The sequence below is a fragment of the Paenibacillus alginolyticus DSM 5050 = NBRC 15375 genome (genome assembly GCF_000422905.1).
Classification (GTDB): domain Bacteria; phylum Bacillota; class Bacilli; order Paenibacillales; family NBRC-103111; genus Paenibacillus_E; species Paenibacillus_E alginolyticus.
In genome coordinates this window covers 1-57507 of record NZ_AUGY01000043.1, presented here as the reverse complement: position 1 = coordinate 57507, position 57507 = coordinate 1, and the positions used below count along the sequence as shown (strand labels likewise).

The 57507-nt window shown below is 44.7% G+C and carries 61 protein-coding genes, 1 tRNA gene and 2 pseudogenes (1 of these 64 only partly in view); 44 read left to right on the top strand and 20 right to left on the bottom strand.

Annotated elements, in window-relative coordinates; genetic code table 11:
• From rnpA to G519_RS0119605, 11 genes are all read left to right on the top strand, one after another.
• Positions 1-20, top strand: partial view of a ribonuclease P protein component gene (gene rnpA, locus G519_RS0119655; RefSeq protein ID WP_029196161.1) — the end only. It extends 340 nt beyond the left edge of the window; the window shows 20 of its 360 coding nt (coding positions 341-360); the start codon falls outside the window, past its left edge; the stop codon is at positions 18-20.
• Between the two features lie 71 nt (positions 21-91).
• A complete protein-coding gene (gene yidC, locus G519_RS0119650) occupies positions 92-859 on the top strand; it encodes a membrane protein insertase YidC (protein ID WP_029196160.1) in 768 nt (255 codons plus the stop codon).
• Entirely contained in the window at positions 856-1473 is a 618-nt protein-coding gene (gene jag, locus G519_RS0119645; protein WP_029196159.1) for an RNA-binding cell elongation regulator Jag/EloR, read from the top strand. The genes yidC and jag overlap by 4 nt, the downstream gene beginning before the upstream one ends.
• A gap of 71 nt (positions 1474-1544) precedes the next feature.
• Entirely contained in the window at positions 1545-2921 is a 1377-nt protein-coding gene (gene mnmE, locus G519_RS0119640; RefSeq protein ID WP_029196158.1) for a tRNA uridine-5-carboxymethylaminomethyl(34) synthesis GTPase MnmE, read from the top strand.
• 46 nt (positions 2922-2967) lie between these two features.
• A complete protein-coding gene (gene mnmG, locus G519_RS0119635) occupies positions 2968-4863 on the top strand; it encodes a tRNA uridine-5-carboxymethylaminomethyl(34) synthesis enzyme MnmG (protein ID WP_029196157.1) in 1896 nt (631 codons plus the stop codon).
• Positions 4864-4866: 3 nt separating this feature from the next.
• Complete coding sequence (rsmG, locus tag G519_RS0119630) at positions 4867-5595, top strand: 16S rRNA (guanine(527)-N(7))-methyltransferase RsmG (protein ID WP_029196156.1); 729 nt, start codon at positions 4867-4869, stop codon at positions 5593-5595.
• A 337-nt stretch (positions 5596-5932) separates the two neighbouring features.
• On the top strand, positions 5933-6748 hold the full coding sequence (noc, locus tag G519_RS0119625; protein ID WP_029196155.1) for a nucleoid occlusion protein: 816 nt from the start codon (positions 5933-5935) through the stop codon (positions 6746-6748).
• A 161-nt stretch (positions 6749-6909) separates the two neighbouring features.
• Positions 6910-7668, top strand: a complete 759-nt coding sequence (locus tag G519_RS0119620; RefSeq protein ID WP_029196154.1) for a ParA family protein — start codon at positions 6910-6912, stop codon at positions 7666-7668.
• Positions 7665-8537, top strand: a complete 873-nt coding sequence (locus G519_RS0119615) for a ParB/RepB/Spo0J family partition protein (protein WP_029196153.1) — start codon at positions 7665-7667, stop codon at positions 8535-8537. The genes G519_RS0119620 and G519_RS0119615 overlap by 4 nt, the downstream gene beginning before the upstream one ends.
• A 171-nt stretch (positions 8538-8708) precedes the next feature.
• Positions 8709-9869 (top strand): aminotransferase class V-fold PLP-dependent enzyme, encoded by a 1161-nt coding sequence (locus tag G519_RS0119610; RefSeq protein WP_029196152.1) that lies wholly within the window; start codon positions 8709-8711, stop codon positions 9867-9869.
• Between the two features lie 15 nt (positions 9870-9884).
• On the top strand, positions 9885-10376 hold the full coding sequence (locus tag G519_RS0119605) for a DUF4446 family protein (RefSeq protein WP_029196151.1): 492 nt from the start codon (positions 9885-9887) through the stop codon (positions 10374-10376).
• On the opposite strand, the gene yyaC is transcribed toward G519_RS0119605, so the two are convergent.
• On the bottom strand, positions 10351-10974 hold the full coding sequence (yyaC, locus tag G519_RS0119600; protein ID WP_029196150.1) for a spore protease YyaC: 624 nt from the start codon (positions 10972-10974) through the stop codon (positions 10351-10353). The genes G519_RS0119605 and yyaC overlap by 26 nt on opposite strands.
• Positions 10975-11071: 97 nt before the next feature.
• Here yyaC and G519_RS0119595 point away from each other — a divergent pair, with 97 nt between their 5' ends.
• The 5 genes from G519_RS0119595 to G519_RS0119575 all read left to right on the top strand — a co-directional run bounded on the left by G519_RS0119595 (position 11072) and on the right by G519_RS0119575 (position 13179).
• Positions 11072-11308 carry a DUF3343 domain-containing protein gene (locus G519_RS0119595; protein WP_036633428.1) on the top strand — a complete coding sequence of 79 codons (237 nt, stop codon included), beginning with the start codon at positions 11072-11074 and terminating at the stop codon, positions 11306-11308.
• Between the two features lie 18 nt (positions 11309-11326).
• Positions 11327-12166 carry a mechanosensitive ion channel family protein gene (locus G519_RS43695; RefSeq protein ID WP_036633444.1) on the top strand — a complete coding sequence of 280 codons (840 nt, stop codon included), beginning with the start codon at positions 11327-11329 and terminating at the stop codon, positions 12164-12166.
• A 46-nt stretch (positions 12167-12212) separates the two neighbouring features.
• Entirely contained in the window at positions 12213-12428 is a 216-nt protein-coding gene (locus G519_RS0119585) for a DUF951 domain-containing protein (RefSeq protein ID WP_029196148.1), read from the top strand.
• Positions 12429-12497: 69 nt separating this feature from the next.
• A tRNA-Ser gene (locus G519_RS0119580) sits at positions 12498-12585 on the top strand.
• A gap of 162 nt (positions 12586-12747) precedes the next feature.
• On the top strand, positions 12748-13179 hold the full coding sequence (locus tag G519_RS0119575) for a hypothetical protein (RefSeq protein ID WP_029196147.1): 432 nt from the start codon (positions 12748-12750) through the stop codon (positions 13177-13179).
• Between the two features lie 195 nt (positions 13180-13374).
• On the opposite strand, the gene G519_RS0119570 is transcribed toward G519_RS0119575, so the two are convergent.
• The 5 genes and pseudogenes from G519_RS0119570 to G519_RS0119550 all read right to left on the bottom strand — a co-directional run bounded on the left by G519_RS0119570 (position 13375) and on the right by G519_RS0119550 (position 16902).
• Positions 13375-14733 carry a right-handed parallel beta-helix repeat-containing protein gene (locus G519_RS0119570; protein WP_029196146.1) on the bottom strand — a complete coding sequence of 453 codons (1359 nt, stop codon included), beginning with the start codon at positions 14731-14733 and terminating at the stop codon, positions 13375-13377.
• Between the two features lie 166 nt (positions 14734-14899).
• Positions 14900-15955, bottom strand: a complete 1056-nt coding sequence (locus G519_RS0119565; protein WP_029196145.1) for an RNA-guided endonuclease InsQ/TnpB family protein — start codon at positions 15953-15955, stop codon at positions 14900-14902.
• Between the two features lie 4 nt (positions 15956-15959).
• Positions 15960-16250, bottom strand: a pseudogene (gene tnpA, locus G519_RS0119560) (IS200/IS605 family transposase); the annotation flags it as partial.
• Between the two features lie 157 nt (positions 16251-16407).
• Positions 16408-16680 carry a hypothetical protein gene (locus tag G519_RS0119555; protein WP_029196143.1) on the bottom strand — a complete coding sequence of 91 codons (273 nt, stop codon included), beginning with the start codon at positions 16678-16680 and terminating at the stop codon, positions 16408-16410.
• Between the two features lie 33 nt (positions 16681-16713).
• Positions 16714-16902, bottom strand: coding sequence for a YjzC family protein (locus G519_RS0119550; RefSeq protein ID WP_029196142.1), 189 nt, complete (start codon positions 16900-16902; stop codon positions 16714-16716).
• Between the two features lie 240 nt (positions 16903-17142).
• Here G519_RS0119550 and rpsF point away from each other — a divergent pair, with 240 nt between their 5' ends.
• The 11 genes from rpsF (at position 17143) to G519_RS0119495 (ending at position 27220) form a co-directional block, all read left to right on the top strand.
• The gene (gene rpsF / locus G519_RS0119545) at positions 17143-17430 is read left to right on the top strand and encodes a 30S ribosomal protein S6 (protein WP_029196141.1); all 288 of its coding nucleotides are present in this window, start codon (positions 17143-17145) and stop codon (positions 17428-17430) included.
• A gap of 34 nt (positions 17431-17464) precedes the next feature.
• The gene (gene ssb / locus G519_RS0119540) at positions 17465-17950 is read left to right on the top strand and encodes a single-stranded DNA-binding protein (protein ID WP_029196140.1); all 486 of its coding nucleotides are present in this window, start codon (positions 17465-17467) and stop codon (positions 17948-17950) included.
• A 23-nt stretch (positions 17951-17973) separates the two neighbouring features.
• Positions 17974-18261: a 30S ribosomal protein S18 gene (gene rpsR / locus G519_RS0119535; RefSeq protein ID WP_029196139.1), complete on the top strand. Its 288-nt coding sequence runs from the start codon at positions 17974-17976 to the stop codon at positions 18259-18261.
• An 81-nt stretch (positions 18262-18342) separates the two neighbouring features.
• Complete coding sequence (locus G519_RS0119530; protein ID WP_029196138.1) at positions 18343-18681, top strand: cupin domain-containing protein; 339 nt, start codon at positions 18343-18345, stop codon at positions 18679-18681.
• Between the two features lie 73 nt (positions 18682-18754).
• Positions 18755-19066, top strand: a complete 312-nt coding sequence (locus G519_RS0119525; RefSeq protein ID WP_029196137.1) for a MazG-like family protein — start codon at positions 18755-18757, stop codon at positions 19064-19066.
• A 6-nt stretch (positions 19067-19072) separates the two neighbouring features.
• Positions 19073-19987: a DUF2232 domain-containing protein gene (locus tag G519_RS0119520; protein ID WP_029196136.1), complete on the top strand. Its 915-nt coding sequence runs from the start codon at positions 19073-19075 to the stop codon at positions 19985-19987.
• A gap of 18 nt (positions 19988-20005) precedes the next feature.
• Complete coding sequence (locus G519_RS0119515) at positions 20006-21976, top strand: DHH family phosphoesterase (protein ID WP_029196135.1); 1971 nt, start codon at positions 20006-20008, stop codon at positions 21974-21976.
• Positions 21973-22422: a 50S ribosomal protein L9 gene (gene rplI / locus G519_RS0119510; protein ID WP_029196134.1), complete on the top strand. Its 450-nt coding sequence runs from the start codon at positions 21973-21975 to the stop codon at positions 22420-22422. Before G519_RS0119515 ends, rplI begins: the two co-directional genes overlap by 4 nt.
• Before the next feature lie 876 nt (positions 22423-23298).
• Complete coding sequence (gene dnaB / locus G519_RS0119505; RefSeq protein WP_029196133.1) at positions 23299-24663, top strand: replicative DNA helicase; 1365 nt, start codon at positions 23299-23301, stop codon at positions 24661-24663.
• Positions 24664-25100: 437 nt separating this feature from the next.
• Positions 25101-26387: an adenylosuccinate synthase gene (locus G519_RS0119500; RefSeq protein WP_029196132.1), complete on the top strand. Its 1287-nt coding sequence runs from the start codon at positions 25101-25103 to the stop codon at positions 26385-26387.
• Between the two features lie 170 nt (positions 26388-26557).
• Positions 26558-27220, top strand: coding sequence for a hypothetical protein (locus G519_RS0119495; protein ID WP_029196131.1), 663 nt, complete (start codon positions 26558-26560; stop codon positions 27218-27220).
• A gap of 20 nt (positions 27221-27240) precedes the next feature.
• Here the strand turns inward: G519_RS0119495 and G519_RS0119490 are convergent, their stop codons facing one another.
• Positions 27241-27501 (bottom strand): hypothetical protein, encoded by a 261-nt coding sequence (locus G519_RS0119490; RefSeq protein ID WP_029196130.1) that lies wholly within the window; start codon positions 27499-27501, stop codon positions 27241-27243.
• A 271-nt stretch (positions 27502-27772) separates the two neighbouring features.
• On the opposite strand from G519_RS0119490, the gene G519_RS0119485 reads away from it, so the two are divergent.
• The 6 genes from G519_RS0119485 to G519_RS0119460 all read left to right on the top strand — a co-directional run bounded on the left by G519_RS0119485 (position 27773) and on the right by G519_RS0119460 (position 35106).
• Positions 27773-29317 (top strand): M23 family metallopeptidase, encoded by a 1545-nt coding sequence (locus tag G519_RS0119485; protein WP_029196129.1) that lies wholly within the window; start codon positions 27773-27775, stop codon positions 29315-29317.
• Positions 29318-29536: 219 nt separating this feature from the next.
• Positions 29537-30256, top strand: coding sequence for a response regulator YycF (gene yycF, locus G519_RS0119480; RefSeq protein ID WP_029196128.1), 720 nt, complete (start codon positions 29537-29539; stop codon positions 30254-30256).
• A 2-nt stretch (positions 30257-30258) separates the two neighbouring features.
• Positions 30259-32091 carry a cell wall metabolism sensor histidine kinase WalK gene (walK, locus tag G519_RS0119475; RefSeq protein ID WP_029196127.1) on the top strand — a complete coding sequence of 611 codons (1833 nt, stop codon included), beginning with the start codon at positions 30259-30261 and terminating at the stop codon, positions 32089-32091.
• Positions 32088-33377, top strand: a complete 1290-nt coding sequence (locus tag G519_RS0119470; RefSeq protein WP_029196126.1) for a YycH family regulatory protein — start codon at positions 32088-32090, stop codon at positions 33375-33377. Before walK ends, G519_RS0119470 begins: the two co-directional genes overlap by 4 nt.
• Positions 33378-33412: 35 nt before the next feature.
• The gene (gene yycI, locus G519_RS43690; RefSeq protein ID WP_064743492.1) at positions 33413-34240 is read left to right on the top strand and encodes a two-component system regulatory protein YycI; all 828 of its coding nucleotides are present in this window, start codon (positions 33413-33415) and stop codon (positions 34238-34240) included.
• A gap of 65 nt (positions 34241-34305) precedes the next feature.
• Positions 34306-35106: an MBL fold metallo-hydrolase gene (locus G519_RS0119460; RefSeq protein ID WP_029196125.1), complete on the top strand. Its 801-nt coding sequence runs from the start codon at positions 34306-34308 to the stop codon at positions 35104-35106.
• Here G519_RS0119460 and G519_RS0119455 read toward each other — a convergent pair.
• Positions 35075-35284 (bottom strand): hypothetical protein, encoded by a 210-nt coding sequence (locus G519_RS0119455; protein WP_029196124.1) that lies wholly within the window; start codon positions 35282-35284, stop codon positions 35075-35077. The two genes, G519_RS0119460 and G519_RS0119455, sit on opposite strands and share 32 nt — an antisense overlap.
• 217 nt (positions 35285-35501) lie before the next feature.
• Between G519_RS0119455 and G519_RS0119450 the strand changes: the two genes are divergently transcribed.
• The 3 genes from G519_RS0119450 to rlmH all read left to right on the top strand — a co-directional run bounded on the left by G519_RS0119450 (position 35502) and on the right by rlmH (position 37720).
• The gene (locus G519_RS0119450) at positions 35502-36725 is read left to right on the top strand and encodes a S1C family serine protease (protein ID WP_029196123.1); all 1224 of its coding nucleotides are present in this window, start codon (positions 35502-35504) and stop codon (positions 36723-36725) included.
• Positions 36726-36793: 68 nt separating this feature from the next.
• Positions 36794-36961: a CxxH/CxxC protein gene (locus G519_RS48480; RefSeq protein WP_063860151.1), complete on the top strand. Its 168-nt coding sequence runs from the start codon at positions 36794-36796 to the stop codon at positions 36959-36961.
• Between the two features lie 279 nt (positions 36962-37240).
• A complete protein-coding gene (rlmH, locus tag G519_RS0119440) occupies positions 37241-37720 on the top strand; it encodes a 23S rRNA (pseudouridine(1915)-N(3))-methyltransferase RlmH (RefSeq protein ID WP_029196122.1) in 480 nt (159 codons plus the stop codon).
• A 179-nt stretch (positions 37721-37899) separates the two neighbouring features.
• Here the strand turns inward: rlmH and G519_RS0119435 are convergent, their stop codons facing one another.
• The 6 genes from G519_RS0119435 to G519_RS0119410 form a co-directional block, all read right to left on the bottom strand.
• The gene (locus G519_RS0119435) at positions 37900-38700 is read right to left on the bottom strand and encodes an SDR family NAD(P)-dependent oxidoreductase (RefSeq protein ID WP_029196121.1); all 801 of its coding nucleotides are present in this window, start codon (positions 38698-38700) and stop codon (positions 37900-37902) included.
• A 269-nt stretch (positions 38701-38969) separates the two neighbouring features.
• Positions 38970-40091, bottom strand: a complete 1122-nt coding sequence (locus G519_RS0119430; RefSeq protein WP_029196120.1) for an NADH-dependent flavin oxidoreductase — start codon at positions 40089-40091, stop codon at positions 38970-38972.
• Positions 40092-40199: 108 nt separating this feature from the next.
• Positions 40200-41225 (bottom strand): LLM class flavin-dependent oxidoreductase, encoded by a 1026-nt coding sequence (locus G519_RS0119425; protein WP_029196119.1) that lies wholly within the window; start codon positions 41223-41225, stop codon positions 40200-40202.
• Positions 41226-41381: 156 nt separating this feature from the next.
• Positions 41382-42389: an LLM class flavin-dependent oxidoreductase gene (locus G519_RS0119420; RefSeq protein ID WP_029196118.1), complete on the bottom strand. Its 1008-nt coding sequence runs from the start codon at positions 42387-42389 to the stop codon at positions 41382-41384.
• A gap of 31 nt (positions 42390-42420) precedes the next feature.
• Positions 42421-43386 carry a TIGR03571 family LLM class oxidoreductase gene (locus G519_RS0119415; protein WP_029196117.1) on the bottom strand — a complete coding sequence of 322 codons (966 nt, stop codon included), beginning with the start codon at positions 43384-43386 and terminating at the stop codon, positions 42421-42423.
• A gap of 20 nt (positions 43387-43406) precedes the next feature.
• Positions 43407-43730: an ArsR/SmtB family transcription factor gene (locus tag G519_RS0119410; RefSeq protein ID WP_029196116.1), complete on the bottom strand. Its 324-nt coding sequence runs from the start codon at positions 43728-43730 to the stop codon at positions 43407-43409.
• 938 nt (positions 43731-44668) lie between these two features.
• Here G519_RS0119410 and G519_RS50315 point away from each other — a divergent pair.
• A complete protein-coding gene (locus G519_RS50315) occupies positions 44669-44839 on the top strand; it encodes a hypothetical protein (protein ID WP_154669593.1) in 171 nt (56 codons plus the stop codon).
• Positions 44840-45043: 204 nt separating this feature from the next.
• Here G519_RS50315 and hxlB read toward each other — a convergent pair whose 3' ends face one another.
• Both hxlB and hxlA read right to left on the bottom strand, forming a co-directional pair.
• Positions 45044-45595 carry a 6-phospho-3-hexuloisomerase gene (hxlB, locus tag G519_RS0119400; protein ID WP_029196115.1) on the bottom strand — a complete coding sequence of 184 codons (552 nt, stop codon included), beginning with the start codon at positions 45593-45595 and terminating at the stop codon, positions 45044-45046.
• Positions 45595-46236 (bottom strand): 3-hexulose-6-phosphate synthase, encoded by a 642-nt coding sequence (gene hxlA / locus G519_RS0119395; protein ID WP_029196114.1) that lies wholly within the window; start codon positions 46234-46236, stop codon positions 45595-45597. The genes hxlB and hxlA overlap by 1 nt, the downstream gene beginning before the upstream one ends.
• A 394-nt stretch (positions 46237-46630) precedes the next feature.
• Here hxlA and G519_RS0119390 point away from each other — a divergent pair, with 394 nt between their 5' ends.
• Positions 46631-47350, top strand: a complete 720-nt coding sequence (locus G519_RS0119390; RefSeq protein WP_029196113.1) for a 3-ketoacyl-ACP reductase — start codon at positions 46631-46633, stop codon at positions 47348-47350.
• Positions 47351-47692: 342 nt separating this feature from the next.
• Positions 47693-48154, top strand: a complete 462-nt coding sequence (locus G519_RS0119380; protein ID WP_029196111.1) for a hypothetical protein — start codon at positions 47693-47695, stop codon at positions 48152-48154.
• Between the two features lie 304 nt (positions 48155-48458).
• On the opposite strand, the gene G519_RS0119375 is transcribed toward G519_RS0119380, so the two are convergent.
• Genes G519_RS0119375 through G519_RS51075 form a run of 3 tightly spaced genes read right to left on the bottom strand, consistent with a single transcriptional unit; the run spans position 48459 to position 50150 of the window.
• Positions 48459-49118, bottom strand: coding sequence for a response regulator (locus G519_RS0119375; RefSeq protein WP_029196110.1), 660 nt, complete (start codon positions 49116-49118; stop codon positions 48459-48461).
• A gap of 2 nt (positions 49119-49120) precedes the next feature.
• Entirely contained in the window at positions 49121-49699 is a 579-nt protein-coding gene (locus G519_RS43685) for a sensor histidine kinase (protein ID WP_051253516.1), read from the bottom strand.
• Positions 49659-50150: a hypothetical protein gene (locus G519_RS51075; RefSeq protein WP_051253515.1), complete on the bottom strand. Its 492-nt coding sequence runs from the start codon at positions 50148-50150 to the stop codon at positions 49659-49661. Before G519_RS51075 ends, G519_RS43685 begins: the two co-directional genes overlap by 41 nt.
• Before the next feature lie 300 nt (positions 50151-50450).
• Here G519_RS51075 and G519_RS53585 point away from each other — a divergent pair, with 300 nt between their 5' ends.
• The 4 genes from G519_RS53585 to G519_RS0119345 all read left to right on the top strand — a co-directional run bounded on the left by G519_RS53585 (position 50451) and on the right by G519_RS0119345 (position 56494).
• Positions 50451-50714 (top strand): heterocycloanthracin/sonorensin family bacteriocin, encoded by a 264-nt coding sequence (locus tag G519_RS53585; RefSeq protein WP_036633425.1) that lies wholly within the window; start codon positions 50451-50453, stop codon positions 50712-50714.
• 238 nt (positions 50715-50952) lie between these two features.
• Entirely contained in the window at positions 50953-52914 is a 1962-nt protein-coding gene (locus G519_RS0119355; RefSeq protein ID WP_029196109.1) for a putative thiazole-containing bacteriocin maturation protein, read from the top strand.
• An 11-nt stretch (positions 52915-52925) separates the two neighbouring features.
• Positions 52926-54854, top strand: a complete 1929-nt coding sequence (locus G519_RS0119350; protein WP_409372019.1) for a TOMM precursor leader peptide-binding protein — start codon at positions 52926-52928, stop codon at positions 54852-54854.
• 59 nt (positions 54855-54913) lie between these two features.
• Entirely contained in the window at positions 54914-56494 is a 1581-nt protein-coding gene (locus tag G519_RS0119345) for a SagB family peptide dehydrogenase (RefSeq protein ID WP_029196107.1), read from the top strand.
• Positions 56495-56570: 76 nt separating this feature from the next.
• Here the strand turns inward: G519_RS0119345 and G519_RS0119340 are convergent, their stop codons facing one another.
• Entirely contained in the window at positions 56571-57122 is a 552-nt protein-coding gene (locus G519_RS0119340; RefSeq protein WP_029196106.1) for a helix-turn-helix domain-containing protein, read from the bottom strand.
• 162 nt (positions 57123-57284) lie between these two features.
• Between G519_RS0119340 and G519_RS51635 the strand changes: the two are divergent.
• Positions 57285-57507, top strand: a pseudogene (locus tag G519_RS51635) (ISL3 family transposase); the annotation flags it as partial.

Below are 57507 nucleotides of genomic sequence, written 5' to 3'. Positions count from 1 at the left end.
ATGATGTCATTAAAAAGTAACGTAATATTTCCTTGCAAGCTGAAGATGTGTTATAGTTTATGATGGAAAAGATATTTAGGAGGATCTCATTTTGACTCGTCGAATTTATATGCTAGCTTCACTCTCAGCGTTGATCTTATTACTGTCCGGATGTAGTCCGTCAAGTTCAGCTATGGCGCCTATTGATCCGAATACCGCAGGTTTTTTCGTTAAATATTTTGTGTACCCGCTTTCCATGACGCTGGACTGGTTCGCTGATCATTTATGGGGTCAATACGGATTATCCATCTTGGTCGTTACCTTGATTATTCGTTTAATTATTTTGCCGCTTACACTTAAGCAGTACAAAAGTTCCAAACGGATGCAGGATCTACAGCCAGAGATGAAGAAGCTCAAAGAAAAGTATAAAGATGATGCGAAGAAGCAGCAGGAAGAAACAATGAAGCTGTTTCAGCAAAATGGTGTGAATCCATTAGCAGGATGTTTCCCAATCATTGTTCAAATGCCAATTCTAATTGCTCTATATCAAGCGATTATGCGTAATGATCACATCCGTGAACATACTTTCTTGTGGATGAACCTTGGTAAACCGGATCACTTGTATATTCTTCCGTTGATTGCCGCGGCAACGACATTCGTTCAACAAATGTTCATGTCTTCCCAAATGAATCAACAAATGAAAAGCTTGCTATATATTTTCCCAGTTATGATTTTCGTGATGTCCATGAATTTCGCAGCTGCGCTTCCGCTTTACTGGATTTACGGTAACATCTTCACAATCATTCAGTCTTACTTTATTTATGGTTCTCCTGCATCGCAAAAAGCGGGGCAAAAAAATAAGGGTGGCCTGTCCAAATGAAAAAAATTGTGGTGACTGGAAAGACTATTGAGCTAGCGGTTAAATCCGGTTTATCTCAATGGCAAGTATCCGAGGATCGTGTAAACATTCATATTTTGGAGCAACCCTCTCGAGGGTTTCTCGGGTTTATTGGTACCAAAGAAGCTAAAGTAGAGCTTGAATTGATTCCAGATCCACTTGAGGAAGCCATTGCTTTCTTACAAGATATGTTCGCAGCGATGCAGATTTCCATCACCATAGATACGCGTAAAGATCGTGAAGGCTACATCTTGAATATGAGTGGTTCTGAATTAGGGATTTTGATCGGTAAAAGAGGACAAACACTGGATGCTTTGCAGTATTTGGTGAATATCGTTGCAAACCGGTATGCGAATTCTCATTTTCGTATTATCTTAGATGCGGAAAATTTCAGAGATAGACGTAAGAAGACGTTGGAGGAGCTCGCAGTTAGACTTGCCAATCGTGTGATTAAGTCCAAAAAAGAAGTGATTCTCGAACCCATGAATTCTCAGGAACGAAAGATTATTCATGCTGAACTACAGGGACATCCAGTTGTAAAAACATACAGTAAAGGCGAAGAACCTAACCGTCGGGTGGTTATCGCTGTCAAATAACGCAACCGCAATGACTTTGATCATGTCATTGCTTTTTCTTTAAGATGAGGTAAATTCGAGGTGTTAATATTATGTTAAATGATACGATTGCTGCTATTTCTACACCGCTAGGTGAGGGTGGGATAGCGGTTATTCGTGTGAGCGGAGATGAAGCCGTCCCATTCGTGGAACGGATTTTTCGCTCCAAAACGAAATTATCTGTTGCTGAGACGCATACGGTACATTATGGATTCATAATAGAACCTGCTTCTGCCCAAAAGGTAGAGGAGGTTCTAGTTACGTTAATGAAAGCTCCGCGTTCATTTACGATGGAAGATGTCGTGGAGGTTAGCTGTCACGGTGGAATTGTTTCGGTTAAGAAAGTACTCGATTTGCTGCTGCAGCAGGGAGTTCGGTTGGCTGAGCCCGGTGAGTTCACGAAGCGAGCATTCTTGAATGGTCGGATTGATCTGACCCAAGCTGAAGCGGTGATCGATTTAATCCGGGCCAAATCGGATAGAGCTTTCAAGGTAGCTTTGAAACAAGTTGAAGGAAATTTGTCGAAGCAAATCAAGAATTTACGTCATACATTAGTGGAATTGATGGCTCACGTAGAAGTGAATATTGATTATCCTGAGCATGATGTGGAAGAAATGACGAACAGCTTCATAAAGAGCAAGTGTGACACGGTTATGTTTGAAATTGACCGTCTTTTGGTAACTGCGGAGCAAGGGAAGATATTGCGAGAGGGTATTGAAACGGCCATTGTCGGTAAGCCAAATGTCGGCAAATCATCGCTTCTCAACGAATTAGCGCAGGAGAATCGCGCAATTGTAACGGATATTCCAGGTACAACGAGGGACGTTATTGAGGAATTCGTGAATATTGGTGGTATTCCTTTGAAGCTGCTGGATACTGCGGGCATTAGGGAAACCTCAGATCTTGTTGAACAAATTGGGGTTGAGCGTTCGAAGACAGCTTTAGCTGAAGCTGATCTTATCTTGTTAGTGCTGAATAGCAATGAAGAGCTTGAATTCGATGAAATTGCGCTGATGAAACAATTAGCGGATAAGCAAACGATTGTTATTTTAAATAAGATTGACTTAACTAGAAAGCTGAATGTGGAACAAGTTTTAAGTTATTTTCCACAGGAGCGTATTGTTGAGTTGTCACTGATTGAGAATAAAGGTATTGAAGATTTGGAAAAAGCGATCGCGGCAATTTTCTTTGAGGGTAAACTAGAATCAAGTGATTTGACGTATGTTAGTAATGTTCGTCATATTTCGCTATTGAAGCAGGCTAAACGTTCGTTACAAGATGCACTTGATGCTAATGAACAATATGTACCTATTGATATGATACAAATTGATATTCGAGCAGCTTGGGAACAGCTTGGAGAGATTATTGGCGATTCAGTCGGAGAATCATTGATTGATCAGATATTTACACAATTTTGCTTAGGAAAATGAAAACGACAGCATTTGCGTTTTCATAAAAGAGGGAGGGACGTATATTATGGGATATCATGCAGGTGATTATGATGTAATTGTCATCGGTGCTGGGCACGCAGGTTGTGAATCTGCATTAGCCTCAGCTCGCATGGGTTGTAATACGCTTTTATTAACAATTAATTTAGACATGGTCGCATTCATGCCTTGCAATCCATCAATTGGTGGTCCTGCGAAGGGCCACGTTGTTCGTGAGATTGACGCGCTTGGTGGCGAAATGGGGCGTAACATCGACAAGACGTATATTCAAATGAGAATGCTGAATACAGGGAAAGGCCCCGCGGTACATGCGCTGCGTGCTCAAGCGGATAAATTTTCGTATCAACATAAAATGAAAGAAACAATTGAGGCGACTCCAAACTTGACGCTTCGTCAGGGTATGGCGGAAGAGCTTATTGTTGAAGGCGGCGTGTGTAAAGGCGTAATTACGAAAACAGGCGCTGAGTATTACTCAAAAGCAATCGTTTTGACGACTGGGACTTATTTAAGAGGGAAAGTTATTATGGGTGAGCTAATGTATGAAAGTGGACCTAATAATCAACAGCCTTCTGTTAAATTATCGGAATCCTTGCGTAAACTCGGTTTTGATCTTGTTCGATTCAAAACAGGAACGCCACCGCGCGTTCATAAGGATACAATTGATTTTAGTAAAACGGAAATTCAACCTGGTGATGATGAGCCTAAATTTTTCTCATTTGAGACTAAAGCAGAAACAAATGGGAGTGAGCAGCTTCCATGTTGGTTAACGTACACGTCTGAGGAAACACACAACATTATTAATTCGAATTTACACCGTGCTCCAATGTTCTCAGGAGCTATTGAAGGAACAGGACCAAGATATTGCCCTTCTATTGAAGATAAAATTGTTCGATTCGCTGATAAACCTAAACATCAAATTTTTCTAGAACCAGAGGGACGCAATACTTCTGAATATTATGTTCAAGGGTTATCAACGAGCATGCCTGAAGATGTTCAATTGGGCATTTTGCGGTCAATTCCTGGTTTAGAGAAAGTGGAAATGATGCGTACCGGTTATGCCATTGAATATGATGCGGTTGTTCCTACTCAATTGAAACCTTCTTTGGAAACGAAATTGGTAAGTGGATTATTTACTGCTGGGCAAATTAATGGAACATCGGGATACGAGGAAGCTGCTGGTCAAGGGGTTATGGCAGGGATTAATGCGGCTCGTAAAGTCCAAGAGAAAGAAGCCATCGTTCTGGATAGATCGGAAGGTTATATCGGCGTTTTAATTGATGATCTTGTAACGAAGGGTACGAGTGAACCTTATCGTCTATTAACATCACGCGCAGAGTATCGCTTACTTCTTCGTCACGATAATGCTGACCTAAGACTAACGCCAATTGGTCATGAAATTGGTCTTATTTCAGACGAACGTTACGCTGCATTTTTAAATAAAAAATCTTTGATTGATCAAGAAATTGAACGTTTGGCGGAGGTAAAGGTTAAGCCGGAACCTCATGTGCAGGAATTACTGGCGAGTTTGGAAAGTGTGCAGTTGAATAATTCTGTACCAGCTATTTCGCTGCTTCGTCGTCCTGAGATTGAATATAAGCATATTGAGCAAATGACTCCTTCTCCACTTGAACTGGATGATGAAATGAAAGAACAAGTAGGCATTCAAGTGAAATATGCCGGCTACATCGAAAAACAAAGCAATCAAGTTGAACGGTTACGTAAAATGGAAAAGAAAAAAATTCCGGATGACATCGAGTATAGTGAAATTCACGGGATTGCGACGGAAGCTAAGCAAAAGTTAGCTAAAATTCGTCCGATATCTATTGGGCAAGCATCTCGTATCGGTGGCGTTACACCTTCGGATATTTCTATCCTGCTTGTTTATTTAGAACATTACAACAGAGTCATTGCGGCTAGAGGTTAATTCATGGATGCTATTCAACAACAATTTGTTCAATTATTAGAGAAACAACAAATTTCTCTTTCTACCCAACAGCTTGATCAATTTGAGTTGTATTACAAGATTCTTGTAGAGTGGAATGAGAAAATGAATTTAACGGGTATTACAGAGAGAGATCAGGTCTACTTAAAACATTTCTATGATTCTCTTTCTGTTTCTTTTAATTTTAATGTGGAACATGTGTCATCCGTTGCTGATATTGGCTCTGGAGCTGGTTTTCCAAGTATCCCTTTGAAAATTGCTTTTCCACATCTCAAAATTACGATAGTCGATTCTTTGAATAAACGTATTTTGTTTTTAAGAGAATTAGTTTCGCAACTTGGACTGACAGATACCGAATGTGTTCATGGTAGAGCAGAAGACGTTGCTAGATTACCTAAGTATCGGGATCAATTTGATTTGGTTACAGCAAGAGCTGTTGCACGACTACAGGTTCTAAATGAATTTTGTCTTCCTTTCGTTAAGAAAGGTGGAACTTTCATTGCAATGAAAGGTTCAGAGATTGAGGAGGAATTAAATGAGGCTTCCTTCAGTTTAGCAGAGCTGAGAGGAAAGGTAGTCAAGGTGAATCGCATGCTGCTACCAATTGAGGAATCGATTCGCCATTTTGTAGAGATTCATAAACTCGAATCGACTCCCGCTAAGTATCCTAGAAAAGCAGGTATCCCATTGAAAGAGCCTTTGGTCAAATTGTGAATTTGTTCCACGTGAAACATTTACATGGTTTGGACTGTCAAATAGAAGGAAATATCAACTCTATGTTGAATTAATAATAGAGTGAAATTTAGCTAGTATATAAGTATTTTAAGAGATTGTACTTGTCATACTTTGACGTAATAGTAGCAAAATGTTTTCGTTCGTTAAAAAGAAAGATTAGGTAAGTTTTATACTGTGCTTCGCATCAACCTTGACAAACGCACTCGTCCCAAATGGACGAAGGTGCCGTTTATCCTTGTGTAGGACGAAGAGGTCGTCTATCTTTGGATCATTTTGGTCGCTTAAACTACGGGAAGAGTTGGTGGTAAGGTTTCCTATGAAAGAACAAATTTCAAAGCTATTTGGCTTAGCAGATCGATCAACGACTGACGAGGTCAAGAACATATCGGTGAATAGTATTATTCCAAGTCCATATCAGCCAAGGTTATTGTTTGATGATGATCGAATTGATGAACTCATGCAAACAATTCGAACGCATGGCATCATTCAGCCGATCGTTGTCAGAGTTAAAAACAACACGTTCGAGCTGATTGCCGGTGAGCGACGTCTAAGAGCTGTTAAAAAGCTGGGTCTCGATACAATCCCTGCGATTGTACGTGATTTCAATGATTCTCAAGCAGCATCAATTGCTCTTATTGAAAACTTACAGCGCGAAGGACTTACTGCAATAGAAGAGGCTGCAGCTTACCAACAGTTAATAGAGATGCATGATTTAACTCAAGAAAGCTTAGCGCAACGTCTGGGTAAAAGCCAATCCACGATTGCAAATAAGATACGTTTATTACATCTAAGCGAACCAGTTAAGATGGCATTAATGGAACGTAAGATTACGGAACGTCATGCGAGAGCGCTGTTGGCGCTTGATCAAGAAGAACTACAAGTTAAAGTGCTTGAAGAGGTAATCGCTAAAGAGTTGAATGTAAAGCAAACAGAAATTAAAATCAATTTTTTGAAAGAAGCTACTAAGCTTAAGAAATCTCGTCGCGTCTCTTTTACGAAAGATGTTCGATTAGCTTTAAATACAATTCGCCAATCCGTTGAAATGGTTTCTAGTTCTGGTTTAAATATTAATACGTCTGAGCAAGATCATGATGATCATTACGAAATTATAATTAAGATTCCTAAACGATAATAAAGCATTTTTTGCTACCTTAAACGGCGCAAGCCGTTTTTTTGCTTCTTATGGACATAAACTATCAAATATAGATAAGGTAACTAGTCCATAGATATGTTAAGATAGTAATACTGCTTTAGTATGGCATTTGGAACATAAGCGATTGAGGTGAAATGGTTTTGTCTAAAATAATAGCAATAACTAATCAGAAAGGTGGCGTCGGTAAGACGACAACTTCTGTAAATTTAGGTGCTTCTCTAGCCTCTTTAGGGAAAAGGGTGCTTCTCGTTGACATCGATCCACAAGGCAATACAACAAGTGGGATAGGTGTGAACAAAGCGGATGTTGTTAATTGTATCTATGACGTTCTTATTAATGATGTTCACCCCAAAGATGCAACGGTTGATACCAATGTTCCAAATCTCAAAATAGTACCTGCAACAATTCAGTTGGCAGGAGCTGAAATAGAACTTGTTCCAACGATTTCAAGAGAAGTACGATTAAAGAAATCTCTCCAGTTAGTGAAACATTTATATGATTACATCCTTATTGATTGTCCTCCGTCACTAGGCCTTCTAACCATTAACTCATTAACTGCTGCCGATTCTGTCATTATCCCAATTCAATGTGAATACTATGCGCTTGAAGGATTAAGCCAACTGCTCAACACCGTTCGTTTAGTACAAAAGCATCTTAATACAGGGCTTCAAATTGAAGGCGTATTGTTGACTATGTTCGATGCAAGAACTAACCTTGGCATACAGGTTATTGAAGAAGTAAAGAAATACTTCCAAACAAAAGTATACCAAACGATTATTCCAAGAAATGTTCGCTTAAGTGAAGCGCCCAGTCATGGACAGTCCATTATTACTTATGATCCTAGATCAAAAGGCGCGGAAGTGTATTTAGAGCTTGCGAAGGAAGTGATCTCTGTATGACCAAAGGCCTTTCTAAAGGTTTAGGTAAGGGATTGGATGCTTTAATTACTTCTTTACATATTGATGAAAGTGATAAAGTCATCCAAATTCCATTATCCCAATTGAGAGCAAACCCTTATCAACCTAGAAAAAACTTTAATGAAGATAGTATTAGAGAACTAGCTGATTCAATCAAAGAACACGGTGTTATTCAACCGATTATCGTTCGTAAAGTACTCAAAGGATATGAGATCATTGCGGGGGAGCGAAGATTCCGTGCCTCTCAAGTAACGGGGATAGCGACAATTCCTGCTGTTGAAAGAAACTTCTCTGATCAGCAAGTCATGGAAATTGCTTTAATTGAGAACGTACAACGTGAAGATCTCAATGCGATGGAAATTGCCTTTGCGTATCAAGGAATCATTGACCAGTTTTCTCTCACACAAGAAGAGCTATCTGCAAAGGTCGGGAAGAGTAGATCGCATATTGCAAACTTTCTGAGATTGCTTCAACTGCCTGAATCCATTAAACAATATGTTTCACGTGGAACATTATCCATGGGACATGCTAGAGCTATTGTGGGTGTGAAGGACGATAAGCTGAAGAAAGAACTCGCCGAAACGACCATCAGTAAACAATGGAGTGTACGTGAACTAGAAGAAGCTGTGAAAACGTTGGAAGAGACCCCAGGGCAAGAAAAGGAAAGAAGTAAGCAGAAAGAAAAGAATAGAGATCCATATATTAATCAAGCCGAGGATCAGTTGAGAGATATTTACCGCACGACGGTGAAAATCAAACATCAGCAGGATAAAGGTAAGATAGAACTTCTCTATTATTCCAAAGACGATTTAAATCGTCTGCTAGAATTGCTGCAAGGTAAAATCTCTTAAAATTAGATAGCATACCAATGGTTTTCTTTCGAACTGAAAGATGAAACTAAGGTATGCTATATTTATGAGTTGATGAGTGAATTTACAGTTTAGCATGCTTCGCACCAACCTTATCAAACGTGCTTGTCTGTAAGACGACGTAGGCTTTTATCCATGAAAGAGGGTGACAAAATGAAGGGTGTTATGTATTTTGATCAAGCGGCATCTTCGTGGCCTAAACCGCCTGCTGTTATGGATGCCATGATGCAATGTATGCATGAGTTCGCGGCCAATCCAGGCAGAGGCAGTCATCAGATGGCAGTGAAAGCCAGCAGAATATTATTTGAGACACGGATAAATACAGCACGTTTATTCGGGATAAGAAACCCTAATGACATTTCGTTTGCATTAAATACAACCCATGCGTTGAATCAAGCAATCAAAGGCTACGTAAAAGCTGGGGACCACGTGATATGTACCAATATCGAGCATAACTCGGTGCGGAGACCGCTTGAATATTTGAGGGCCACAGCTCAGGTTGAGCTTACCTATATTCCTAGTGATGAACAAGGTAATATTCGATTAGATGAATTGAAAAAGGCATTTCAATCCAACACAACACTTGTTGTTGTGAATCATAGTTCTAACCTTATGGGAACCATTATGCCAGTAGGAGAAATAGGAGAGATCTGTCGTGCTCAAGGCGTCAGGCTGCTCGTAGACGCAGCTCAGAGTGCCGGTATACTGCCTATTGATGTAGCGAGTATGAATATCGATATGCTGGCTTTTCCGGGCCACAAGGGGCTCCTGGGGCCTCAAGGGACAGGTGGGTTATACATTCATACGGACATTGATTTAGAGCCGCTATTACATGGAGGTACAGGGAGTCAATCGGAAGCCATTCACCAACCCACAGTGCGACCAGATCGCTATGAAGCTGGAACGCAAAATACAGTTGGAATCGCGGGGCTAAATGAAGGTGTAAAATTTGTCTTGTCTGAAACTGTAGAAAAGATTCACGAGAAAGAGTGGCGCCAAACTCAGCACTTAATGGAAGGGTTACTGGGAATTGCAGGAGTCACGGTTCTTGGGCCAAGGCTTGGACAAAATAAAACAGGAATTGTTTCCTTTAATATCAGTGATGCGGATTCATCGGAAGTGGCCTTTATCCTGGATCAATCTTTTCAGATTGCCGTTCGTTCAGGCTATCACTGTACGCCACTGGCGCATGAAGCAGCTGGAACCTTAGCTAAAGGTGCGGTTAGAGCAAGTATTGGTTATTTCACAACAGATCATGAAGTGGAAGCCTTGATTGATGCTGTAAAAGAGATTCAAACGCAGTATGCGAAGTAGAAAGAGGGATAAATCATGGGGGAACTGTTTGGCCTTGATGGTGGGGTCATCGTATTAACTTGTTTCGCACTAATCATTGTGTTGTTTATTTTCATATTAATTGTTTCCATTAAATTAGTATCTTTGCGTAAACGATATACACAAATGATAAATGGCTCAAAAGCAGAAAATATGGAACAGATCATTATTGATATGCAAAAAGGATTGAACGAGCAAAAGGCCGAATCAGTAGCGACTTCAGCCAAGGTTGAAACGATTCGTCAAGCATTAATGAAGACGAAGTCAAAAGTCGCCATCCATCGCTATAATGCCTTCAATGAAGGTGGAAGTGATTTAAGCTTTACAATTGCCATATTGGATGAATATCAAGATGGGATTATTCTAACGGGTATACATAGCCGCGAGCAAATGTATTTGTATGCGAAGCCAATTCAGAATGCAAAATCAACCTATACACTAAGCCCTGAAGAAAAAGAAGCGATTAATCAAACTTTAAAGCAGCCGTAGCATTAGGCGTATAAGATTGTGTGCGGCGCAAAGCAGAATGAAGAGCGTCACCGATAATATTGGCCATATTCATGACTAAGCTAAGCCGTGTATTTTGCAGGACGAAATACTCCATAAATCCACCGACATTTACAATACCGGTAACATGGATGTCACCAACGGGAGGCAAATCTTTATTTACACCGGCGCCTGGTTTAAGAGGTCCGTCTGCAACCTGAATGCAACCGACACTGGATACTTGACCAAGGCAAGCATCGATGGCAACGATGAAAGGTTTTTGAAATTGGTTATGGATTTTATCAACGGTTTCAGCTAAATTCATAGCATGGACTGGCTCATCTAAAGTACCGAAAAGATGAAGGTTGCGGAGGTTGGTTGTACGGTTCAAATGAGAGCCAACCAGTGGTCCTAAGGAATCACCAGTAGAACGATCGGTTCCAACACATATGATGACGATAGGTTGATAGGTTGGTAGTTTGCTAAAGATGGTGTGTAAATGCTTTGAGAGAAGAAAAGGGGTATCGGCATCTGTATGTTGAATCTTTAGTGGTTCTAGAACCGCATTTTTCACACCATCGTAACCAAATTGGAATTTCATCGTATCCCTCCAAATGTTGCTACTTTTTTTACTAGTATATGGAGAGATAGGGACATTTATACGTAGAAGAGGGGGACTTTCCCTGAAACTTTCAATCATGTTGCTAGCGTTCGATTCTACTCAACAGGCACTGAGAGCAGAAATGCTGCTAGAGTACGCAGATATCGAGATCGACATTAGACCAACTCCGAAAGAAATCACTGCAGGCTGCGCACTGTCTATCGAATTCCCGGGAGAGAATTTAGAACAAGTAAGAGACATTATTCATGCTGAAAATGTGGAAATCAGAGGCATCTATTTTAAAAATGAGGATAAATATGTTACGATGGAATGAAATTAAGGGGGGCTGCACATGGCCTTTGTAACCAAATTTTTTACGGATTTAAGTCAATGGGTACACGATCATGTAACGAAACCGGAAATGATAGCTTCGATATTTTGGATTATCGTTAAAATTATATTAATCTATGTAGTATCTAAAATATGCATAAAAATCGCGGATAAAACAATTGCTCATATGATGTCAGCAAGAGACAAGTCTCCGTTGAAATTTGATAGAAGAAGAACAAACACAATAGGAAGTCTCATACATAACCTAATAGCTTACACGATCAATCTCATCTGCATTATGCTGATATTAGGGCAAGTGGGACTAAATATAGGTCCTTTACTTGCTGGTGCAGGTGTACTCGGGCTAGCTATTGGTTTCGGGGCACAGAGTTTGGTGAAGGATGTAATAACAGGTTTTTTCATCATATTTGAAGATCAATTCGGAGTAGGGGACGTCATTCAGATTGATTCATTTAAAGGTACAGTAGAAGAAATCGGGATTAGAGTGACACGGATCAAGAGCTGGACCGGTGAAGTGCATATTATTCCGAATGGGAATATCAAACAAGTCACCAATTTTTCTACCTACAATTCACTTGCCGTAGTTGATGTAACGATTCCTCTCCATTTGGATATTGATAAAACGACAGAAATCCTCAAGGAAACGGTGAAGCAAGTTCAACTGCTTACCGATGATATTGTAAAAGAACCTGAGGTGCTTGGTGTCCAGATGGTGGGCTCGACGGATTTGAAAATTCGCATTATTGCGGAGTGCAAGCCGACAAGACAATTTAATGTCACTAGACTTTTGAATATCGAGATTAAGAAGCAGCTCAATATTACGCAAATAGAAGTGATATAACCCAAGAAATCATGTCCATAAATTCGGAAAAGGCGGTGGCAGACGAATGGAGAAGAAGCAGTATCAGCTTGGCGATATTGTGCAAATGAAAAAGCCCCATCCGTGTGGCACCAATGAAATGGAAATCATTCGGATGGGCATGGATATTCGGATCAAATGTGTAGGCTGTAAACACAGTGTATTAGTGCCGAGAACAAAGTTCGAAAGTAAGCTGAAAAAAGTACTCCGATCGAATACGGAGATACAAGAAGAGTCCTCCTAATGGGTTCAGGAAAAACACTTGCGAGAGCCTGACTTTTTTGATACAATAAGTCCTGTTCTCGCTTTTCATGGAAAGGTACCCAAGTGGTCCAAGGGGGCTGACTCGAAATCAGTTAGGCGTCGCGAGGCGTGCGTGGGTTCGACTCCCACTCTTTCCGTACTCTAGTGAAACCAACATTTGTGAAACAAATTAAGAGCCTTTTACGTCTATGAAGACGTAGAGGGCTCTTTTGCTTTTGCAGGGTAGGGAATAAAAGGCAAGGAAAGGAAGCAAAATAACCCCATATCTAGGTATAGGTAAAATGAGGAGGTAGAACGTTATGAGAATTTGGGTGATGATGCTTCTGGTGCTGGCTGTGGTCGTTACAGGGTGCTCCAAGAAGAATGTGGGGGGCACAACAAGTCCAACTCCTGGAGTGACTGTACAGCCTTCTGCAGGGGCTTCTGCGACGCCTGGCGGGACAAGCAGTCCAACGGGAGGAGCAGCAGCTACTGCGACACCAAAGGCCGGCGACACTGCGACGAAGGATGAGCCTCTTCCTAAGATAACGAAGGAACAGGCCGATAAAATAAGTATGACAGGCACCTATGATGACGTGGTGAAACTAACGGGAGCCAAAGGCAAGCTGGTGAAAGATGAGAATGGAAAGAAAACGTACGAGTACGAGATATCCAATCAACCTGGTTATTATGTGCAGCTTGTTTTCTTTGCAGATGGAAAGATATCAGAGAAGCGAGTATATCAGAAATAACGATTGCAAAAAGGCCACACACCTAAATGGGGATGTGGCCTTTTCTGACCACATAAGAAAGTATAAGTTTTCAGATCACGAAAACCGCTTTCTTATTGGCGATAAAACCTAATATAGGGATCTTTGGTCGGAGACCAAAGTCTCTCCTTATTAAACGCGGTCGCTCATCTTCGAATGGCCTCGATAGAGGTTTTCTCATAAGATAGAAGTGGTTGTGTTTGTGCCTTTATCGAAGATTTTCTCGCCATTTCCATAACCCACATTGCCAAAGAGGATGGTTTCTCGGCAATTGGCATCCAAGATGCGGATCGGTGCTTTCGTGCAGCTGCTTAAGCTATTACCCGTTAACTGATTGCTATCCGAGTACGAACCGCTGTCTTTGCCATCAGAAGCGAGCACGATCCCGTCTGATTTGCAAGTACGAATAGAATTCTGACGAATCTGATTATCATAAGCATTAATGAGGACAATACCGTTATTACCAATAGCTTGGAGCTGGTTATTAGCTATGATATTGTGATGAGGGCGTTTTTGTTGGGTGTCCGCTTGCCCCTCTAACTGAATGCCAATATCTTCGATATCATTTAGCGTATTAGCCGTAATCATATTGGAGATGCAGTGACCTTTGAGGCGGATGCCATAGGTGTACCCTTTATTTCCGCTTGAATTTATAAAATTCTCAATGATGTTATCGGAAAGGGTATTAAATTGACACGGTTCTTCTTTGAGACCAGATATAAGGTCAATGCCAGACTGATAGCATTTCTGCATGCGATTTCTCGCGATGACAGAATGACTGCTGCCATTGGTCAAAGTGATACATGGTTGAAACAGCATGTTGAATTGATTTTGCACCAAATGATGATTCTTACCATTACTGCACCAGATGCCATAACCTTGGGTATCATAATCCAGTGTTCCGATGATGTTATCGAAGGAACAGTTCTCGACAACAACACGGTTAGAATCAACGGATTTTATACCATTATCGATCATCGAAAAGGTGCAGTCTGTGATGGTAATGTCGGCAGCTTGGTCGAGCGCAATTCCGCATTCAATTCGTGGAACCGAGGCGTTTCCGAAGGAACCAATTCCTTGGAAGGACAACCCTTGGATATGTACATGCTGAACCGCAGATAAGTTAAGGAGACCGAATTTATGGGTGGATGACCGAAGGATGCTGCTGCTGCCGGCCCCCATTAAGGTAATGTTCGCGCTCACACGTAAGGGTATCTTGAGGAAGTACATACCTGGCGGGATGTAAACGATGCCACCTGATTGAGCAGCCGTATCGATTGCGCTTTGGATGTAAGGAGAATCGTCTTCATCATAGCGTCGGTTGCCGCGGGCTCCGAAATCTTTGACATTATAGAAGAGGGTGGAAGTGGCTGCCGCATGCGCTTTACTGCTTGGTAAGAACAAGTCCCCGGCTGCTAAGGCAATGCCTGCTGCACCTAGTGTAGATAACAACTTTCTACGAGTAAGAGAGGATGCGGGTGAAGAGGGAAGATCACTAGAGTGTGACTCAAGCTGCGTATGTCCATTTTCGTCCAAAAAGTTCACCTCATACTTAGATTGGTAGATATATTGACACTCCACACGGCTGAAGCCGTGGGATTCTTAGCTAGTTGGTGCGTCCGCAGTCCGTTTCTGGTTTGGACAACTGCTAAGTTCAGGGCTGTGCCATCAGCCCGTCCTAAGACAGTGCATATTTAGCATCTTAGGCTGATAGACTTTTATCATCTATCACAGGTTGACGCATAATGTTGATTGCTCCAACTCTGTCGCGGTGTGCGTGGAACCCACATGAACACTGATACGTTCGGTCAATTGCTTTATTTCGCTTCTCGCATATGGGGCAGGTTTGTGATGTATATGCAGGATTTACTTTGATGACTTTGATGCCTACTAATGCGGATTTGTATGCGATAAACATCTGCAATTGATAAAATGACCAGTTGTGCAGGTTTTTAGCGTTTTTACGACTTGTTCTTGTCGTTTGGCGAATGTTCGTTAACTTCTCGATCTTGATGACCGAAACTAGTTCTTCTATCGCCATGTTCACAATCTTCCGGCTGATTTTGTGGTTTTGGTCTTTCATATAGCGATGTTCCTTGTTTTCTTGCTTACGGATGGCAGATAGCTTTTTGAGCTTGCCCATTTTCTTTCGATGCTCTTTACATTTGCGGCGAATGTACTTGTTTTGTCTGCCGTTGCCGACAAACTTTGTTTTGCCTGTCGATGTTACAACAACTGCGGGTACTTTCAATCCTAAGTCAATTCCCATCGTTACATCACCAATCACTTGTTCTGTCAACAATTCTATAGCTATTTGAACGTACCACTTGCCCGACTTTTCGACGACTTTTAATAGTCCGAGCTTTCCGCTTGACAGAAGACGTTGATCTCGCTCTGTTGTACGTGCTGAAATTGAGAGTCGTTGCACTTTTCCATCCATCATGACAGGAAATGCAACTGCGTTGTCGCCAATCGAATAATTCTGGTTATTCAAGTAGTAGGCTCTACGCTTAAGTACGGGGCGTATCTCTTTCTTTTTTGATTTGTTATGGATGCTTCTTGCATCTCGAATGGCTTGATTCTTTACCGCAGATGGCAAGTTAGCTTCAACATCTTTCGTTGAAATCTTGGGAAATGTGCCCTCCGCTTTTGCTTGTGCGGTTAGTTGATTGACGATTTCGATATATTCTTTCCCTAGCTCTCGCAATAAAACGGGATTGGTTGGAAAAATACGTATTTGAATGGTTACAGTTTGCACGTGCTCACCCCCTTGTTTTGTGCTCTTCAACGTAACGTTTAACCGTTTCGCTCGATACATTTCCAGCCGTACTAACCAAGTATGAACGTGTCCATAGACTTGGCAAGTGATGCAGGTGTTTGAAGTCTTGACGCAAGTACCTTGAAGTCACTCCTTTCAATTTCGCCATAATGTCTGCTGGGGAATCGGTCGGAAGCACATTCAAGAATAAATGTACATGATTGGGTATAACTTCCATTGCAAAAATGAGCCAGTTGTTTTCCATGGAGAGTTGCAGCACAAGCTCTTTTGTCCTGAGCCGATTCATCCCATGCCTAAAGGCGAGGGCTTTCTCGGCTAGTTTCTTTAAATTATAAAGCAAAGCAAGCTAGCCGAAAAGAGCAGCGTACAAAAACACAAGAAACCCCTGAACATATCGTTCAGAGGTTCTTCAATCTGCAAATGTCGTACGATTAATGACCCCTATCCCGCCGTCTGTAACTGACAGAGAAACGGTCAATGATATACCCAACCAAGGCCCATGAGGCGATCGTCAACGCATAAATGATGAGCATTTTAAACATGGAAATCTCATAGATGTTCGTAAATGTTGATGCAAACCATGCTGGTACACTGAGCGCGTAGAACAGCATATAAAAGGCATCATGATCATGAAATAAATAATGAACCAAGCACAAGGCAGCACCTAGGAAGGTGAACAGCCAGGTAAACGTGGTAGTTCTCATAGCTCATTCTCCTAGTCATGGTGAACTCAGAACTTACTGCCGCAAATGTTTTCGGTGCCATTTTCGATTGTGGTTGCTCGTTTCAGGGAAGGTATCACCCTTTCTAAGGGTAACGATTTTGGGGTTGCTAATCCCCATGTGAAAAGCATTTTCACCAACTTCGATATACTGACCGTCGTTAGGAACATGATCGCCAGCATTGAATTGTGTCCATTCACCCATGATGATCACCTCTTCTCAAGAATAACATCGTATTTAGATTACCCCTTTGGATGGGAAGCATGTATGAATCCCATTACCAGCTTCCTCCTTCGCATTTTATTGGAGAAAAACTTGTAATCTGTCGCTCGATTTGCTATAGTATTCAGGTGCGAGTTTTGAATAAGAATCCTCGCTCCTTGCTCCTTTGCTTGTCTGACAAGCTTAAAAAGGAGCCGCTTAGTCCAAAAGGAGGTGAAATACATGCGCAAATATGAACTGATGTACATCATTCGTACAGACGTTGAACAAGAAGTTGTTCAATCTACGGTAGAAAAGTTCCAAGGCATCATCACGAACGGTGGGGGAGAAATCTCCAAACATGACCTGATGGGCAAACGCCGTCTTGCGTATGAGATCAATAAGTTCCGTGACGGGCACTATGTGCTGGTACACTTCAACGCAGAACCTGCTGTTGTAACTGAACTTGATCGCGTACTTAAGATTTCGGACGAAGTTATTCGTCACTTAATCGTAAACGACGTAGCTTAATTCATGCCAGTATTTTCGTCAGGAGGGTTGTTCCATGTTGAACCGTGTTATTCTTATCGGTCGATTGACCAAAGATCCAGAACTTCGTTATACGCCAGCTGGCGTAGCTGTCACACAATTTACACTTGCAGTAGACCGCCCTTTCACGAACTCACAGTCGAAAGAACGGGAAGCGGACTTTATCAATATCGTCACGTGGAGGCAGCTTGCTGAAACATGCGCGAACTATTTGCGTAAAGGTCGTTTAACAGCAGTGGAAGGACGTATTCAGGTACGGAATTACGACAACAATGAGGGCAAGCGCGTTTATGTGACCGAAGTTATTGCCGATAATGTACGTTTCCTTGAATCCAGCAACAGCGGCGGTAATCGCGAAGAAGGCGGATCATCTAACGCAAACGCAAGCTACGGCGGCGGAAGCGGCAGTGGCAATCGTGGCGGTGGATCGCGCGAGCAGCAGGATCCTTTCATAGATGACGGAAAACCGATCGATATTTCCGATGATGATTTGCCATTCTAAAGTAGAAAGGACTGAACAAACTAATGGCTTTCCAAAAAAGAGATAACAACAGTGAAGATCGCGGCGACCGCAAATTTGCTCCTCGTGGTAAAGGCGGTAAAGGTAAACGTCGTAAGGTTTGTTACTTCACAGTAAACAAAATCAAGCACATTGACTATAAAGATATTGAAACTCTTAAAAAGTTCATCAGTGAGCGCGGGAAGATTCTTCCTAGACGTGTAACTGGTACTTCCGCTAAGTACCAACGTGCATTGACGATCGCTATCAAGCGCTCCCGTACAATCGCATTGTTGCCTTACACAACGGAATAGGGTTAAACCAAGAAGGCAGCTGTATCTAACGGCTGTCTTTTTTGTATGTCAAGAAGCAAACGAAAAGGGGAGAAACCCATCGTGAAAATCCACAAAGAGCAGGCAGAACACTACATATGGGGTGATGATTGCGACGGTTGGTTCCTGGAACGGGATGCCGATAGGACCATTATCCAAGAGCGAATGCCGGCGGGCGCGAGCGAAGTGAAGCATGTACATCAAAAGGCGAAGCAGTTTTTCTTCATTTTAAGCGGAGAAGCAAAGATGTGGATCGATGGTACGGTTATCACCTTGAAGCCGCAGGAAGGCTGCACCATCTTGCCAGGTATACCGCATCAAATTCGAAACGAATCGTTGGAAAGTGTCGAATTTCTAGTGATTTCAACACCATCCACGCAAGGAGATCGAACAGCTCTGTAGAGGCTTTCTTTTCTTGTGCCTATTTGTGGTATAATTGACACAATAGTCATTGCTGAATGAGGAGAGATGACGGTTGCTGAATAGGGAAAAGGATGTTGACCTAGCCAGACGGGCCAAAGTCATTGAATGGCTCAAGACAGAAGTCGTAGATCATGTAGCTCATCTGCTCAAAGGCATATGGGAAGGCAGCCACGTGAAAATTGTAGACGGATTAGCCAGCTTAATTTCGAGCGGTTATATCTTAGGCAGAAGACTAGGCATTTCCTTTCACAGTTTAGACGAAGCTATTGTAGAAAAAATGAAGAAGCACCGCCAAGAGGGCCATCAACTTGAGGACTGGTACGGCGACATTTCATCGCTAGAAGAACATTTACGTAAGAGGTGAGCCCGGTTGGGGAAACGAAGTTGGCAAAGCATCATATGGAGCGCAGTGACGATCGTCTCATTGCTATCTCTAATGACGCCTTTTATTATTTTCACATTTAGTTTTCTCATGATTCCAGTTCTGATGTTATATGTAAAATCAAGCACCAGGCGTTTCGTCATTAGCTATGTGCTCAGCTTGCTTGTTGTTTATATTCTTACCCAATGGCAGGGGATATTCCTTATGTCGGTATCCTTGTTCTTCTTACCGCCTGTGTTGGTCATGGGTAACTTATATAAACGCAAAGCAGCGGCAAGATCCGTGTTAACGGCAGGGATTATCACGATTTTGGCAGAGTCTCTAGTGAGTCTTGTCATCGGGTATGCGCTCGGATTTGATCCGATTGCCAGATTCAAACAATTCATGATGGAAAGCATAGCGGGCATGCCTCCTGGGATCCGTGATATTTTGCCGAAAGATCAGGATTGGTATGTCAATTTCATCGTGCAAGTGATTCCTTTATATCTAATTTTCGTTGCTCTATTCTATACGTTTGTCTCCCACGGCATCAGCCGCTGGCTGCTCAACAAAACAGGAGAAGGGATTCCAGGATTACGCCCGATGAGGGAGTGGATGCTGCAGAAATCGCTTGTCTGGATCTATTTAGTAGTATTTGTATTAGATTTATTTGTTAATCCAGCTTCCATTTCGATGATCTCTACGCTATTAATGAATGCGATGCCGCTGCTTATGCTGGTCTTCGCTATTCAGGCGATTTGCTTTCTATTCTTTGTTGCTCATGCGAACAAGTGGAAGCCTATATTGCCTATTGTGGCGATTGTCATCCTTTGCTTCATGCCTCCTTTATTTATCGTATACAGCTTATTAGGGGTATTTGATGTTGCGTTTCCAATCCGAGAACGGTTCAAGAAAAATATATAGGATTAGGAGCTAGTTCGAATGCCGAAGTTCCTTTTAAAGCGGTGGCACGGTCAACATATCGTGTGGATTTTCGTCCTACTTATCATTTTGACAGCCATTATTTATATGTTCAAATGGTGGCTGGGCCTCACAGCCTTCCTGTTCTGTGGTGTATTGGCTTACTTTACGCTGCAAGCGGAGACTGCTTTTCGTAGAGAGTTAAATACGTACGTCGGAACGATTACACATCGGGTGAAAAAAGCGGGCAATGAAGTGATGAGCGGCCTTCCCATCGGAATTATTTTATATAATGAAGAGAAGCGCATCGAGTGGCACAACCCTTTTGTCGCAAAAATGCTGGAGAAGGATTCGGTCATTGGCGAGTCGCTATTCGAATTCTTCCCTGATTTGAAAAACAAAAAGGACAAAAACGACAAAAGTGACAAGTTGGAGCTGTCCATTGGAAAGTTTATCTATCAAGTATGGATTCGGCCTGAGGAGCGGCTGCTTTATTTCCGTGAAATCACGGAGCAGGCGATTTTGGCGAAGAAGTATGAAGATGAGAAAACGGCGATCGGCATTGTAATGATGGATAATCTGGACGAGTCGACGCAAGGTCTCGATGATCAGACGCGCAGTATTATGCTGGCTAAGGTGACTGGTGAGATTACGGAATGGGCTCAGAAATACCAGCTATATTTACGCCGGACATCGTCGGATCGTTTTCTCATTCTGATGGATCAGAAGGCGTTGCGTCAACTGGAGCAAACGCGTTTTGAAATCTTGGATGAAGTGCGGGATTTGACGATTGAAAATAAGCTTCCTTTGACGCTTAGTATTGGTATCGCTTCAGGAGCTGAACAGCTCATGGAGCTTGGTCAAATGGCGCAGATGGGACTGGATATGTCACTCGGCCGCGGCGGCGATCAGGTAACAGTCAAAGTCGGACAGCGACTTTCCTTCTATGGGGGAAGAACGAATGCGGTTGAGAAGCGTACGCGGGTTCGAGCTAGGGTCATTTCGCATGCCTTGCGTGATCTCATGAAGGATAGCGATAAAGTGATCATTATGGGTCATCGTTTCCCCGATATGGACTCCGTGGGTGCAGCGGTTGGTGTCTTGAAGGCTGTACAGGTTGTCGGTAAGGAAGGCTATATTGTACTTGAGGGCGTCAATCCTTCAATTCAGAAGGTGATGGAGACGATTGCTGCCGATGAGCGCCTGCATCGTTGGTTCATTACGCCGGAGCAGGCGATGCAGATTACGACACAGCGATCGTTGGCGGTTGTTGTGGACACACATAAAGCGTCCATGGTGGCTGAGCCTAAGCTGCTGCAGCAGACACACAGGGTCGTGGTGGTCGATCACCATCGACGTAGTGAGGAGTTCATTCATGATGCGACGCTCGTCTATATGGAGCCTTATGCGTCCTCAACGTGTGAGCTTGTGACGGAGCTGCTTCAATATATCAATGAAAAACTCACGATGGAAGTGTTGGAAGCAACCATGCTGCTGGCTGGCATCGTGGTGGATACGAAGAGTTTCAGCCTCCGTACAGGGGCAAGAACCTTCGAAGCGGCATCCTATTTGCGCCGAAATGGTGCAGATTCCGCCTTAATTCAGCGATTGCTGAAGGAAGATCTTGATTCGTATATCGAGCGAGCAGAAGTCATTAAACTAACAGAAACGATTTACGAGCATATCGCATTGGCAGTTGCTGAGCCAAATCGCAAATATTCTCAGTTGATGATTGCGCAAGTAGCTGATACATTGTTGAATATGACGAATATTATGGCATCCTTTGTCATCGCCGAACGACCGGACGGATTGATCGGGATTAGCGCAAGATCGCTGGGACAGATGAACGTTCAAATCGTTATGGAGCGTCTGGGCGGAGGCGGGCATTTAACGAATGCAGCCACGCAGATCGATGGCACTTTAGAGGAAGCAACGAATCGATTGAAGAAAGTATTAGAGGAAATGCAGGAAGAGGAGGGACTTTTCGAATGAAAGTAATTTTACTAAAAGACGTAAAAGGCCAAGGTAAAAAGGGCGAAGTGAAAGAAGTATCTGAGGGCTACGCACAGAATTTCCTAATCGCGCAGGGGCTTGCTGCACCAGCTACACAAGGAACTGTAAAGGTGCTGGATAATCAGAAGAAAGCAGAGCAGCGCCGCAAGGATCAAGAGAAAGCCGATGCTCAGGCACTCGGTGAGAAGCTTAGTGAAATGACGGTTCAAATCAAGGCGAAAGCCGGTGAAGGCGGGCGTCTATTCGGAGCCATCCCTAGCAAGCAAATCGCAGAGATTCTAGAGAAGCAGTACAAGATCGTCATCGATAAGCGCAAAATCGTACTGGAGGATCCAATTCGTACGCTTGGCGTGACGAAGGTTGCTGTGAAACTGCATAGTGAAGTAACAGCTAGCTTGAACGTTCACGTGACGGAAGAGAAGTAAGCGGAGAAGCGGGGTTGTGGAACGTAGGTATGGCGTTCTGGAGCAAGGAGAAATAGCGATCCAGAGCAAGAGAAACAACGTTCCAGAACAGAGAGCAACGTTACGGAGAAAGTGAAGCAACTTTCCAGAGCAAGAGACAATAGCGTTACGGAGAGAGAGAAGCAACTTTCCAGAGCAAGAATCAACAGCGCTATGGAGAAAGAGAAACAACGTTACTGAGAAAGAACATGGTAAGGTAAGAGTCCCTTGGAGGGGCTCTTATCTATTGTGAGGTTATTCAGGGGTTTTGATCCCTTTATTAGATGTCGGAAGAGATGGTTTGTAGTGTGCGTAAGAGAGTTTAAGAGAGTTTGATTGTTTGATAGTGCTTCGAAATGATAGATTGGCTGGCTAGAAGCACTTCTAGGCACCAACTTAGGTGCCCACTTTTGTAGCGATGATGTAAAAAGTGCAGCAAATTCAGTCTATTCCAGCACTTTCAAGCGAGTTCATGCAAAAAGTGCAGCTAATTGTTCGAATAAGAACAAATGAAGTCCGAAGTGTGGATAATTGATGCACTAAATGCATCAATTCTGCTCAAAATGTGAAATAAACGGTGATTTACTGCACTTTTTGCATGTAGTTACTTTTAGCTCATAGAGTTGCAGCATGGATGAATATTAGCAGAATGATAGAGTACTTGGAGTAGCTAACTATATGTTCCTTGTTCAGGAAACTGGGCGAGGGGTAAGAGTTCTAAAATGAAAAATTAGTAAGTTTAATTTGGAGAGTAAAAATAAACCATGGATGATAGAATAAAGCGATTGAAGATTTTCTCATCCATTTGTATGCAAGGCTAGTAAACTAACTATCGAAAAGAAAGGCGGGTACAGCAGCATGAGCGGAGATAATATGTTTATGGATCGTGTACCCCCACAAAATATAGAAGCCGAGCAAGCCGTACTCGGTGCTATTTTGATTCACGGCGAAGCCTTGATTACCGCCATGGAGCGGATATCAAGCGACGACTTCTATCGTGGTACACATCAACGCATCTTCGAGGCGATCGTAGAACTCGCAGAAGAGCAGGAGCCTGTCGACCTGATCACGCTAACGTCGCGGCTGCAGAACAAGCAGCAGCTTGAAGAGATCGGCGGCGTGACATATCTTTCTGAGTTGGCTAACGCGGTGCCAACAGCCGCAAACATTGACTACTACGCGGCTATCGTCGAGGAGAAGTCGATGTTGCGCCGCCTTATCCGCACAGCGACCCAAATCGTCTCCAATGGCTATGCCAATGAGGACGACGTAGGGTCGATGCTCAGCGAAGCGGAGGCGAAGATCCTTGAGATCTCGCAGCGCCGCAGCTCAAGCGGCTTCGTGGTTATTCGCGACGTGCTCATGGAAGTATTCGAGAAAGTTGAGCAGCTTTACTCGAATAAGGGAGGGTCAACGGGGATCCCTTCGGGCTTCATTGACCTCGACAAGATGACGTCCGGCTTCCAGCGCTCGGACCTTGTCATCTTGGCCGCCCGTCCTTCGGTCGGTAAGACCGCGTTCGCGCTGAACGTTGCGCAGAACGTGGGCGTGCGGGCCAAAGAAACCGTCGCCATCTTCTCTCTGGAGATGGGCGCGGCGCAGCTCGTACAGCGTATGATCTGCGCGGAAGCGAACGTCGACGCGAACCGCATGCGGACGGGTTATCTCGAGGGCGACGACTGGGAGAAGCTGACGATGGCGATTGGCGCCTTGTCCGAAGCGAACATCTACATCGATGATTCACCATCGATTACAGTTGCGGACATCCGCGCGAAGTGCCGTCGTCTGCAGCAGGAGAAGGGGCTCGGCATGATCCTCATCGACTACCTGCAGCTGATTGCCGGCCGCGGCAAAGGCGATAACCGTCAGCAGGAGGTCTCTGAAATCTCCCGTACGCTGAAGCAAATTGCGCGTGAGCTCAACGTTCCGGTCATCGCGCTCTCGCAGCTGAGCCGGGGTGTTGAGCAGCGACAAGACAAGCGCCCGATGATGTCTGACCTTAGGGAATCGGGATCGATCGAGCAAGATGCCGACATCGTAGCGTTCCTCTACCGGGACGATTACTACGATAAGGAATCCGAGAAGAAAAACATTATCGAGATTATTATTGCTAAGCAGCGGAACGGTCCAGTTGGAACCGTAGAGCTTGCCTTTTTGAAGCAATTTAATAAGTTCGTGAATATGGATCGAAGTCATCAGGAAGCAGCAGCCGCGCAGTATTGACGGCTGTTTTTTTTATTTAACCTATTAGTTTGCACAATATCCGAACGATTATACGGGCACCTGTGTAATTGTTCGTTTTTAATTGACTTTGCTCAGGGGGACTGCTACACTAGAGACGGTGAAAAAACCTTGGTCGAATGCCTGCTTATCGCAAGGCAAATTCGAAATAAGGTCGTTTTTCATGCCGTAAGGCGTAAGGTAGGTTCCCTTCCTGCAGAAGTCTGCCGAAGAAACCTGGATGTTCCTTTGCGGTGAGTAAGCCCTCTGACCTGGATCACTATTTGTGTAACGGTGTATAGAGGTATTTGCATCGCCAGAGGGAAAGTATGATGGACGCTAGACGCTTTAGCGCTTTAATGAAGTCCAACTTCGCTCTGTGGTACTAAAGCCATAACGGCTCATTATGGGTGATTCGTCACCGTACGGAGGTAGTGCATATGTCAACGGTTGTTGTTGTCGGTACGCAATGGGGAGATGAAGGGAAAGGGAAAATCACGGATTTCTTAGCGGAATCTGCTGAGGTGGTTGCTCGTTATCAAGGTGGTAACAATGCAGGCCATACGATCATTATTAGCGGGAAGAAATATAAGCTAACGATGATACCTTCTGGTATTTTTTACAAAGATAAAGCTTGTGTAATCGGGAATGGCATGGTGATTAACCCGGCTGCGCTCATTGAAGAAATTAACTACATTCATGATAATGGTTTTACGACGACGAACCTGAACATCAGTGACCGCGCGCATGTTATTATGCCGTATCATTTGCTGATGGATGGTCTGGAAGAAGATCGCAAAGGTGATAGCAAAATTGGCACGACCCGCAAAGGGATCGGTCCTTGTTATATGGATAAAGCAGCTCGTAACGGCATTCGTATCGCTGATTTGATGGATGCGGAAGAGTTCGAATTGAAGCTTAGACGCATCGTTGCTGAGAAAAACGTTGTGATTGAGCAAGTATACGGTTCGCAAGGGCTTGATGTAGAGCCGATTCTTAAAGAGTACCTCGCGTACGCAGAAGTGATTCGTCCTTATGTTACGGACACATCTGTTGTCTTAAATCAATATATTGATCAAGGCCGCAGAGTGCTGTTCGAAGGCGCACAAGGTGTTATGCTGGATATCGACCAAGGTACATACCCGTATGTTACTTCTTCGAACCCAACAGCTGGCGGCGTATGTATTGGTTCTGGTGTAGGACCAACGAAGATCCACAACATCATTGGTGTGGCCAAAGCATACACGACGCGTGTCGGTGATGGCCCGTTCCCAACGGAACTGGACAATGAAATTGGTGCATGGATTCGTGAAAAAGGCTTTGAATACGGTACAGTAACGGGTCGTCCGCGTCGTGTTGGTTGGTTCGACAGCGTTGTTGTGCGTCACGCAAGACGCGTTAGCGGAATTACAGGCTTGTCCCTTAACTCCATTGACGTTCTGACAGGTCTTGAAACGGTGAAAATTTGCACAGGTTACATGTACCGCGGCGAGTTAATTGAGCACTACCCAGCTAGCCTGAAAGCTATCTCTGAGTGTGAAGCTGTATATGAAGAGCTTCCAGGTTGGACAGAAGACGTATCCGGCGCACGTACGCTGAGCGATCTGCCTGAGAATGCCAGACATTATGTGGAGCGTGTTTCCCAGCTGACAGGTATTCCTATCGCGATCTTCTCTGTGGGTCGCAATCGTGAACAAACAAACCTGGTTCGTCCAATCTACGCATAATCACAACGAAATAAGGCAAAATGTTCGCATTTTCCTGAATAACTTAAGAAATCCTCTGGGCTGTTTGCAGCTTAGAGGATTTCTTTTTTATCAAAAAGGGATTTAATGGAGATGATTTCGTCAATACTGGGAGGGAGGAACATGATTATGCGCCAGGAGTGATAGCGAGTATGAAATTAATAGCATGGTTAGGTAAGATCGTCATTGGAACAGTCTTGATTACATCGATAACGATGTTTACGACATGGTATGTCGTAAATATATACGTGGAGGATATATTTCGACAATATCAGATCCCAGCTTTGGGTAAAAAGGTTCAATTTAACGAATTTGCTGCAAGATTGGCGGGGGAGCTGAATATAGTTATGCGTAGAGACGGGGGGAAGCAAGCTGCCCCATCCGAAAGCCCTGCACCTACGAAGCCTGTTCCTAGTCTCAACCCGTCTGGAAGCTCATCTAACCCGAGTTCAAACAATCAACTTCCCGTGAGTGGAGTTAGTTCAATTGACGGTGGAGATGCTTCCCAAGGAGCCAAGGATGATGCCATAGCCGTTATGGGAAGAGCGCGAAGTGAAGCGAACGATCAGAAAAAGGAACTCGTCATGTCGACGGAGGATTTTGCCAAAAAGAAAGAAGCACTGTCCAGCGACGATAAGATGAAAATATTTTCTCTAGTTGTTGCTAAGCTGCCGCAAGCTGAGGTGCAGAATCTATCCGGAATGCTCGAAGATGGGATTACGACAGAGGAGTTAAAGCAAGTCAATGACACACTTAAAAAGTACTTAAGCGAGAAGGAATTGAAGCAGCTTACAGATATCCTAAGCAAATATTAATCTTTTCCTACTTGGATGGATTAGTGGAGTTGTCCGCCGTATTTGATAATCGTGTCCTCAGCTTGGCGATAACGTGACTTCTCAACACTTACTTTGAGTGCAAAGGAGGGCTCAGCAGCAAGGCTGCCTACGGATTGAATGAAGGTATCTGCCTGGTGATCGGAATTAGGCACAAAGCCATTATCGAATTTGATATCTAATACACCTTGCAGTTTAAGTACTTCAGCCGCTTGCTCTAAATTATCCCTATTTTGGAATGTAGCCGCCAAATTAATTTCCATTGAGGATATCCCCTTTCAATTTTTCATGCAAATTCGTCAATCCTTGTAGCAGCGCGCAAAATCTCTTGGATTTTCATACAAAAAAATGGATCTTTATCGTCTTCTTTTGGTAATGGACACGAATCTATCACATGGATATCGAGTATTTTGTTGAAATAGGCAGAGAAAGTGTGTTAAATTTAACAAAAGGAAGACATCCTTATGGATATTATGTCTAATCAAGGTTTATTTATGTATCTATGGATGCAAAACCGTTCAAAGGGAGAAGATCATGACAGGTTTCAGGGGTATGCGCTTTGTCATGGATCTCATCAAGAGATTCACGCCTAAGCGAGAAAGCTTGACCGGAAATGAATCAATATCAGACAAGCAGCTGGAAGAATCAACGACAACTACGACACTAACGGTTATGAAACGACATAAATGGTCTCTTGCTCTGGGAGTTAGTGCGATTGCTCTAACTGGGGTAATTACGTTTACCGGTCATCAATATGTAGAGGCAGGCATGGTGAATGTGTATCATGTGAAGCTGGATGGCCAAGAAATAGGTATCGTAAGCGACAATAAGATTATCGATGAATATAAGCAAAGAAAACCGCAAGAAGTGCAACAAAAATTCCCAGATGTACATGTCGTTCTGAAAACAAACGAAGTTACCTACGAGCCTGAAAGGGCTTACAATTTAAAATCAGATGATTCAGCTGTTTTGGCATCACTTGATGAGCTGCTTGTGCCGCAACCGGTCGGCATTGAATTGAAGGTAGATGGGAAAACCATCGCAATTGTGAAGGATCAACAGACGGCTGATCGGATTCTTGAACAGGTAAGTGCGCCCTTCGCGCCTAAAGCCAAGGAAACCGCTAAGGTAGCTGCCCTATCAACAGGGATAGGTGAGGATATCACAACAGCACCATCGGAACTCGAGAAAGTAGAGTTTGTTCAGAAGGTAGATACCAATGAGGTTCCTATCCAACCAAATGATTTGGCTAAGCCGGAAGATGTCGTTAAAAAGCTTAAGACCGGCGATGTACAGCCTGCTAAGTATACGGTTGTTGAAGGAGATTGCGTCTCCTGTATCGCAAAGAAATTAGGGATTACGAAGCAATTCATTTATGATAAGAACCCCGGCCTTCAAGATGATAAGCTGAAAATCGGCAACCAACTTGATGTGACGGTGCTCAAACCAACGCTCTCAGTTAAGACAACAGAACGGGTTGTACAGAATCAGGAGATTCAATACGACACCGAGTATGTGAAAGATGATTCCCTTCGTGTAGGTGTTGTTCAACCGATTTCCGCTGGTAAGAATGGGCTGAAGAAGGTTACGATTCAAGTGACGAAGGTCGACGGTCTAATGACCGAAGAGAAGCTTGTGAATGAAGAAATCATTGATAACCCTGTTATGGCTAAGGTGAAAAAAGGAACGAAAGTGATTCAAGGCGAAGGCTCAGGGAAGTTCGCGTGGCCTGTCGTTTCCCCAAGTATTTCAAGTACGTTCGGTATGCGATGGGGCAAGCTCCACAAAGGAATTGATATCACAGGCAACAAGAATATCATGACGGCCGATAACGGCAAAGTCACGGAAACCGGTTATAAATCTGATTACGGCAATTATATCATTATTAATCATTTGAACGGTTACGAGACGTTATATGGCCATTTGAGCAAAATCACCACTACCGAAGGTACAATCGTCGAAAAAGGCGATAAAATCGGGATTATGGGAAGTACAGGCGACTCCACGGGTGTTCACTTACATTTTGAGATTCACAAAAGTGGTAGTTTAGAAAACCCATTAAAGTATTTAAACCGCTAATTTTAGAAAATAGATAGAGGCAAGGTCGAACCGGACAAATCGGGGGGGCCTTGTCTCTTTTTTCCACAATAGAAAGAATAAGTTTCGATTTGCATCGGGTAGAGGGTTTCTCACTTGAATGTATGATAAAATAGAGGGTAGTATGCAGAAAATAGACTGACTTTACATGCTCGTCCCTGTAGGACGAAGTCATTTATCCTTGAGTAGGCGGTGGTAGGTTTGTTTGGTAAAATTCTCGTGGTGGATGACGAACAACCGATTGCAGATATTTTGAAATTTAATTTGGAAAAAGAGGGCTACCAGGTCATCTGTGCGTATGACGGCGGAAGCGCTGTAGAGCTTGCTTTCTCTGAGCAGCCGGATCTTATATTGCTGGATCTCATGCTGCCTGTGAAGGATGGGATGGATGTATGCCGAGAGGTTCGCTCGAAGCTGAATACTCCTATCATTATGCTCACAGCGAAAGATACAGAACTGGATAAAGTGCTTGGCCTAGAAATGGGCGCAGACGACTATGTGACCAAGCCATTCGGTACAAGGGAGCTGCTAGCCCGAGTGAAGGCGCACCTGCGCAGACAGACGAAAGCGCAGTCAGCTCCAAGCGAGTCTGACACGCAGCGGAATGGGATGCGTATTCATGCTCTGTTTATCGATAACGACATGTACATGGTGTATAAAGATGGCACTCCGCTCGATTTGACGCATCGGGAGTTCGAGCTTATTCAGTATTTGGCCAAAAATTCAGGCAAAGTGATGACACGCGAGCACCTGCTGCAGGCTGTGTGGGGCTTTGAATATTTCGGCGACGTACGAACAGTCGATGTAACGATTCGGCGCTTACGGGAGAAGCTGGAGACGGACCCGAGCCGTCCGGAGTATATTATGACGCGCAGGGGCTTAGGCTACTTAATGCGCAGTCCTAAGGCCGGAGGCTTCTGAGCATGAAGGGCATCCGCTTCTTTCAATCGATTCAAGCGAAGCTGATTATTATTTATGTCTTACTCATTCTGATTGCGATGCAGCTGATTGGCGTGTATTTCTATAAGACGGTGGAGACGTATTTCAAGAATGACTTTTTGGCTTCACGCAACAGTCAGGTGACGCTGCTGGCCGGCTTTGTGGGGTCGTACCTCACAGGGGATCAGGACAGCAAGAACGCTGCCGAAGGCAAGAAGACGTATGCGGATTTGAACGAATTCGTCAGCAACTTATTTTCCATTAATAATGCGGAAATTCAAATTATAGATGCGAACGGGAATGTGATTAGCACATCAGTTCCCAATCATTTAAAACAAAAGAACACGCAGCCGGAGGTCATCAGGGCACTGCAGGGGATTAAGGATAACCAACGGATCTTCACGGACGGGGATGGTTATCGGAAGGTGATTATCGCCAAGCCGGTAGGCAGCGGTGCTCGTGTCCTGGGTGCGGTATACATTATTGCTTCCATGGAAGATGTGTATAAAACGATTCGATCGATTAACCGCATCCTCATCTCGGGAACCTTGATCGCTCTAGGGCTAACCGCTATTCTGGGTGTGCTGCTTACCAGTACGATTACGAATCCGATCAAAGAGATTACGAAGCAGGCGACGGCTGTTGCAGAGGGTAACTTTGATCAACAGGTTATTATTCAGGGGACCGATGAGATTGGGCAGCTCGGTCAAACCTTTAATTTTATGATGAATAGGCTCAAAGAAGCGCTCTCGCTGAATGAAGAAGAGAAGGAAAAGCTCGCTTCGATCTTAACGAATATGAATGACGGGATCATTGCTACGGACGATAGAGGGCATGTCATTGTGCTTAATCGTAGGGCGAAGCAAATTCTACAAACGGAAGAGGAAGCGACGCTCGGTCTGGACATATCCGAGGTGCTCGGTATTCCGATGGATACGATTCGCGGTTTCCTTCAAGGGCAGGTTAGTACAACGCTGCTGGATATTCATATCCCCGATGACGATGAGCAGCTGTCCGTACGTATCACGTTCACGCCGATTCACCGCCGAGGTGAAGGACAGAACGGGATTATTGCGGTTCTGCAGGACGTAACGGACCAAGAGAAGCTGGAGCAGGCGAGGCGCGAGTTCGTAGCGAATGTTTCGCATGAGCTGCGTACGCCGTTGACGACGATCAAGAGCTATCTGGAAGCGCTCGATGATGGCGCGATTGAGGAGCCGCAGCTGGCTTCACGCTTCATTAGCGTAACGCGCAGCGAGACGGAGCGGATGATCCGCTTAGTGACGGATCTCTTGCATTTATCGAGGCTTGATTCCAAGCAATCGATGATGAGTAAATCCTCGACGCTTGTGAGCGAAATGCTGGAGGAAGTAGCGGACCGCTTCTCATTCCAGCTGCAGCAGCGGAAGATTCAAATTCTAATTCAAGTGGAGCCCGGCGTGACCAGATTACTGCTGGATCGGGATAAAATTGATCAAGTACTCGACAATCTCGTGTCGAATGCGATTAAGTATACGGGTGATGAGGGAGCCATTCGGCTGGAAGCGAGAAAGATCGAGAAGGATGTACTGGAAATTTCGGTGCAGGATAACGGAATTGGCATCCCGAAGAAGGATCTGTCCCGCATTTTTGACCGATTCTACCGTGTGGACAAGGCGCGTTCCCGCAATATGGGCGGTACTGGGCTGGGTTTATCTATTGCCCGGGAAATAGTAAAAGCACATGGCGGCTCGATCAGTTTGGAATCGGAATTGGGACAAGGAACTCGTGTTGTATTTACATTGCCGATTCAGCAAGAGGAGGAAGATGAGCTATGATCGAGAGTCTGAAATCCATCCTACTTGTCGTTCTGATTGGAACAAGCTTGTACCAAAGCTTCTATTTAGCTTCGTACACCCCGCCTAAGATCGAGCCTATTCAACAAAGTAATTATGTTCAGACGGAGACATTAGGGAAGCAATCGGAGCTGCATGACATGCTGTTCCCTGATCAAATTATCGTGCATCTAGGCAATCAACAGCACTCTGTTCTGTATCCTAACAATTACTATTACACACGATTGCTCGATAATATTAAGCAGCGAAGCTTTAAAGGCTTTCGCAAAACGTCGATGTATTTGGTCAATGTGAACTGGGAAGAAGTTCGTACGAAACAGCAAGGGGTTGAGATTCGATTCCGTGACGGGATTCCTTTTACGATTCTGCAGCAGCTGCTGCGGATTGAAGGCGAAATGCCGGTTGATAATGATAAAATCACGCGAATTTGGATTTATTCGAAGGGCAATAACGAGGATGTGCGTGCTTTCTTCTTTACGGATTCCCCTGGCGTTGGGTACGAAGTCATCTCGGCCGATTTTACAAGTAAAGATGTGGAAAATTTCGCGGCATTTGGTGACCTGACGAATCTATACAAAACGACAAACAGCGGGGATTACTATCTCCCAATAAAGCCGCTGCGACTGCCGAACTATATATTTAGCTATAGCTTGTTGACGGCAGATCAATTGAAACAAAGCCTATTCGTTGATCCGGGTATTACACGCTATCTCAAAGAGCGCGACGGTTCTGAAATATATACGGACAGCAAGCGCGGTTTTCAGCTAAACCGAGATCTGCGGTGGGTCACGTATTCGGATCCTGTTGCACCTGTAGAAAGTAAAACGGATGTATTAGATGACTTGCAGGCGGGTATCAAATTTATTAATCAGCATATCGGCTGGGATGGGAAATATATGGTTTCTCGAACACCGCAGAAGCAGTTAATCGATAATCACACGTTCACGTTCCGACAGTACTATGAATCTTTGCCGATTATTACACCGCAGACTGAAGGCTTTGGCTCCATGAAAATGCAGGTTCAGAAGGGAATTATTTCTGGATTCGAGCGGTCAATGATTATTCCTGATTTGAAGACGGTACAGCGGCGTGATTTCGAAATTATGTCTGGCGACGCTTTGGAAGAAAGGCTGCAGTATTATCAGAAGCGTTCTAGTATTTTGTCTATATTCCCAGCGTATCGTCCGGTAGTAACGGATAAGACGCTTGTATTGACGGCAACGTGGGCTATTGAGCTGCGAGATGGCACGTATGATTTTATGGAGTAGACATGTTTCATTTCTGAGGAAAGGTTGGTTGGATCATGAATTGGAGTCGGGCTAAAACGATTTTGATTTGTTCCTTTTTGATGTTGAATTTGATTCTTGGGTTCCAACTTTGGTCCACCAATCGTTCCAATCAGACGGAAATCGCTTTGGACACATCTGGTACCGTGGAAGAGCTGAATAACGCGCTCCGAAATAAAAATATACGGCTAATGGATGAGTTGCCGACGGATCAACCGAAGATGAAAGTCATAACGGTGAAGTATGACGATAATATGAAGCCTAGCGAACTGAAGACGCTGAAAACGCCCATTAATATGGGCAATCTGCTTGGTAAAGGGGCTAGCAAAGAAGTTCAAGCTCAGTCGGAGATACCGAATTTTGGCTTATACCAATTGGATTCAGCGATTAGTCGAAAAGGCGTTTATGTGTTCACGCAGCTATATGGCAAGATTCCTCTCTTCGATGTAAGAGTGGAACTGAATGAGAATAATGGAGAAATTACCAGTTACCGTCAAGTTTATGTTGAAGTAGAATCAGGAGTAGAGCAAATAGAGCAGAAGCTGATCCCGGCTCAGTTAGCTGTTCGCAGCTTAGTGGACAACTATTTGAGTGATGGCGCCATTATTACGGAAGTCAGACTGGGGTATCACGGACAGCCGTATAATTCAGAAACACAACCGATGTTTCCGCATTGGCGAATTAGGATCGATAACGGAGATATTTATTATGTGCAAGCTTTCAATGGAGCGGTTGAGTCTCCGCAGAAAGAGTCTGAATTGGCTCCATTTGGTACGCAAGTAGATGGTGCGAAATCAACAGAGAACCCTGAAAATGGCAGCGACAAGAGCAAGGATAAGAAGTAAGCAAGTGGGATAGACAACAATGAACGGCTAGATGGATGACATGTAAGCATAGAGGAGTAGGGAAGATGGGTATGAGGTTTACGGTACTGTCGAGCGGTTCGACGGGTAATGCGACGGTGGTTGACAATGGTGAAATCAAGCTGCTGATAGATGTGGGTTTTAGCGCCAAGAAGATGGAGCTGTTAATGAAGGAACGTGAGCTCGAGGCGAGCAGTATTGATGCCATTCTGGTCACACACGAGCATTCGGATCATATTAAAGGGCTGGGAGCGCTGGCTCGCAAATATGATTTGCCTATTTATGCAAATGAGAAGACTTGGGAAGAGCTCGACCGTCAAATCGGTGTGATCGCGGAAGGCAACAAAAGGGTCATGGAAACCGGAGGTATCGAGGAATTCGGTACGCTGCGCGTGGAGTCATTCGGAATATCACATGATGCAGCGGAGCCGGTGGGGTACTGCTTTTATGAAGGAGAACAGAAGTTAAGCGTTGTAACGGATTTGGGCTACATGAGTGAGAAGGTCAAAGAAAAGATTACCGATTCAGATAGCTTGGTACTCGAGACGAATCACGATGTGGACATGCTGCGCGTGGGGCACTATCCATGGAGTATTAAGCGTCGTATCCTTGGGGACAAGGGCCATTTATCCAATGAAGCTGCAGGGGAAGCGCTCTGTGACGTGTTGACGCACAAGACGAAGTCGGTCTATATGGCACATTTAAGCCGTGACCATAATTTAATGGATTTGGCCAGGCTAACGGTGAATAACATAGTACAAGAGCGTGCCCCTGAAGCTAAACAGCTGCGGCTGATGGATACATATTTTGACCGCTCTACGAAATGGGATGTATTGGATTCGGAGTAAGCGCGGCGTCGAGCTCTTTGGATTTGAGCTGGATCTCCTGCGCGGTGATAAGACCCTTATCGATCAGAACTTGAATGAGAGATGAGAGGACGAGAGACTGGTGGTAGTGGCTATCTTTGAGGTCAGCGAGCTTACCAATCATATTGATTTCATCAAAATGAGAAGGAATACGGTTCATTCTGAGCATTCTCCTTTATTTGTCTGATTTAAAATTGCAGATAACTCTAGTATTTCGTTAAGAGATTTGGTTTACTATTATTGTAGGCAAGAAGTGAAGGAAACATTCCTGTTTTTTGAAAATAACCATTTATGGCGGGATTGAAAAACAAACTAAGGAAAACGTTAAAAAAATAATCCGAGGATACTTAACCCCCATCAGCGAGGAGGGACCCGATATGAGTTTGTTTGATGATGATTTTTATTCCACCAAAAGGTCCAAACAGCGCCAGGATACTTGGCGTCCCAAAGGGACAGGGGCATTCACAAGCTTCGCGGGTCGCAGACGGAATGTGGCCCTCATTGCTGGAGTTGGCGGAGCGTTAGCCATGCTTTTGCTAGTCGGATTAGTAGCCGGATTCGGGAAAAGTAATACCTCAGGGGCTCCGCTAGCGATACCAGCTTCAGTGGCAAAAGCCGAGGCGCATCCGATGAACAGCAACGATTCTGTCGTGGCGGCAACGGAGAAAATAAAGCCTGCTGTGGTCAGCGTTATTTCCTCGAAGAAGGATGATAAAGGCCAAGAGACTGGACTGGGGATTGGCTCGGGTGTTATTTTCGCACGGAATGGTGATAAAGTTCGAATTGTGACGAATAGTCACGTTGTTGAGAGCGGGAACCAGTTCGAAATCGTTAATTTCCAAGGTGAGCATCGCAAAGCAACCCTAATCGGGCGTGATCGGATTACGGATCTAGCCTTGCTGGAAGCAGATGGAAAAGACATCAAAGTGCTTGCTGAATTCGGTGACTCCGAATCGCTGCGAGCAGGGGAGATGGCGATTGCGGTAGGCAACCCGCTTGGACTCGGATTTTCGCCAACTGTAACCCAAGGCATTATATCTTCGCCAAAACGAACGATACCTGTTTCGCTGGCACGTGAAGGAACGGATTACGACTGGGAGATGGATGTTATCCAAACGGATGCGGCTATCAACCAAGGGAACAGCGGCGGACCGCTGGTGAATATCGAAGGCAAGGTTGTCGGAATCAATTCCATGAAGATATCGGATACGGGTGTGGAAGGGTTAGGTTTTGCCATTCCGATTAATAATGTGAAGCCGATTATAGATAGTTTGATCAAGGATCATAAGGTGAAGAGACCGTTGATGGGTGTTTCGACGCAGGAACTGCAAGCTTTTAAAGGGACGGATGTATTAAAGCTGCCTGCAGATGTTAAGACTGGAGTTATCGTCTTCGATGTGTCCGGACCTGCCAAAGAAGCGGGCCTCAAAGCGCAGGATGTTATTGTTCAATTGGATGACCGCAAGATTGACAGTACGATCTCGCTGCGGAAATATTTGTACAACGAGAAGAAGATTGGCGATAAGGTCAACGTGGTGTATTACCGCGGGGGTAAGAAGCTGAATGCGGTGGTTACGTTGGTTGAGGCGATGGATAAGTGATACAAGATGAATGATAAGCTTGTTAATATATGCGTGGATAGAAACATTGGCGGATGAGAGGTACTTGCATGCATGTAGTTTGTAAAGATCATGTGGAAATCGCGATTGATGAGTTTGTTGATGAGTATGAGGAGGCTCCGGACATTGTGGATCTGCAGAAGACTCACTTCGCTAGTTGGGAGCCACCGACGCACTGCGAGCATTGCAAGGAGTTAGCGCGATTTCTAGTTGTATGAGGGAGGCGGAGGCCTTCCTTTTTTGTTTGGGTTGGGAGGAAAGTAGAAAAACCTAAACTGGATGAATTTGATTGGATGACATCCAACTATATCTCATGACATCGGCGGTTGGGGTTAGTTCCATTGGATTTATACAGTGGAATATGTCGAAATGGCTTAAAAGAGCTGATTTTGGAGCATTCTGTTGGATTTGTTCTAATGAAAACGGGCAAATAAGGTGAATGAGCTCAATTTGATTGTATTTTATCCAATGGAGCAAATGAGGGGAGATTGTCGGTTATGCATATACAGATATTAACCGTAGGGAAATTGAAAGAGCGCTATCTCGTGGACGGGATCGCGGAGTATGTGAAGCGCCTTGGGCCGTATGCCAAGGTGCAGATGATTGAGGTGCCGGATGAGAAGGCACCGGAGAACATGAGCCCTGCTGAGGAGCAGCAGGTGCGTGTGAAGGAGGGCGAGCGGCTGTTGGCCAAGCTCGCCGCGGACGTGTACGTCGTGGCGCTGGCCATCGACGGTGAGATGTGGACGAGCGAGCAGCTGGCAGGCTCGCTCGACAAGTTGGCCACCTACGGGCGGAGCCAGGTGGCCTTCGTGATCGGCGGCTCGCTGGGGCTATCTAGCGAGGTGCTGCGCCGTGCGGATATGCGGCTGTCTTTTGGCCGCATGACGCTGCCGCACCAGCTGATGCGGCTGGTGCTGGTGGAGCAGATTTATCGCGCGATGCGGATAAATCGGGGGGAACCTTACCATAAATAACGGTAAGCTCCAATCATCCCTAGGACTATTCAAAGAAAAATCACATGCAGTTTTGGTGTTACAGAATATAAAAAGGTGTGGCGAAGCATTCTTTACTATCTCGGGCTGATAAAGCTTTATACATATCTAAAGAAAACGGGCGGAATCAAGTAAGTTTTTTTCTTAAGAATTAGCTTAATTTATATACTCGCAACCGAACCGCCATCTACCCGAAGGTTTACACCATTAATAAAGGAAGCCTGTTCAGAAGCAAGATAAACAACAGCAGACGCTGCTTCATCAACTGTTCCAGGCCGTTTTACTTCGACATGTGGACGGTTTTCCTTTAAAAATTGTTGAGTAGCTTCTTCATAGGTTATATTCAGCTGCTTCGCATTATCTTTTAATAGATTTTCCAGCATTGGTGTCATGATAAATGCTGGTGACACAGTATTCACCAGAATTCCCTGTGCGGCATACGCCTTTGATAAGCTCTTTGAAAAATTGATAATTGCTGCCTTTGAAGCATTATAATGAGGCATAAACGAATCAGGCTGAAGCCCTGATTCCGATGAAATATTAATGATGCGTCCAAATCCGGCTTTTTTCATAAAAGGGATAACTGCTTTGGTTACGCGGACAGTCCCAAATACATTCACATCAAATATATGCTGCCAGGCCTCTATATCCAATGTTTCAAAATCATCAAATCCACTGGCTATTCCTGCATTATTTACGAGTATATCGATTGATTTGAAGCGGTCGATTGCAGAGGAGACCAGATGTTCCACATCAGATTGTTTCGTTAAATCCGCCTGAACGGCAAGCACATTGCCTCCCAGCTTTTCAATTTCCGCTGCAGCTTCTTTTAATGCTTCTTCACCACGGCCACAAATTACAACATTGGTGCCTTCCTTGGCAAACGCGACGGCAATTGCTTTTCCAATACCTTTACTGCCGCCTGTCACGAGTGCCGTTTTATCTTTTAATCCCAGGTTCACTTTAGATCCAATCCTTTCTATGGGCGTCTATTGTTGATTATATATTAACAATAACTTCTAGTCATAAACAAATGAACTATGGCTGATTTTCTGCTCTAATACTCAATAAAGGAGGGAAACCACTAAGATGGTTTCCCTTTATAATGTTCCGTCTTGTTTAGTATAAGGTATATTCTTATACTTGCTGAGCAAGGACAATTATCATCGCGATTCCCATTTTTTGTTAAACAATTCAAGGAAGCAGAGATGGAATGAGATAAGTGAACTCCTTATACAATAGGAAGCCAGCCAGGGAAGCCAGTATAGTACTCCCACATTTTATCAGAAATAGCCAGTTCTTTTTGATCTTTTTTAGATAATGTAGTACGGATTTTGTCTTCTTCACCGGCTTGTACTTTTTGTACCCACTGAGGTTCCATTATCAATTCCCTCCCTAAAGCGATTAAAGGTACACCTGTTTCGAATGCTTTCATCACTTCATCGGGTATCCGCAGCATCCCAACACCCATCACAGGAACACGATCGCCGACACGCTCATGGATCATAACAACTCGGGATGTCTGATCGTTATCATCACGGATTGATCCGTTCCAAAAGCCGCCGACAGAAATATGGAGATAATCCAGGTCCTGGTCCGCTAACTTGTCCACTAATTGCAACGTATCTTCCATGGTGATGCCAGGTTTTTCTCTTTCTTCAGGCGATAACCGATAGCCGATGATAAAAGGTTTTGTTGCATGGTCTGAAACTGCTTTTTTAACAGCGTCAACTACAGCAAGCGGGAAGGACATACGTTTTTCCAGCGTTCCACCCCACTTGTCAGTTCTGCGATTTGAGTGTGGAGAAAAGAATTGCTGAATCAAATACGTATTGGCACCATGGATTTCAACTCCATCATACCCAGCTTCGATTGCTCTTCTGGTTGCTTCACCAAATGCTTTAATAATTTCATCGATTTCGTCTGCTGTCATTTCCCTAGGTACCACGGCATCGTCCCGTTCCGCTGCTACCGCACTCGGAGCAATTGGTTGACGATCGAGTAATTCTTCAGGCGGGCACATTCTGCCACCGTGAAAAATTTGTAAAATCGCCTTTGAACCTTTTTCCTGTATAGCTGTCGCCACACGTCTTAAACTAGGGATTAGGGAATCGGAATCTGCACCAAATTCACCCGGGAATCCTTTTCCATTCCTGGTGACGTATGTGCATGCGGTGATTACCGCTCCTACACCACCGGCACGTTCTTGATAATATGCAACTTCTTCGTCTGATACTTCACCATTTTCATGTGCCGCCGTATTGGTCATGGGTGCCATTGTAATACGGTTCTTTATTTCAACTCCAGAACGGAAGGTAAATGGTTTAAAAGCAGCTTCATATTTTGGATTCATCTTTTTTTCTCCTTTTGTTTACATCAAGTTTGTTAAAGGGTTTTGCTATTTAGCAAATGGATAACATAGACTATTAAAAGCTTGCCATAAGGATCGGCTAGTTTTGACCTATTTTAGCTGTGTAATTTCTGCCAATATTTCATAGGAATGGAGGCGGGCCTTATGATCGTAAACCTGGGCGATTGCCATGATTTCATCGGCTTGACTTTCATCCAGAAACTTTTCCAGCTTTTCTTTTACGATTTGAGGACTGCCGACAATCGAAGTTCCTAATTGATTCTGAAGGGCAGCTATTTCATAGTCGTTCGCTATATCATTAATATTATCCACTGGCGGCTGCAATGGGACTTCCTTCCCGCGCATCAAATTCAAGAACTGCTGCTGTAATGTTGTAGCGAGCCGCTCAGCTTCTTGATCTGTGTCGGCCGCAATGATGTTTAGCCCTACCATTGCATGCGGCTTGTCCAGTACTTTAGAAGGCTTAAACGAACGGCGGTACAGCTGGATAGCCGGCAGTGTGTTATGCGGCGAGAAATGGCTCGCAAATGCAAACGGCAGTCCAAGCTCTCCTGCCAGCTGGGCACTGTATCCGCTTGAACCTAACAGCCAAATAGGTATGTTTAATCCCTCACCCGGAATTGCTTTAACATGACTATATCCTTGTGCCGGGGAAGGGTCAAAGTAATTCCGGAGCTCAGCCAGCTGCTCAGGGAAATCTTCTCCTGAACTTCTCAAGTCACGTCTTAATGCACGTGCGGTAAGCTGATCAGTGCCTGGCGCACGGCCCAAGCCAAGATCAATACGTCCTGGATATAATGATTCCAGAGTACCAAATTGCTCAGCAATAACAAGAGGTGCATGATTCGGCAGCATAATGCCGCCTGAACCTACCCGGATTTTTGATGTTCCTGCTGCAACATGGGAAATGACTACCGATGTTGCAGAGCTGGCGATAAATGGCATATTATGATGCTCAGCGAGCCAATATCGGTTATACCCCAGCTTTTCAGCGAGCCGGGCCAGCTCCAAAGTATTGCGAAAAGAATCAGCCGGCGTACTTCCATCTGCAATTGGAGAGAGATCCAGGACCGAGAATGGAATATCCGTAATTTGTTTTGTATCATTTTCAGGCATTTGCTCATCTTCTTTCTTTAAAAATTTCGTTTCAAACCTATAAAAGAATTCACAGGTTGTTTTCTTTGTTTTCTTTTACTGCTTCAATCTAAATCACATTAATTTAACTGATTTAATATCTGCAGAAAATACATCCTTTATTAAACTAGACACTGTTTAATTTACTGCAGCCTGAGCCATAATTTCATAAGAGCGCAGCCGTGCCTTATGATCAAAAATCTCTGTATGAGCCATAATTTCATCAGCGTCAGTCTTTTCTATTAACTCATGGAGCTGCTGCTTCACACCTGCAGGGTCCCCGATGATGGAAGTGAAAAGCTGTTCTTCAACCGCCCTGCGTTCATTATCGTTCCAAAGCTCGTCCATATTATCAACAGGAGGCAAAATGGGCGAAGGCTGTCCGCGGGTTAACAAAAGAAATTTTTGATACATCGAAGTGGCAAGCCTTTGTGCCTCCTGTTTCTCATCAGCAGCCACCACTTGAACGGCTAACAGTACATAAGGCTCCTCCAAAAATTGAGACGGACGGAAATAATCCCGGTACAGTTTTATGGCCTCCATCATGTTACCTGGAGCAAAATGTCCCGCGAAAGAGAATGGTAACCCAAGTATTCCAGCCAATTGTGCACTATAAGACCCTGAACCTAACAGCCAAATTGGCACCTTTGTTTTTTCGCCGGGAATGGCGTGAAAGCTAAATGAACCATTCTTAGTGGCTGTTCCTGTACCATAAAGATATGCGATAAGCTCCTGAAGCCGGGCATCAAATTCAGGTTCACCAGCAACCCGCTGCCGCAATACATTTGCTGTATATTGGTCGGTGCCGGGTGCCCGCCCCAATCCAAGGTCGATCCGGCCAGGGAAGAAGGTTTCTAATGTTCCAAATTGCTCAGCCACGGAAAGAGGGGAATAATGGGAAAGCAGCATTGCGCCTGATCCAATACGCATTTTTTCCGTGACAGAGGCTACTCGTCCAATTACGATCGGGGATGCTGAACTCGCCATTCCTGCCCAATTATGATGTTCAGCAAGCCAAAACCGTTTATATCCCCACTGCTCTGTTTTCTTTGCGAGATCAAGCGTGTTTTGAAGGGAAAGTTCGGCTGATCCTCCCTCGACAATTGGGGAGGGATCTAGTACTGAAAGTTCTATTTTCTTTGTCATAATTCTTCCTCCTTTTATACAATTTAATTTTTTAAAGCTGGCCTGTACCTTTATGGGTTGGAAAGTAGGGTAAAACAAATTCTCCAAGTTCCTGGATTACTTCCTCTGGAGGGCGCTTGGAAAAATACAGAACAAACGCCAAATGGTTGACACCAATCGCTTGAAATTGATGAAGTAGATCAACTAAACGGTTTCTTCCCACGGAATAGCCTAGGGATATGGGGACAGGTATTTCATCGGGATTTTCCAATAAATCGATGAACAAGCTTTGAGAGAAGGGTTTAAAATCTCCTGGAGCATGAACTTCAGTTAAAGCACGATAATCCTGGATAAGCTGTGCCTGTTGAATAATGCTTCTTGGGTATTGAAGCCACCCATCCCCATTCCTGGCTATCCAATTGATAGACTGATTGCTAAATCCAGTCACCATGGTCGGAATCGAAGATACAGGCTTTGGGATTAACCTCATATCTGTACCATCGATCAGCCCGGCGTGGCTGTGGATTGTCGGCTGATCCTCTTTTAACAGCCGGTCGAGAATTTCGAAATTTTCTTTAAATAACGGACCGCTTTCTTGCTTAGATATCCCTAAAGCTGTAAAGTCTTTTTCCCTGTCCCCTGATGCCACTCCCATAATCAATCGACCTGGAAACAATTGATCGATTGATGCAGCTTCCTTGGCTACCCTGACGGGGTGGCGCAAAGGGAGAACTACACTTCCTGTCACTAACGCAATGTGCTTCGTATAGGCAGCAAGATACGTCAAGTAAATCCATAAATCGTACTTTTGGCCGTTATCATCAATATTCAAATTCTGCATCGTAATATCACGGAGCCATAATGAAGCAAAGCCATATTCCTCAATTTTACGGGCAAGCTCCAGCTGATTCTCCATAATCGGATTTTTAGACATCCTGGCAGTCGGGAGGATAAATCCGAGTGTCATTTTGTCTTTCTGGTACATGCTGTTATAGGCACGATGATTTTGAAAACTCACTCTTGGTTCTCCTTAAAAGGTTATATTTTTAAGCCTATATACTTTTCAAACTGTTTAATGGTTTCCTCATTGCGTCGATAATAAGTCCATTGTCCGATTCGTTTCATTTCCACCAGCCCGCTTTGCAACAGGATATACAAATACTGGGAGGTAGTGGACTGTGATAGTCCTACTTTGCTGTGAATATCACTAACACAAACCCCGCCATCAAAGCCTTTTTCTTTGATAACATGGGCCTGCGGGGAAAAATTATTATCAGGTTCTTTCAACATTTGCAGAATATTTACTCTTATTTGATTTGACAGAGCCTTGAAAATTTCAACTGCCTGTTCGTCATTTATCATATTTGATTCCCGATTCAACGGTGCCCGCCCCTTTCTGATCTTATTAAAATCTATTTTGCTTGGAATGCGTATAAACAAATCGAACGAAAGGATATTGATAATTTGCGATATCCCTATATTACTTTACTTTATACCCAAAATCAAATTTTATGCTTTAGACAGGGCTAGGAAACGACTTTAAAGGAACTACACAAATTAGCTTAGAGAACAGGTGGCGGAGAAATGAGGATTATTTTGCCCATCTTTTAAATGGTTTGGGTTGGTATATAGAAAAATCAAGACTTTAAAAGGATAGGTAAGAAACTTCTGATGAAGATGATGTTATAGATGACGAGTAAACAACGTTTTGAAGCAGTCTTTATTGAGTCAAAGAGACGAGCTAATAAACCCTCTCAGGATGATATTGTAAAATGGATTAACAAGTGTAGAAGTGCACAGGAATTTAGAGAGGAAAGTGATGAGAGTCAAACATAAATAATGTGCTGAAACAGGGCAGGAAGACATGCAATGTTCAAAAAGTATTCTTATTTTTGGATTGTGATGCCTGGAAAGACATTAGAACAGAAAGGCTGATTGACATATACCACTGCAAAATAAAACTGTGGGTCCTCCTCGTCGTATTCAAATAGTTGATCATACTAGGGCACTTTGGATGCAACACATCTTGGATCAACTGGGGTTAATAAGAAGTCAGCTCGGAGGAGTAGTTGAAAAATATAGAGTATATTATTGGAAAAGAGGTTTTCAAGAAAAAGCATCTTTTGACCACATATATTCTGAACCAACCTATTGAAGTGAGTTACTATGGAGAGGAAAAACATGATATTTTATTATTTACCTTTTGAAAGGGTAACGGCTGAGGTCGCCAGATATTATGCTGATCATTTAGCTGAATTATTAGACGGAGGAGCACATGGTTTCAACAGGGTTATGATTAATTGAAATCACCTAAAGTACGTAGATTAATGGGTGAAAAAGGTGTTGTTATTGATGGTTCTCTTGAACCTCAAATAGAGCAAATTACATCTGCGGGTTTTCCTTCTTGGTCACTTTACAATAATACAAGAAAATATTTATTTATGGGCTGTATCTGCGAGCTTAAGCTTTGATTATCTATCTTATAAAGGTGATGTTAGCGAGCATTCTTTAGGCATCCTTTTTTCATTAACGAAACTGGGTCATAAACCGTATTCCAGAGATAACATGCTCAAAAAAAAAAGGGGTAAAATGCATGACAAGTGACGACATTTTACCCTGATAAAAAATCTAATTTCCGGCCATTTTAGCGCCTCATTTTGTCCGATTCTTTTTACCTACTCCAGATTCGCATGGCGACTTAACATAGCTTGAGAATCTATAGACTTGATTTCCATAATTCGTAATACGATAGCATCAAAAAATAATAACAGGGTTTGCTCAAACAGGGATCCCATCGGTTGTATGGTTTGGTTCCCCCGTTGCTCTTTGGGTGAACCAGGCATAGTTACCGTAATGTCCGCCAATTTGCCGATTGTCGATTGAGGAGAAATGGTAACTGCCGCAACGGACGCTTGAAAACTATTCGCTTTTTGCGCCATGGGAATCAAACTTCTAGTTTCCCCTGAGCCTGTAGCGATAAGAAGCAGATCCCCTTGGGCTAAGCCTGGAGTCATCGTTTCCCCAACGACGTAAGCTTCCAAGCCCAAATGCATAAGCCGCATGGCAAAGGAACGCACCATCAAGCCTGAGCGGCCAGCACCGACTACATAAACTCTCCGCGCATGAAGAATTGTCGAGATCAGTGCCTCTGCCTCAGCATCAGAAATTACATCCGCGGCCGAATTCAGCTCATTGTGGATGTGAGCAAGGTACTGTACGGTCTGCATTATACAGGGGTGCCTTGCTTGACCATTTTTTGCATTTCTGCGGCGACAGCTTTCTTATCTTTTTCGCTGGTAATGCCGCCGCCGACAATGACGAGGTCCGGCTGGGATTTGACGACATCCGGCAGCGTGCTTAATTTAATACCTCCGGCTACAGCGGTTTTCGCATATTTGACTACTCGTTTGATTGTCTGAAGGTCTTCGAAAGAGTTTTTCCCGACGGCCTGCAGGTCATAACCGGTATGGACGCAAATATAGTCCACACCAAAGGCATCTACCTCTTTAGCCCGCTGCTCAAGGTTTTTCACGCCGATCATATCGACGAGAATTTTCTTGCCCTGTTTCTTAGCCTCTTCAACAGCCCCTTTGATCGTCATATCCTCGGCAACGCCAAGTATTGTAACAATATCCGCTCCTGCTTCGGAAGCCTTCATGACCTCGTAACCAGCTGCATCCATGACCTTTAAATCGGCAAGGACCTCAAGATGGGGAAAAGCGTCTTTGATTTCCTTCACGGCCCTTAATCCCTCATTGATAACGACCGGCGTGCCGATCTCCACAATATCAATGTAAGCTTCAACTTCTTTTATAACCTCTTTGGCTTGAGGGATGTCGACAAGATCCAGTGCTAATTGAAGTTCCATACTGCTGTCACTCCTTGGATTTAAGTTTTAAGTGAATCGGAATTCATTCTAAACATACACAATTAAAAAAAAGAAAGTACGCACTAAAAAGGAACGTAGTATCCAAAAAAAAACCATGATGAAATAAAAAAAGGACCTCGGTTTCCGAGGTTCTTAGTTTGAGCTTTTGATTCAATTCCAATACTGTTTCGTTGGTGGTAAATCATGCTGGTCTGTAACAGTTGCCAAAGCCTTTGGAGGCACTTGCGTATATACTTTTCGGTGGATGATGCCATCATCTGGCAGAAAAACATACAATAATTCATAATAGTTGTCACACTGAAGTGACTCGGAAGACGAGGAAATACATGGGGAACAATCGAGCCATGTGCAAATAAGCATAGGAGGAATTCAAATGGGATTACACAATAAGACGGCCATTATTACTGGAGCAGGGAAGGGAATCGGGAAAGCCGCTGCCATTGCGCTTGCGAAAGAAGGCGTACATCTTGGTATCATGGCTAGAAGCGCTGCCGATTTGGAGAGCCTTCAGAATTTTTTAGGGAAGTCGTATGGAGTCAAGGTGTTTCAGGTTACCGCCGATATTTCCAATAAAGAACAAGCTGAACTAGCAATAAATACGCTGGCAGAAAAGCTTGGAACCATTGATATTCTCATCAATAATGCGGGTGTAGCGAAGTTTGGGACCGTACTTGAGATGGAAACGGAGGCTTGGGAGCGCATCATTCAAACGAACCTCATGGGGACGTACTATGTTACCCGGGCGGCATTGCCGTACATGCTGAAGCAGAATAGCGGAAGTATAGTCAATATTTCCTCTACTGCCGGGGAGCGCGGTTTTGCCAACGGTTCTGCCTATTGTGCTTCCAAATTCGCAGTGTTGGGATTCACAGAATCTCTCATGCATGAAGTGAGGAAATCCAATATTCGCGTAACTGCTTTGACCCCAAGCACGGTTAATACGGAATTGGCGGCGAATGTTGGTCTGAAAATAGGTGACGAAGACAGGATGATGCAGCCTGAAGATGTGGCTGAACTTATTGTAGCGACTCGGCAATTACCACAACGAGTCTTTATAAAGACTGCTGGAATTTTGACAACAAATCCGCAATAAAAGAGGGCAAGCTATACTTAGATTTACAATAAAAATGTGTTGAGGTGTTGAGCACATTTGGATGTTGTCGGCCGCTGCACCAAAGTCAACTTAATAAAGAGTCAATTCTGGGATATCGATTTTCTCGATATCCCTTTTTTAAATTGTGAAAGAAATTTAGCCGTTATAGCGTATAAGGAGAGCCTTATCATAAATGAGGCAAATTTTATTGGCGGGAAACAACGTGGTTTATCATACCCAAAACGTGAACGTTTATATTGAATCATTTTTGGTATAATATTTGGTAGATAAAGAAGAAAATTTTTGTTTATAAGAAATAATGAGAGAAAATGAGGGATGGAAATGTCGTATATCGTTGATTTTAAAAATGTGTCTATGGTAGGTTTAGAGTCTTCACCTGTAGCAGAAGCGCTTGCTGGGTTACGTGCTAATGAAGCCCGTTACTTTATGAACAAATACAAGCATGAATTTACGGTTATACCAGCTAGCGAAAGTCAGGAGAGTCTTGCTTATGTGAACCGCATTTTAGAAGAACGAGGTATTGCGTTTGCGGCCAAACCTTTAGAAACGTCGCGTTTTCAAGTGGAAAATATCCTATTTACCTACGTCTTTTATGAGGATGGTCTTGCGCTCAATGTCATGTATACGGTGGATGACCCTAAGAAGCGGGCCGTTGGCTTTAAGCTTTCTGAGGGGATGGAGGTACCAAAGGAGTTAGAAGCGAAGTTTAAGTTTGCTAGGCAGAAGTCTAAGCTAGCCGGAACAATTCGGGGCTCGTTTTTTGTAATTAAAGGACAATATTAAAGTCAGCCAAAGTGCAAGTGGAGGAATCCAGCCATTGCGGTCTGTGTCATCTACGCTGGGATCCTGCCAATACGGATGCGAGGATAATCGGGTACAGGATGTTGAACTCTCAGGAAAAATCTTCAGTTTGACAATGTTAAATATAAGCCCCTATTCCGAGTGGCGGAATAGAGGCTTTATCTGTTTGCTTGCTCCGCAAGCCAAGCTTCGAATTCAATGCTAAAAAAGCGCGAACATCCCCACAACAACTAAAGAGCCCCCCATATTGCCCTCACTCAGCTTCGACTAATGACTCAATTAATACTCACTCACTCTCTTCCGAACCAAACATATCCCGGGATTTGCTCAAGAGCTTTTTGGCTTCATGGCGATCTGCAACTTGGAGTTTGTTTAAGATATTTGTAACATGATTGGCGACAGTTTTCACACTCAATTGAAGGCGTGAGGCAATTTGCAAGTTCGTATATCCATCGGATATAAGCTCCAATATTTCGCTTTCACGACCGGTCAGTTCGGAGAGAGCGGGGTTGGCAGGTTGTGATTGTTGCGGCATCATAAAATAATGCATCATGCGTGCCGCGATGTCCGAACTAAAGACGGCTCCGCCTCTTTCAACCATGCGAATGGAATGCAGCAGCTCCATTTCTCCTGCGTCCTTTAGGACATAGCCTCTTGCCCCCATCTGCATAGCGGTAAAGACGGATTTGTCGTTCTTCAGCATAGTTACAATTAATATTTTCATATCGGGGAGCTTCTCCCTGATGATTCTTGTAGCTTCAATTCCGTTGATACCGGGCATCCGAACATCCATAACGATGACATCCGGAAGCAGGGATACAGCCATCTCAACGGCTTCTTCTCCTGTAGCCGCCTCCCCGATTACCTGCAAATCATCCGTTGTTTGAATTAGATTTCTTACGCCGCTGCGAAATAATGGATGGTCGTCTGCTAATAGGATCTTCATACCTATTCCTCCCTATGTGAGAATGGCAGCAGTGCCTTTACACGTGTACCGCCTGATTCCAATCGTTCAAATACACATTGACCGCCTAGCTCCTGCGCTCGCTCGCGGATGGATGTTAAACCGATTCCACCCTTGCCTGACGGCTTGATGTGGACGGGAATGCCAATCCCATTATCTATGACTTCTATTTGCAATTCATTTGCCGAATTCATCTGCAAATACACGTCACAAATTGTGGCTTTCGCATGTTTTACAATGTTTACGAGCGATTCTGTTACGATACGATAGGCTGCCACTTCCACCGCTGCCGGCAATTCGGGAAGATCTTGAGGAATATGTAATTTTGCGCGCAAAGGGGTGGTACGCAGGGATGCGGAAACCTGTTCCGATGTTTTGATGGTGTCATCAATACGTGCTTTAATTGAGCCTATCAAGCCAAACTCATCAAGTGTCGGTGGACGCAAGTCGTGAACCATGGTTCGAATATCATCAACCGTAGAACGGATCGTAGTCCTTAATTCTCCAAGCAGGACGACAGCCTTATTGGGATTCTTCCCAATATATTGCTCGGCCGCTGCCACAGGAGATGGCGGTTTTCTTCTCGCCAGATTGTACCTGCAGGAAAGCATTCTTGATCGCTTGCATACCGCTGTCGCAGACGCCATGATGTGTCGCAATTTCCATGACGGGCAGGCCAGTTTCGGCATGAACCATACTGGCAAAACCGGGAACCAACAGGTCGCCCTGGGTCGTGCCAACAGCTAGAAAGTCTACTTGGTTAAATAAATCGTCGTGATTCCGCTCAAGCGCATCGCGAATCGCGTTAGTAGCCATTTCTGCATTAGAATAAAGGCTTTTTTGATCTTTATCTATGGCGTAATGACGATATCGAATTTTGTTTTGATCAAGAATGTGCCGCATAGATTTCGAGCTTTTTCCGCCTATTCTTCCGAGGTATTCCTCCATTTCCTCGTTATCGATGGGCGTACCCGGCAAGAACTTCCCGATACTTGTTATATAAACGGAATTCATGGGAACTCTCCTTTTTGCTATTCAGGGAGATGCAATTAACCGTGCCGTAAGTAACTGTTTCAGCTGCGAAGAGAAGCAGTTTGCCAATAAAGGCCGCCTTATAAAGTTTTAGGAAGAGCAATAAAATATAGGCATTTAAATCAGTAACAAGAGCGGAACTGAGTTCATATGTTGTCATGGGGTACTCGAATAAATTGGCGGATTTCGCAGGGGAATTTCCTGATTATCTTGGTTCTGTTCTTCTTACCAGTGACAGAGTATGCTGCCAGCATAACAATTTATTAATCGGAGGTTTGTAAAATGAATGATTTCAAAAATGATCTACAGAAGTTAAATGTTTCCGAGTTCAAGGCGAGCGAGGCGACACCTTGGAACGCTCAAGGCCAGCAAGATGCTCGTTTATGCTTCGTTTGTTTCAGTTGCGTCAACTTGAATTGCTTCAATTGCTTCAATTGCTCCAATTGCTCCAATTGCTTCAATTGCTCCAATTGTTTTAATTGCCACCGATGCCACAACTGTTTTAACTGCCACAATTGTCACAACTGCCACCGTGGAGGACAATGAGGTGGTTTTTGCTGATAAGGCAGCGTCTACGCCCGTTGTTTCTAGCTTCCAGACGGAAATAGCGGCTACTTAATGAAGAGGAAAGCCCCTGTAGCCCAGGGGCTTTTTCATACCTATTTTAAGGGCCGCTTCACTACATTAGCTGCAGGGACTTTCCTTAAGAATAAGACATGAGGGACAAATAGCTGTACATAAGATTATTTGTGAAGAGTTGGGATAGAACGGGAGGAGGATTATAATGACAAATTTGAAACCTTCGATGCGACTAAAGGTGAAAAGGGATACGTTTTTTCTCCCTAATCCAAACGGTAGTGTGTATTTTCGAAACAATGTAAGCTCTTTCCGCATGGAAGGAGAACTGATCGATCAGTGGATTGAAAAACTGATGCCGATATTCAACGGGGAGCATAGGTTGGAGGATTTGACAGACGGATTACCGGAGCAACACCGGAACCAGGTAAATAGGATTGCAGAAATGTTGTATCATAATGGATTTGTAAGGGATGTGAGCCAAGACACTCCACATCGATTGCCCGAAGTGGTTCTCAAAAAGTATGCTTCTCAAATTGAATTCCTGGACAATTTCGGTAATTCGGGTGCGTACCGGTTTCAGTCTTATCGTCAGGCCAAAGTATTGGCGGTCGGCTCTGGCCCATTATTGATCTCGGTAGTTTCTGCGCTGCTTGCATCCGGATTGCCCAAGGTTCATGTGCTGGTCTCGGGCTCAGAGCCGACAGATCGGGGGCGGATGCATGAACTGGCAGCACATGCTCGTAAAACGGATCCCGAGGTAGCAATAGAGGAGGTTACCCTGCAGAAGAAGCGGGTTAGTAGTTGGCGGGAGACTGTGAGGCCGTTTCATTCGATTTTGTTCGTGTCACGGGAGGGTGATATCGAGGAACTGCGGGTTCTTCATGCGGTTTGCAGGGAGGAGAAGAAGATGTTTCTTTCCGCGGTAATTCTGCAACAGGTAGGTCTAGCGGGTCCGTTAGTGCATCCAGACTTTGAAGGATGCTGGGAGTCAGCATGGCGCAGCGTACATGAATCCGCGATTTGTAAGGACCCTCAGCTGCACACCTTTTCTTCTACAGCCGGAGCGATGTTAGCGAATGTGATTGTATTTGAATTATTTAAAAAGATTACGGGAGCGAACGATTCGGGGCAAGGTAATCAATTCTTCCAGCTTAATCTGGAAACTTTAGAAGGAAAATGGCATTGGTTCAAGCCCCATCCGCTTGTGACCGGACGTATCGGGGCGGAATGGATTCACGATTTCGATCAGCAGCTCGAACGAAGATCAAGCAAAAGTGAGAACGGATTGCTTCCTTATTTCAGTCGGTTGACATCGGCAGAATCAGGGATTTTTCATATTTGGGAGGAAGGGGACTTAAAGCAGCTACCTCTCGCTCAGTGTCGCGTTCAGGCAGTCGATCCGTTATCTGAAGGGCCGGCTAGGCTACTGCCCGACATTGTTTGTAACGATTTAACGCATGAGGGAGCTAGGCGGGAAGCAGGGCTGGCCGGGATTGAAGCGTATGTGTCGCGAATGGCTGGACTGCTCATTTCGACGCTTCCATCCTATAAGGAATCAGAGGGCAGCAGGATAGAGCCGCAGGAATTTATCGGCGTCGGAGCGGGAGAAACGGTTGCGGAAGGCGTTGGCCGAGCGTTGCAAAAGTGTTTGGCCGAGGTACTGTGTAAGCAAGTGGCATATCAGTTACCCTCTGTCATTCGAGTGCAGTTGTCTGCGATAGAAGATAAACACTGCCAGTTTTATTTACAGGCTTTGACGACGATGGCGGGAGCACCAATGATTGGCTTGGGAGAGGAAGTTTCCGGTTTCCCTGTGATGTGGGTCGGTACGAGTGATCGCTGGTATGGCGGTGTAGGCTTGAATGTGACCCTGGCGTTGCGGGATGCTTTGCAACAGGCTCTGTTGGAGGTACAAAACCAACCGGCTAACCTCACATCGCAAGTATTGGGGGTTTCGTCCGTGCGTCTGGCAGAACAATTGCCGCTAAGTTTTAAGATCCCTTCATGTGAAATGACGGCAAAATCGGAGGTTTTACAGTCCGCCTTGCAGGTCTTGGAACGGAACCGTAAGCGTCTCTTGGTGTTCGATCTGGCAGTAGAACCGTTTTTGAAAGAAGAAATGGCAGGGGTGTTTGGCGTGTTATTGCGAGAGGAGGGATCCCGGTGAGCGCTACCGTAATGATTGTTGGAGATGGGGTGTTGGCAGACTGCGTTTACGAAGAACTTTCAGCTCAATTCGAGGTTGTACGTCAGATCGATTTCGAGGCCGGAGTACCGAAAGCGGTGAATTTAGCATTGGTGCTGCATGATGCTTGGCAACCTACCGTTCATCGACAAGCAGAAGAGCTGCTGCAGCCAGCCGGCATCCCTTGGCTGCGCGGCTTCGTTTCATTCGGCGAGGGCGTGATCGGGCCTCTGGTTCGTCCGGGTACACGGGGGTGCTCTCAGTGTGCAGACACCCGGCGTCTTATGGCGGGACGCGAGCGCAGGGAGATGAGGGAGCTGCAGATGAGGCTGGTGTCGTACGAGAGAATGCCGAGTGATGCTTGGGCGTCGCGTACGGGACTTTTACAGGCAGCTCACCTTCTGGTGGTGGAGACACAGAGGATGTTACAAGGCAAACGGGTGCATTCGGAAGGGAATGTGTTTTTGATCAACCTGAAATCGCTGGAGAGCACACTGCACTTCTTTCTCCCTGACCCGCTGTGTCCGGTTTGTAGTCGACTGCCTGACGATTCATCGATAGCAGCCCAAATTTCACTGCAACCAAGTCCGAAGATCAGCTCAGACAGTTACCGCTCCCGCACGATGGATGATCTGAGTAAATTCCTGACCAAAGACTATCTGGATTACCGGACCGGCTTTTTGAATGGAAAAATGGTTGACCTTGATTCGCCATTTGCCGATGTGAGTGTGAATCTGCCGCTATTCAGTGAGGACGTGGGAACGGCAGGTCGGACTAATTCCTATGCGGTGAGCGAGTTGACCGCCATTTTGGAGGGATTGGAGCGGTACTGCGGTCTGGCCCCCCGAGGCAAACGGACGGTAGTCCATGGCAGCTTCCGGAATCTGGGAGCTCAAGCGCTCGACCCCGTCAAGGTAGGGATGCACACGAAGGAACAGTATGCTCAGCCGAGGTTTCCGTTCACACCGTTCGATCCTGACCAGCCAATCAATTGGGTATGGGGCTATTCGTTTTTACAAGAGCGACCGATTCTGGTTCCGGAACAGCTCGCCTATTACAGCATGGGCTGCGGGCATGGTTTCGTATCCGAGTCTTCCAACGGCTGCGCGTTAGGAGGAAGTTTGGAGGAGGCTATTTTTTACGGCATATTGGAAGTGGTGGAGCGAGATTCGTTTCTGATGGCTTGGTACGCGCAGCTGTCTCTCCCGCGCCTTGACCCTTATTCCATTAACGACCAAGAATTGCGTTTAATGATCGATCGTTTGCGAGCCGTGGCGGGATTTGATGTGCATTTCTTTAACTCAACGATGGAGCACGGGATTCCAAGCGTATGGGGGATAGCGAAAAACAGGAAGCAAACAGGAGTGAATCTCATCTGTGCGGCCGGAGCTCATCCTGATCCTGTACGGGCGGTGAAAGGCGCGGTTCACGAGTTGGCTGGCATGGTACTGAATCTTGATAAGAAATTTGAGGCAAATCAGGAGGAGTATGTTCGGATGTTTCACGATTCCTCCCTGGTGCAGCAGATGGAGGATCATTCACTGCTATACGGTTTGCCGCAAGCGCAGGAGCGCCTGCAATTTCTGTTGGATGAAAATCGCCCGTTGCGAAAGTTTGAAGAGGAATTCAAACAGGAGGCAAGACATGCTGATTTAACGGACGATCTGAAGGATATTCTTAAGGCGTTCCGCCGATTGAATCTCGATGTGATCGTGGTGGATGTGACAGCGCCGGAAATTAGTCGAAATGGACTGCACTGCGTGAAAGTGCTGATCCCGGGGATGCTGCCGATGACATTCGGGCATCACTTTACCCGCGTGACCGGGTTGGAGCGGGTATTGAGGGTACCGGTGGAACTCGGGTATGCGAAGAAGCCGCTCCGGCTAGAGAATCTCAATCCATACCCGCATCCGTTTCCATAGGGTTTAATTATGTATTAATTATTGAAACTGCATCCTTGTTCATATCAGGAGGGAGAAGCATGAGTCTGGAGGCATTTCTGCACAATCTGCATTATGACATTGACAAGACCAAACCGCAGGACGCGGTGGTGGATTGGGAAGACGGACCGCTTGCGTATAAGCTATACCGCGGTTTGCCTGTGGTTCCGTTATCTCCGGAAGTACCGCTGACGCTCGTAGGCGGTGATGCGTCGGTGAAACCCGACCTTCGCCATATGGGTCATTTTCTCTGGTACATATTCGGTCTCACTCAATTGTCACAGTCCGTTCCTGCTTCAAACTCTATGATACAAAATATGGGTCTGATGCAGTTATACCGGCGGTTTGTTCCCTCCGGGGGAGCGTTATATCCGAATGAAGTATACGTGTATCTGAAGCTAGAGGATTTGCCTGCTGGGGTATATCATTATGATGTGGCGCACCACCGTTTGGTGTTGCTGCGCGAAGGCAACTTCGATTCCTATTTAGCTCGGGTTCTTGGCAATCGCTGTGACGTGTCGGCTTGCTTTGGTGCTGTCTTTGTATCGACCCTGTTTTGGAAAAACTTCTTTAAATACAATAACTTTTCCTACCGCCTGCAAGGACTGGATGCGGGTGCGTTGATCGGGCAGCTCTTGGAAGTGGCGAAACGGTTCGACTTTGCGTCGGGCGTGTATTTCCAGTTCCTAGATCGAGCCGTGAATCATCTCCTCGGATTATCGGAACAAGAGGAGAGTGTGTATGCGGTGATTCCGCTATCGGTGAAGCCTGCGACCTCTTGGTTGGCCAATAGAAATGAGGGAGAGGGGGAAAGTACCGCCAGCGAATTATGCCGGGAGCTGACAATGGTTCATCATGATCACTACGTCCGATCTCGGAGGGTCAAGGAGTTTCCGATGCTAATCAAAATGAATGAAGCATCCCTATTGGAATCGTTTCGGCCGTTACTGCGAATGGGGGAAGAGAAGATCGTTCATTGCGAGGATCAAGTGGTGGCTCTGCCCCGCGTGAAACGGTTATTGTATGATCTAGCGTCAGTAAGCCGAGAGCGGTTTTCGCCGGACGGTGATTTTGTTACGGGCAAGGTAAGCCAAGAGCAGCTGGCCTCGCTGCTCCAGGAGGCAACGGCTTCCTTCAGGTATCGGAATGATTTGGATGGCGCCCAGGAGGCCCCCGTTTCACGCGTCTCACTATATGGCTGCTTCTATAACGTTGATGGCATTCCGGACGGTGCTTACCATTATGACAGCGCTGCTCATACGCTACGGCGCGTACGTCTTGGAGATCATAGGCTTAAGCTGCAGCAGGGAATGCCTTCCGACAACGTGAACCTCTTCCAAGTTCCGCTATGCTTTCATGTTGCAGGGGATAAGGATCATCTCGCAACAGCCCTGGGGTTTAGGGGATATCGCATTCAACAGATGGAAGCGGGGATGCTCGTGCAGCGTTTACTGTTGGCGGCATCTGCCATCGGGATAGGGGGACATCCGCTCCTCGGATTTGATGCCAGATTGTGTGATGAGATCTACAAGATGACTTCAGAAGGAATAACCAGCCTGATCCAAATCCCGGTTGGACCTTATCGTCCTTGCCCCCGATTGGTAGGAGAATTGCACGGCTAGAAAAGGCTTGAGTGAAAGCGAAAGTTATAGCAGAACCCACAGCCGCATCAGGTTGTGGGTTCTTGCTATTTTGCATTTATAGGAATTCCTTTGAATGATCGCTTTCAGTGTAAATGGATATGAGAACAATTGCCGTTTCCTCGCCTATATTTCTCACTAAATGGGGCGTGCAGGCATTCCAACTGAAGGAGTCGCCCTCTCCGAATTCAGCCTGATCTTCTCCCTGCTCAGCGAAGATTCTCCCTTTTATGACAAAATGAACTTCTTCACCCTCGTGGGCGTGTGGAACCTCACCAGTCGAACCACCGGGGGGGAACTCGACGAGCATCATCCGTACGTTCTTTGTAGAGCTTAGGTGCTCCACTTTAATATGTTCAATCCCGCTTTTCGTGATCCTTCGTTCTTCTTTGCGGACAATATTCATGCGTTCCTCTTGTTGCAGCAGCAAGTAAGCCAAGGGCACCTTCAAAGCCTTAGCGATACTTTCCAACGTTGCGATAGACGGCGAGGTTTTATTGGTTTCGACCTGGCTCATGAAGCCTTGAGATAAGCCGGTTTCTTCGCAGATTTGAGCGATGGTAATGTTTTTACGTTTACGGATTGTCCGTATGGTGGAGCCAATATTCATCCAATGTTCACCCCACAGAATATTTGTAATACAAAATATAAATTAATAATGGCTCAAAACAGAAATCAGTGCTTGACGGTATGAACTACGGTTGAAAATGGAAAAACATCTGCCAATCCAGTATTGTTGTAAGTCCTACCAAACAACAAAAGGAATAGACAGATGCAAATCCAGTATATCAGTGAAATGCTTAACATACCAGAGTTACAGATTCACCAGATTTTGCCGATGAATGCAGATGAAATACAGATTGAAGCGGTGCCTATGGCCTCAAAGCAATGCTGTCCGATTTGTCTATCAGATGAAGCCGTCACGCTTAAAGGGAGCAACGGTTTACGTACTGTCCGGCATCTGCCAGCATTTGAAAAAAAAGTAGTCCTTTTGG

Excerpts from the sequence above, each read along its gene's own strand:
- G519_RS0119490 (WP_029196130.1), bottom strand. The coding sequence starts at position 27,501 with ATGGAAATTAATTTGGCGGCTACATTCCAAAATAGGGATAATTTAGAG.
- rlmH (WP_029196122.1), top strand. The coding sequence starts at position 37,241 with ATGCATATACAGATATTAACCGTAGGGAAATTGAAAGAGCGCTATCTC.
- G519_RS48480 (WP_063860151.1), top strand. The coding sequence starts at position 36,794 with ATGCATGTAGTTTGTAAAGATCATGTGGAAATCGCGATTGATGAGTTT.
- G519_RS0119375 (WP_029196110.1), bottom strand. The coding sequence starts at position 49,118 with ATGAAGATCCTATTAGCAGACGACCATCCATTATTTCGCAGCGGCGTA.
- G519_RS0119390 (WP_029196113.1), top strand. The coding sequence starts at position 46,631 with ATGGGATTACACAATAAGACGGCCATTATTACTGGAGCAGGGAAGGGA.
- mnmG (WP_029196157.1), top strand. The coding sequence starts at position 2,968 with ATGGGATATCATGCAGGTGATTATGATGTAATTGTCATCGGTGCTGGG.
- hxlA (WP_029196114.1), bottom strand. The coding sequence starts at position 46,236 with ATGGAACTTCAATTAGCACTGGATCTTGTCGACATCCCTCAAGCCAAA.
- G519_RS0119455 (WP_029196124.1), bottom strand. The coding sequence starts at position 35,284 with ATGAACCGTATTCCTTCTCATTTTGATGAAATCAATATGATTGGTAAG.
- rpsR (WP_029196139.1), top strand. The coding sequence starts at position 17,974 with ATGGCTTTCCAAAAAAGAGATAACAACAGTGAAGATCGCGGCGACCGC.
- G519_RS0119610 (WP_029196152.1), top strand. The coding sequence starts at position 8,709 with ATGAAGGGTGTTATGTATTTTGATCAAGCGGCATCTTCGTGGCCTAAA.
- noc (WP_029196155.1), top strand. The coding sequence starts at position 5,933 with ATGAAAGAACAAATTTCAAAGCTATTTGGCTTAGCAGATCGATCAACG.
- mnmE (WP_029196158.1), top strand. The coding sequence starts at position 1,545 with ATGTTAAATGATACGATTGCTGCTATTTCTACACCGCTAGGTGAGGGT.
- G519_RS53585 (WP_036633425.1), top strand. The coding sequence starts at position 50,451 with ATGAATGATTTCAAAAATGATCTACAGAAGTTAAATGTTTCCGAGTTC.
- dnaB (WP_029196133.1), top strand. The coding sequence starts at position 23,299 with ATGAGCGGAGATAATATGTTTATGGATCGTGTACCCCCACAAAATATA.
- walK (WP_029196127.1), top strand. The coding sequence starts at position 30,259 with ATGAAGGGCATCCGCTTCTTTCAATCGATTCAAGCGAAGCTGATTATT.
- G519_RS0119585 (WP_029196148.1), top strand. The coding sequence starts at position 12,213 with ATGGAGAAGAAGCAGTATCAGCTTGGCGATATTGTGCAAATGAAAAAG.
- hxlB (WP_029196115.1), bottom strand. The coding sequence starts at position 45,595 with ATGCAGACCGTACAGTACCTTGCTCACATCCACAATGAGCTGAATTCG.
- G519_RS0119515 (WP_029196135.1), top strand. The coding sequence starts at position 20,006 with ATGCCGAAGTTCCTTTTAAAGCGGTGGCACGGTCAACATATCGTGTGG.
- G519_RS0119595 (WP_036633428.1), top strand. The coding sequence starts at position 11,072 with ATGTTGCTAGCGTTCGATTCTACTCAACAGGCACTGAGAGCAGAAATG.
- G519_RS0119410 (WP_029196116.1), bottom strand. The coding sequence starts at position 43,730 with ATGATAAATGACGAACAGGCAGTTGAAATTTTCAAGGCTCTGTCAAAT.
- rpsF (WP_029196141.1), top strand. The coding sequence starts at position 17,143 with ATGCGCAAATATGAACTGATGTACATCATTCGTACAGACGTTGAACAA.
- yyaC (WP_029196150.1), bottom strand. The coding sequence starts at position 10,974 with ATGAAATTCCAATTTGGTTACGATGGTGTGAAAAATGCGGTTCTAGAA.
- rsmG (WP_029196156.1), top strand. The coding sequence starts at position 4,867 with ATGGATGCTATTCAACAACAATTTGTTCAATTATTAGAGAAACAACAA.
- G519_RS0119575 (WP_029196147.1), top strand. The coding sequence starts at position 12,748 with ATGAGAATTTGGGTGATGATGCTTCTGGTGCTGGCTGTGGTCGTTACA.
- G519_RS0119500 (WP_029196132.1), top strand. The coding sequence starts at position 25,101 with ATGTCAACGGTTGTTGTTGTCGGTACGCAATGGGGAGATGAAGGGAAA.
- G519_RS0119350 (WP_409372019.1), top strand. The coding sequence starts at position 52,926 with ATGATTGTTGGAGATGGGGTGTTGGCAGACTGCGTTTACGAAGAACTT.
- yycI (WP_064743492.1), top strand. The coding sequence starts at position 33,413 with ATGAATTGGAGTCGGGCTAAAACGATTTTGATTTGTTCCTTTTTGATG.
- G519_RS0119345 (WP_029196107.1), top strand. The coding sequence starts at position 54,914 with ATGAGTCTGGAGGCATTTCTGCACAATCTGCATTATGACATTGACAAG.
- G519_RS0119485 (WP_029196129.1), top strand. The coding sequence starts at position 27,773 with ATGACAGGTTTCAGGGGTATGCGCTTTGTCATGGATCTCATCAAGAGA.
- G519_RS0119380 (WP_029196111.1), top strand. The coding sequence starts at position 47,693 with ATGTCGTATATCGTTGATTTTAAAAATGTGTCTATGGTAGGTTTAGAG.
- G519_RS0119460 (WP_029196125.1), top strand. The coding sequence starts at position 34,306 with ATGGGTATGAGGTTTACGGTACTGTCGAGCGGTTCGACGGGTAATGCG.
- G519_RS43695 (WP_036633444.1), top strand. The coding sequence starts at position 11,327 with ATGGCCTTTGTAACCAAATTTTTTACGGATTTAAGTCAATGGGTACAC.
- G519_RS0119495 (WP_029196131.1), top strand. The coding sequence starts at position 26,558 with ATGAAATTAATAGCATGGTTAGGTAAGATCGTCATTGGAACAGTCTTG.
- G519_RS0119340 (WP_029196106.1), bottom strand. The coding sequence starts at position 57,122 with ATGAATATTGGCTCCACCATACGGACAATCCGTAAACGTAAAAACATT.
- G519_RS0119450 (WP_029196123.1), top strand. The coding sequence starts at position 35,502 with ATGAGTTTGTTTGATGATGATTTTTATTCCACCAAAAGGTCCAAACAG.
- G519_RS0119555 (WP_029196143.1), bottom strand. The coding sequence starts at position 16,680 with ATGAGAACTACCACGTTTACCTGGCTGTTCACCTTCCTAGGTGCTGCC.
- G519_RS0119430 (WP_029196120.1), bottom strand. The coding sequence starts at position 40,091 with ATGAATCCAAAATATGAAGCTGCTTTTAAACCATTTACCTTCCGTTCT.
- G519_RS0119615 (WP_029196153.1), top strand. The coding sequence starts at position 7,665 with ATGACCAAAGGCCTTTCTAAAGGTTTAGGTAAGGGATTGGATGCTTTA.
- G519_RS0119355 (WP_029196109.1), top strand. The coding sequence starts at position 50,953 with ATGACAAATTTGAAACCTTCGATGCGACTAAAGGTGAAAAGGGATACG.
- rplI (WP_029196134.1), top strand. The coding sequence starts at position 21,973 with ATGAAAGTAATTTTACTAAAAGACGTAAAAGGCCAAGGTAAAAAGGGC.
- G519_RS0119420 (WP_029196118.1), bottom strand. The coding sequence starts at position 42,389 with ATGACAAAGAAAATAGAACTTTCAGTACTAGATCCCTCCCCAATTGTC.
- jag (WP_029196159.1), top strand. The coding sequence starts at position 856 with ATGAAAAAAATTGTGGTGACTGGAAAGACTATTGAGCTAGCGGTTAAA.
- G519_RS0119605 (WP_029196151.1), top strand. The coding sequence starts at position 9,885 with ATGGGGGAACTGTTTGGCCTTGATGGTGGGGTCATCGTATTAACTTGT.
- G519_RS0119470 (WP_029196126.1), top strand. The coding sequence starts at position 32,088 with ATGATCGAGAGTCTGAAATCCATCCTACTTGTCGTTCTGATTGGAACA.
- ssb (WP_029196140.1), top strand. The coding sequence starts at position 17,465 with ATGTTGAACCGTGTTATTCTTATCGGTCGATTGACCAAAGATCCAGAA.
- G519_RS0119550 (WP_029196142.1), bottom strand. The coding sequence starts at position 16,902 with ATGGGTGAATGGACACAATTCAATGCTGGCGATCATGTTCCTAACGAC.
- G519_RS51075 (WP_051253515.1), bottom strand. The coding sequence starts at position 50,150 with ATGAATTCCGTTTATATAACAAGTATCGGGAAGTTCTTGCCGGGTACG.
- G519_RS0119425 (WP_029196119.1), bottom strand. The coding sequence starts at position 41,225 with ATGCCTGAAAATGATACAAAACAAATTACGGATATTCCATTCTCGGTC.